Source organism: Novosphingobium sp. (genome assembly GCF_030696665.1).
Lineage (GTDB): Bacteria > Pseudomonadota > Alphaproteobacteria > Sphingomonadales > Sphingomonadaceae > Novosphingobium.
In genome coordinates, this window is the sequence record NZ_JAUYRV010000046.1 from 115,343 (window position 1) to 173,013 (window position 57,671).

The 57,671-nt window shown below is 61.7% G+C and carries 48 protein-coding genes (1 of these 48 cut by a window edge); 15 read left to right on the forward strand and 33 right to left on the reverse strand.

Going from position 1 to position 57,671, the window contains the following annotated elements:
- Positions 1-154: 154 nt before the first annotated feature.
- The 9 genes from Q8R81_RS13440 to Q8R81_RS13480 form a co-directional block, all read right to left on the reverse strand.
- The gene (locus Q8R81_RS13440) at positions 155-1,123 is read right to left on the reverse strand and encodes a glucokinase (protein ID WP_305618621.1); all 969 of its coding nucleotides are present in this window, start codon (positions 1,121-1,123) and stop codon (positions 155-157) included.
- Positions 1,124-1,160: 37 nt separating this feature from the next.
- Positions 1,161-2,981: a phosphogluconate dehydratase gene (gene edd / locus Q8R81_RS13445; RefSeq protein WP_371135368.1), complete on the reverse strand. Its 1,821-nt coding sequence runs from the start codon at positions 2,979-2,981 to the stop codon at positions 1,161-1,163.
- Positions 2,981-3,607: a 6-phosphogluconolactonase gene (locus Q8R81_RS13450; RefSeq protein ID WP_305618625.1), complete on the reverse strand. Its 627-nt coding sequence runs from the start codon at positions 3,605-3,607 to the stop codon at positions 2,981-2,983. The genes edd and Q8R81_RS13450 overlap by 1 nt, the downstream gene beginning before the upstream one ends.
- The gene (gene zwf, locus Q8R81_RS13455; RefSeq protein WP_305618627.1) at positions 3,600-5,048 is read right to left on the reverse strand and encodes a glucose-6-phosphate dehydrogenase; all 1,449 of its coding nucleotides are present in this window, start codon (positions 5,046-5,048) and stop codon (positions 3,600-3,602) included. The genes Q8R81_RS13450 and zwf overlap by 8 nt, the downstream gene beginning before the upstream one ends.
- 193 nt (positions 5,049-5,241) lie before the next feature.
- Positions 5,242-7,290: a glycoside hydrolase family 97 protein gene (locus Q8R81_RS13460; RefSeq protein ID WP_305618629.1), complete on the reverse strand. Its 2,049-nt coding sequence runs from the start codon at positions 7,288-7,290 to the stop codon at positions 5,242-5,244.
- Positions 7,290-8,924 (reverse strand): alpha-amylase family glycosyl hydrolase, encoded by a 1,635-nt coding sequence (locus tag Q8R81_RS13465; protein ID WP_305618631.1) that lies wholly within the window; start codon positions 8,922-8,924, stop codon positions 7,290-7,292. Before Q8R81_RS13465 ends, Q8R81_RS13460 begins: the two co-directional genes overlap by 1 nt.
- Complete coding sequence (locus Q8R81_RS13470; protein ID WP_371135369.1) at positions 8,921-10,744, reverse strand: alpha-amylase family glycosyl hydrolase; 1,824 nt, start codon at positions 10,742-10,744, stop codon at positions 8,921-8,923. The genes Q8R81_RS13465 and Q8R81_RS13470 overlap by 4 nt, the downstream gene beginning before the upstream one ends.
- 109 nt (positions 10,745-10,853) lie before the next feature.
- Complete coding sequence (locus Q8R81_RS13475) at positions 10,854-11,294, reverse strand: TonB-dependent receptor (protein ID WP_305618632.1); 441 nt, start codon at positions 11,292-11,294, stop codon at positions 10,854-10,856.
- A complete protein-coding gene (locus Q8R81_RS13480) occupies positions 11,291-13,555 on the reverse strand; it encodes a TonB-dependent receptor (protein WP_305618634.1) in 2,265 nt (754 codons plus the stop codon). Before Q8R81_RS13480 ends, Q8R81_RS13475 begins: the two co-directional genes overlap by 4 nt.
- Positions 13,556-13,893: 338 nt before the next feature.
- On the opposite strand from Q8R81_RS13480, the gene Q8R81_RS13485 reads away from it, so the two are divergent.
- The 3 genes from Q8R81_RS13485 to Q8R81_RS13495 all read left to right on the forward strand — a co-directional run bounded on the left by Q8R81_RS13485 (position 13,894) and on the right by Q8R81_RS13495 (position 17,474).
- Positions 13,894-14,928: a LacI family DNA-binding transcriptional regulator gene (locus tag Q8R81_RS13485; RefSeq protein WP_305618637.1), complete on the forward strand. Its 1,035-nt coding sequence runs from the start codon at positions 13,894-13,896 to the stop codon at positions 14,926-14,928.
- Positions 14,929-15,072: 144 nt separating this feature from the next.
- The gene (locus Q8R81_RS13490) at positions 15,073-16,578 is read left to right on the forward strand and encodes an MFS transporter (protein WP_305619395.1); all 1,506 of its coding nucleotides are present in this window, start codon (positions 15,073-15,075) and stop codon (positions 16,576-16,578) included.
- Complete coding sequence (locus Q8R81_RS13495) at positions 16,575-17,474, forward strand: ROK family protein (protein ID WP_305618639.1); 900 nt, start codon at positions 16,575-16,577, stop codon at positions 17,472-17,474. The genes Q8R81_RS13490 and Q8R81_RS13495 overlap by 4 nt, the downstream gene beginning before the upstream one ends.
- Here Q8R81_RS13495 and Q8R81_RS13500 read toward each other — a convergent pair.
- The 4 genes from Q8R81_RS13500 to Q8R81_RS13515 all read right to left on the reverse strand — a co-directional run bounded on the left by Q8R81_RS13500 (position 17,453) and on the right by Q8R81_RS13515 (position 24,312).
- The gene (locus Q8R81_RS13500; RefSeq protein ID WP_305618641.1) at positions 17,453-18,778 is read right to left on the reverse strand and encodes a glycoside hydrolase family 32 protein; all 1,326 of its coding nucleotides are present in this window, start codon (positions 18,776-18,778) and stop codon (positions 17,453-17,455) included. The two genes, Q8R81_RS13495 and Q8R81_RS13500, sit on opposite strands and share 22 nt — an antisense overlap.
- A 1-nt stretch (position 18,779) precedes the next feature.
- Positions 18,780-20,153: a putative 2OG-Fe(II) oxygenase gene (locus Q8R81_RS13505; protein ID WP_305618643.1), complete on the reverse strand. Its 1,374-nt coding sequence runs from the start codon at positions 20,151-20,153 to the stop codon at positions 18,780-18,782.
- The gene (locus tag Q8R81_RS13510) at positions 20,150-21,655 is read right to left on the reverse strand and encodes a tryptophan halogenase family protein (RefSeq protein WP_305618645.1); all 1,506 of its coding nucleotides are present in this window, start codon (positions 21,653-21,655) and stop codon (positions 20,150-20,152) included. Before Q8R81_RS13510 ends, Q8R81_RS13505 begins: the two co-directional genes overlap by 4 nt.
- Before the next feature lie 146 nt (positions 21,656-21,801).
- Positions 21,802-24,312: a TonB-dependent receptor gene (locus Q8R81_RS13515; RefSeq protein WP_305618647.1), complete on the reverse strand. Its 2,511-nt coding sequence runs from the start codon at positions 24,310-24,312 to the stop codon at positions 21,802-21,804.
- Positions 24,313-24,579: 267 nt separating this feature from the next.
- Between Q8R81_RS13515 and Q8R81_RS13520 the strand changes: the two genes are divergently transcribed.
- Positions 24,580-25,599: a LacI family DNA-binding transcriptional regulator gene (locus Q8R81_RS13520; protein WP_305618649.1), complete on the forward strand. Its 1,020-nt coding sequence runs from the start codon at positions 24,580-24,582 to the stop codon at positions 25,597-25,599.
- Between the two features lie 3 nt (positions 25,600-25,602).
- Here the strand turns inward: Q8R81_RS13520 and Q8R81_RS13525 are convergent, their stop codons facing one another.
- From Q8R81_RS13525 to Q8R81_RS13535, 3 genes are read right to left on the reverse strand one after another with little or no spacing between them, the layout of a single operon-like run.
- Positions 25,603-26,736, reverse strand: coding sequence for a glycoside hydrolase family 68 protein (locus tag Q8R81_RS13525; RefSeq protein WP_305618651.1), 1,134 nt, complete (start codon positions 26,734-26,736; stop codon positions 25,603-25,605).
- A 22-nt stretch (positions 26,737-26,758) separates the two neighbouring features.
- On the reverse strand, positions 26,759-28,861 hold the full coding sequence (locus Q8R81_RS13530; RefSeq protein WP_305618652.1) for an alpha-galactosidase: 2,103 nt from the start codon (positions 28,859-28,861) through the stop codon (positions 26,759-26,761).
- Entirely contained in the window at positions 28,861-30,180 is a 1,320-nt protein-coding gene (locus Q8R81_RS13535) for an MFS transporter (protein ID WP_305618654.1), read from the reverse strand. The genes Q8R81_RS13530 and Q8R81_RS13535 overlap by 1 nt, the downstream gene beginning before the upstream one ends.
- A 330-nt stretch (positions 30,181-30,510) precedes the next feature.
- On the opposite strand from Q8R81_RS13535, the gene Q8R81_RS13540 reads away from it, so the two are divergent.
- Positions 30,511-31,464 (forward strand): intradiol ring-cleavage dioxygenase, encoded by a 954-nt coding sequence (locus Q8R81_RS13540; protein WP_305618656.1) that lies wholly within the window; start codon positions 30,511-30,513, stop codon positions 31,462-31,464.
- Here Q8R81_RS13540 and Q8R81_RS13545 read toward each other — a convergent pair.
- The 12 genes from Q8R81_RS13545 to Q8R81_RS13600 all read right to left on the reverse strand — a co-directional run bounded on the left by Q8R81_RS13545 (position 31,461) and on the right by Q8R81_RS13600 (position 43,629).
- Positions 31,461-32,468 (reverse strand): zinc-binding dehydrogenase, encoded by a 1,008-nt coding sequence (locus Q8R81_RS13545; RefSeq protein WP_305618658.1) that lies wholly within the window; start codon positions 32,466-32,468, stop codon positions 31,461-31,463. The two genes, Q8R81_RS13540 and Q8R81_RS13545, sit on opposite strands and share 4 nt — an antisense overlap.
- 11 nt (positions 32,469-32,479) lie before the next feature.
- Positions 32,480-33,319, reverse strand: a complete 840-nt coding sequence (locus tag Q8R81_RS13550) for an SDR family NAD(P)-dependent oxidoreductase (protein WP_305618660.1) — start codon at positions 33,317-33,319, stop codon at positions 32,480-32,482.
- A 36-nt stretch (positions 33,320-33,355) separates the two neighbouring features.
- Positions 33,356-34,417: an aromatic ring-hydroxylating dioxygenase subunit alpha gene (locus Q8R81_RS13555; RefSeq protein ID WP_305618662.1), complete on the reverse strand. Its 1,062-nt coding sequence runs from the start codon at positions 34,415-34,417 to the stop codon at positions 33,356-33,358.
- A gap of 9 nt (positions 34,418-34,426) precedes the next feature.
- The gene (locus Q8R81_RS13560) at positions 34,427-34,960 is read right to left on the reverse strand and encodes a 2,4'-dihydroxyacetophenone dioxygenase family protein (RefSeq protein WP_305618664.1); all 534 of its coding nucleotides are present in this window, start codon (positions 34,958-34,960) and stop codon (positions 34,427-34,429) included.
- 7 nt (positions 34,961-34,967) lie between these two features.
- Entirely contained in the window at positions 34,968-35,504 is a 537-nt protein-coding gene (locus tag Q8R81_RS13565; protein WP_305618666.1) for a 2,4'-dihydroxyacetophenone dioxygenase family protein, read from the reverse strand.
- A 13-nt stretch (positions 35,505-35,517) separates the two neighbouring features.
- A complete protein-coding gene (locus tag Q8R81_RS13570) occupies positions 35,518-36,051 on the reverse strand; it encodes a 2,4'-dihydroxyacetophenone dioxygenase family protein (RefSeq protein ID WP_305618667.1) in 534 nt (177 codons plus the stop codon).
- Positions 36,052-36,123: 72 nt separating this feature from the next.
- A complete protein-coding gene (locus Q8R81_RS13575; RefSeq protein ID WP_305618669.1) occupies positions 36,124-38,631 on the reverse strand; it encodes a TonB-dependent receptor in 2,508 nt (835 codons plus the stop codon).
- Between the two features lie 160 nt (positions 38,632-38,791).
- Positions 38,792-39,730, reverse strand: coding sequence for a helix-turn-helix domain-containing protein (locus Q8R81_RS13580; RefSeq protein ID WP_305618670.1), 939 nt, complete (start codon positions 39,728-39,730; stop codon positions 38,792-38,794).
- A gap of 25 nt (positions 39,731-39,755) precedes the next feature.
- On the reverse strand, positions 39,756-41,006 hold the full coding sequence (locus tag Q8R81_RS13585; protein WP_305618671.1) for an MFS transporter: 1,251 nt from the start codon (positions 41,004-41,006) through the stop codon (positions 39,756-39,758).
- Between the two features lie 118 nt (positions 41,007-41,124).
- Entirely contained in the window at positions 41,125-41,670 is a 546-nt protein-coding gene (locus tag Q8R81_RS13590) for a VOC family protein (protein ID WP_305618673.1), read from the reverse strand.
- A 53-nt stretch (positions 41,671-41,723) separates the two neighbouring features.
- On the reverse strand, positions 41,724-42,737 hold the full coding sequence (locus Q8R81_RS13595) for an NAD(P)-dependent alcohol dehydrogenase (protein ID WP_305618675.1): 1,014 nt from the start codon (positions 42,735-42,737) through the stop codon (positions 41,724-41,726).
- Between the two features lie 85 nt (positions 42,738-42,822).
- A complete protein-coding gene (locus tag Q8R81_RS13600; protein WP_305618677.1) occupies positions 42,823-43,629 on the reverse strand; it encodes an IclR family transcriptional regulator C-terminal domain-containing protein in 807 nt (268 codons plus the stop codon).
- 123 nt (positions 43,630-43,752) lie between these two features.
- Here Q8R81_RS13600 and Q8R81_RS13605 point away from each other — a divergent pair, with 123 nt between their 5' ends.
- The 5 genes from Q8R81_RS13605 to Q8R81_RS13625 are packed head-to-tail and all read left to right on the forward strand — an operon-like array spanning position 43,753 to position 49,083.
- Positions 43,753-44,985 (forward strand): Tm-1-like ATP-binding domain-containing protein, encoded by a 1,233-nt coding sequence (locus tag Q8R81_RS13605; protein ID WP_305618679.1) that lies wholly within the window; start codon positions 43,753-43,755, stop codon positions 44,983-44,985.
- A 7-nt stretch (positions 44,986-44,992) separates the two neighbouring features.
- Positions 44,993-45,439: a biotin/lipoyl-containing protein gene (locus Q8R81_RS13610; protein ID WP_305618681.1), complete on the forward strand. Its 447-nt coding sequence runs from the start codon at positions 44,993-44,995 to the stop codon at positions 45,437-45,439.
- Position 45,440: 1 nt separating this feature from the next.
- Positions 45,441-46,775: an acetyl/propionyl/methylcrotonyl-CoA carboxylase subunit alpha gene (locus Q8R81_RS13615; RefSeq protein WP_305618683.1), complete on the forward strand. Its 1,335-nt coding sequence runs from the start codon at positions 45,441-45,443 to the stop codon at positions 46,773-46,775.
- Positions 46,772-48,244: a biotin carboxyl carrier protein gene (locus Q8R81_RS13620; protein ID WP_305618686.1), complete on the forward strand. Its 1,473-nt coding sequence runs from the start codon at positions 46,772-46,774 to the stop codon at positions 48,242-48,244. Before Q8R81_RS13615 ends, Q8R81_RS13620 begins: the two co-directional genes overlap by 4 nt.
- Positions 48,241-49,083 carry an HAD-IIA family hydrolase gene (locus tag Q8R81_RS13625; protein WP_305618687.1) on the forward strand — a complete coding sequence of 281 codons (843 nt, stop codon included), beginning with the start codon at positions 48,241-48,243 and terminating at the stop codon, positions 49,081-49,083. Before Q8R81_RS13620 ends, Q8R81_RS13625 begins: the two co-directional genes overlap by 4 nt.
- Before the next feature lie 85 nt (positions 49,084-49,168).
- Here Q8R81_RS13625 and Q8R81_RS13630 read toward each other — a convergent pair whose 3' ends face one another.
- Positions 49,169-50,059, reverse strand: a complete 891-nt coding sequence (locus Q8R81_RS13630) for a DMT family transporter (RefSeq protein ID WP_305618689.1) — start codon at positions 50,057-50,059, stop codon at positions 49,169-49,171.
- A gap of 127 nt (positions 50,060-50,186) precedes the next feature.
- Between Q8R81_RS13630 and Q8R81_RS13635 the strand changes: the two genes are divergently transcribed.
- Both Q8R81_RS13635 and Q8R81_RS13640 read left to right on the forward strand, forming a co-directional pair.
- Positions 50,187-51,200 carry a glycosyltransferase family 2 protein gene (locus Q8R81_RS13635; RefSeq protein ID WP_305618690.1) on the forward strand — a complete coding sequence of 338 codons (1,014 nt, stop codon included), beginning with the start codon at positions 50,187-50,189 and terminating at the stop codon, positions 51,198-51,200.
- Positions 51,197-52,867 carry a glycosyltransferase family 39 protein gene (locus Q8R81_RS13640; protein WP_305618691.1) on the forward strand — a complete coding sequence of 557 codons (1,671 nt, stop codon included), beginning with the start codon at positions 51,197-51,199 and terminating at the stop codon, positions 52,865-52,867. Before Q8R81_RS13635 ends, Q8R81_RS13640 begins: the two co-directional genes overlap by 4 nt.
- A 2-nt stretch (positions 52,868-52,869) precedes the next feature.
- Here Q8R81_RS13640 and Q8R81_RS13645 read toward each other — a convergent pair whose 3' ends face one another.
- Together Q8R81_RS13645 and Q8R81_RS13650 are read right to left on the reverse strand one after the other, a co-directional pair.
- Positions 52,870-53,739 (reverse strand): hypothetical protein, encoded by an 870-nt coding sequence (locus Q8R81_RS13645; protein ID WP_305618693.1) that lies wholly within the window; start codon positions 53,737-53,739, stop codon positions 52,870-52,872.
- Positions 53,732-54,376 (reverse strand): class I SAM-dependent methyltransferase, encoded by a 645-nt coding sequence (locus Q8R81_RS13650; protein ID WP_305618695.1) that lies wholly within the window; start codon positions 54,374-54,376, stop codon positions 53,732-53,734. The genes Q8R81_RS13645 and Q8R81_RS13650 overlap by 8 nt, the downstream gene beginning before the upstream one ends.
- Before the next feature lie 232 nt (positions 54,377-54,608).
- On the opposite strand from Q8R81_RS13650, the gene Q8R81_RS13655 reads away from it, so the two are divergent.
- Positions 54,609-56,147 (forward strand): CpaF family protein, encoded by a 1,539-nt coding sequence (locus Q8R81_RS13655; RefSeq protein ID WP_305618697.1) that lies wholly within the window; start codon positions 54,609-54,611, stop codon positions 56,145-56,147.
- A gap of 10 nt (positions 56,148-56,157) precedes the next feature.
- Here the strand turns inward: Q8R81_RS13655 and Q8R81_RS13660 are convergent, their stop codons facing one another.
- Complete coding sequence (locus tag Q8R81_RS13660; RefSeq protein WP_305618699.1) at positions 56,158-56,376, reverse strand: hypothetical protein; 219 nt, start codon at positions 56,374-56,376, stop codon at positions 56,158-56,160.
- A 60-nt stretch (positions 56,377-56,436) separates the two neighbouring features.
- Between Q8R81_RS13660 and Q8R81_RS13665 the strand changes: the two genes are divergently transcribed.
- Both Q8R81_RS13665 and Q8R81_RS13670 read left to right on the forward strand, forming a co-directional pair.
- Positions 56,437-57,357, forward strand: coding sequence for a DMT family transporter (locus tag Q8R81_RS13665; protein ID WP_305618701.1), 921 nt, complete (start codon positions 56,437-56,439; stop codon positions 57,355-57,357).
- A gap of 76 nt (positions 57,358-57,433) precedes the next feature.
- On the forward strand, positions 57,434-57,568 hold the full coding sequence (locus tag Q8R81_RS13670; protein WP_305618703.1) for a hypothetical protein: 135 nt from the start codon (positions 57,434-57,436) through the stop codon (positions 57,566-57,568).
- A gap of 56 nt (positions 57,569-57,624) precedes the next feature.
- Here the strand turns inward: Q8R81_RS13670 and gcvPB are convergent, their stop codons facing one another.
- Positions 57,625-57,671, reverse strand: partial view of an aminomethyl-transferring glycine dehydrogenase subunit GcvPB gene (gene gcvPB / locus Q8R81_RS13675; protein WP_305618705.1) — the 3' portion only. 1,510 nt of this gene lie beyond the right edge of the window; the window shows 47 of its 1,557 coding nt (coding positions 1,511-1,557); the start codon falls outside the window, past its right edge; its stop codon occupies positions 57,625-57,627.

The following is a 57,671-nucleotide window of genomic DNA, read 5'->3' on the forward strand; positions in this document are numbered from 1 at the left end:
CCTCTCTCTCGGCCGTCTGCGCTCAGCGCGTCTGCATAAGGCATACCGCCTCAGCACAACGAATCCACCAAAATTTAATTGGCCGATTAAGTTGTACCTGAATCACATACGGATCGCTGCTCGTCAGATGACAACTTGCCAACAGGCACAATTGTCAGTTGGCGTGCGCCTGCGCAAAAGCGGCGGCAGCGCCGAACAGGCCGGGCTGCGGGTGGGTGATCAGTTTTACGGGTATGGCAGCCATCAGCCCTTCAAACCGCCCCTTGGCCCTAAACCGATCCGAAAAGCCTGAACGCGACAACGTGTCCTTGATCCGCAAGCCAAGTCCGCCCGCCATGACGACGCCGGTCGCACCGTGGGCCAGCGCAAGATCGCCCGCCACGCTACCAAGTGACAAGCAGAACCTGTCTACTGCCGCTGCGGCAAGGCTGTCCGTGCCCGATGTGCCAAGCTCCCACAGCTCACGGTCGGTGCGCTGTGTGAATGGGCGGTGCTGCAGGTGCGCCAGCGCTTCGTAGATGTCGACAATGCCCGGCCCTGCAACCACCCGTTCAACTGAGACCCGGCGATGCCGCTTGCGCAGGCCCGCCAAAATTGCGTCCTCAATGGAATCGAGCGGAGCAAAATCGATGTGCCCGCCTTCGGTCGGAACCACGCGATAGCCCGCAGGATCAAGCCAGAGTTGCGCGACGCCAAGCCCCGTGCCTGGTCCGACAACGCTGACAACGCCGCGCTCAGGCAAGGCTTCGTCCGGGCCTGAAAGATGCAGAAAGTGGTCTGCATCAGCCTGCGCCACCGCGTGGGCAACCGCAGCGAAGTCGTTGACCACAACATACTGTTCCGCGCCCAGCTTTTCGGGGATCAAGCCCGGGCGGATGATCCACGGGTTGTTGGTGAACTTGATTACCTCACCGCCAACCGGTCCCGCGACAGCGATAGCAGCAGCCTTTGGCAGCGCAGCACCCTGCGTCTGGCCGAACGCTTCCCATGCCAGTTGGAACGAGCCATGTTCAGCCGTCTTCAGCGTTACCGCCTCGCCCAGCGAAAGCACGCGCCCGGCTTCGACCTCTGCAATCGCAAAGCGCGCGTGCGTGCCTCCGATATCGACCGCAACAACCTGCATCCCATCCCCCGAATTGTTCTTGCTCAGGCCAAGCGGATCAGAGACCTGCCGCCGCCAGCATTGCCGAACCACCCCGCTCCGCCGGGTCCGAATGGTCCCGCATCAGTGCGAAGATTTCGCGCCCTACGCCAATGGCGGCAGGGGGCGCAACAGAATCGGTGCGGCTGTTCCATTCTGCTTCAGCCACCAGCGCGGTCAGTTCCCCGGTCGTGGCGCAAACCCTCACCACATCGCCATCGCGCAACTTGGCCAGCGCGCCGCCAAGCTTGGCTTCCGGCGAGACGTGGATGGCGGCCGGAACCTTGCCCGAAGCGCCCGACATGCGGCCATCGGTCACCAGCGCCACCTTGAATCCGCGATCCTGCAGCACGCCAAGCGGCGGGGTCAGCTTGTGCAGTTCTGGCATGCCATTCGCCGCCGGACCCTGGAACCGGACAACAACGACGACGTCCTTCTCCAACTCGCCCGCCTTGAATGCGGCCAGTACCGAGTTCTGGTCTTCAAACACCCGGCACGGTGCCTCGATCGTCCACCGCGATGGATCCACGGCGCTGACCTTGATCGTCCCACGCCCCAGATTGCCGCGAAGCAAGCGGAAACCGCCTTCGGGCTGAAACGGCGCGGCAACCGGGCGCAGCAGTGCTTCATCGGCCGAGACTTCCGGCGCAGGCTCCCACGCCAACGCATCGCCGTCCATCACCGGCTCCTGCGCGCCTTCGTCCAAAGACTTGCCGTAGACCGTCATGATATCGGCATGGGCCAACCCTGCACCGATCAGTTCGCGGATCACATAGGGCATGCCGCCCGCCGCCGCGAAGGCGTTCACATCGCCTGCCCCGTTGGGATAGACGCTGGCGACCAGCGGCACGACGCGGCTCAGGTCATCCATATCGTCCCAGTCGATCTGGATACCGGCAGCGCGCGCAATGGCGGGCAGGTGGATCACATGATTGGTCGATCCACCCGTCGCCAGCAGGCCGACAATGGCATTGACGATGGCTTTCTCGTCGACGCAGCGACCGAGCGGGCGGTAGTCATCCCCGTCCCATCCGATCTGCGCCACCCGGTGCGTCGCCGCGCGCGTCAGTTCCTGCCGCAGCTTCTGTCCGGGCTGGACGAAGCTGGAGCCGGGCATGTGCAGGCCCATCATTTCCATCATCATCTGGTTGGAATTGGCCGTGCCATAGAACGTGCAGGTGCCCGCCGAATGATAGCTGGCGCTCTCGCTTTCCAGCAGTTCGTCCCGCCCAATCTTGCCCTCGGCGTAAAGCTGGCGAATGCGGACCTTTTCCTTGTTAGGCAGCCCGCTAGGCATCGGGCCTGCAGGCACAAGGATCGTCGGCAGGTGACCGAAGCGCAGTGATCCGATCAGCAGCCCCGGCACGATCTTGTCACAAATGCCCAGCAACAGCGCGCCTTCGAACATCGCATGGCTGAGGCCCACAACGGCGGCCATCGCAATGTTGTCGCGGCTGAACAGCGACAGTTCCATCGAATCCTGCCCTTGCGTCACGCCGTCGCACATCGCCGGAACGCCGCCCGCCACCTGGGCCGTCGCGCCCACTTCACGCGCGAAAATCTTGATCTGCTCGGGGTAGCGGCCATAGGGCTGATGCGCCGAAAGCATGTCGTTATAAGCGGTGACGATGCCAATATTCATCGCCCTGCCCGATTTGATCAGCGCCTTGTCATCACCCGATGCGGCAAAGCCATGCGCAAGGTTTCCGCAAGACAACTGCGGCCGGTTCAACCCCTGCGCGCGCGATCGCTCGATCAGATCGATATAGGCGGCGCGCGTGTTGCGCGAACGCTCGATGATGCGTTGGGTGACGCGCTCGACAGTGGGGTTCAGCGGCATCATTCGCTCCAGTAAATAGTGACGGGCGGGCCATATCCGCGCAGGAAATCGGTAACCGGGTAACGGTCGTCCCCGTTAATCGCGCGCTCGATCAGCGCCTTCTTCGAAGTGCCTGTGACAACGAGGATGATCTCCTTCGTCGCCTTGAGCGCCTTTGCGTTGAGCGTCAGCCGGTCAAACGGCGCTTCGGGCGGCAGCGGGATCGGCGTGGTTGCAATCACCGTCGGACCGGGGCGGACGTGCGCCGTCATTTCGGGGAACAGTGATGCAACGTGCCCATCCTCCCCCATACCCAGCCAGACCAGATCGAAAGGCGCAACGTCTGCGCCTTCCTCAAGCCGTTCAAACGCCGCGCCCGATGATCCCAGCGCCCCATGAATCTTGCCGAAATTGCTGGCAGCATGATCGTCAGGAACGCGGCGATCATCGGTCAGCGCAATGGTCACGCTCGCCCAGTCCAGCGGGCGATCCTTCAGCAGCGCCAGCACCTTGATCGGCGTGGAACCGCCGGTAAAGGCAATCCGCTTATGCCCCGGCGCGGCAACGACGCGGGCGATATGATCCGCCACCGCCGCCGCATCGCCCGGCTCAGCCCATTCAACCGCAACTGGCACAGGTTCAGTCATTCCAGCTCCTTCCATCGCGCTCGGTCAGCGCGATGCCGGCATTCGGTCCCCAGCTGCCAGCGGCATAGGGCTTGGCTTCCATGCCGGTATCGGCCCAGACCTTGCGGATCGCATCGACCCATTTCCACTGCGCTTCCACCTCGTCACGCCGCACGAACAGCGTCTGCTCCCCCTCGATCAGGTCAAGCAGCAGACGTTCATAGGCGATCCGGCGGCGCGCCTTGGCAAATGCGGTGGTCAGCGAAAGGTCGAGGTTCACTTCGCGCAGCACGATCCCGCCACGGTCCAGCCCCGGCTCCTTGGCCATAACCTGCAACCGCACGTATTCCTCAGGCTGGAGCCGGATGACGAGGCGGTTGGCGCGCAAACGCCCGCCACGCTCGGAAAACACATTATGCGGCACCTGCTTGAACTCGACGACGATTTCGCTGCGCCGCTCGCTCAGCCGCTTGCCGGTGCGCAGATAGAACGGCACCCCGGTCCAGCGCCAGTTGTCGACATGCGCCTTGATCGCAACGAACGTCTCGGTGTCCGAAGCCTCGCCCAGATCTTCCTGATAGCCGGTAACGGATGTGCCTTTGACCGCGCCAGTGCGATACTGTCCGCGCACCATTTCCTCGGCCTTCGCAGGACGAAGCGCACGCAGCACCTTGACCTTTTCGTCACGGATCGACGTGGCATCAAGGTTCGCGGGCGGCTCCATCGCCGTCAGCGCCAGCAATTGCAGCATGTGGTTCTGCACCATGTCACGCATCGCGCCGGTATCGTCGTAAAACCCCTTGCGCCCTTCAAGGCCCACAGTTTCGCTCACCGTAATCTGCACGTGATCGATCCCGCCCGCATTCCACAGCGGTTCGAACATCATGTTGGCAAAGCGCAGGGCCATAAGGTTCTGGACCGTCTCCTTGCCAAGGTAATGGTCGATGCGGAAAATCTGTTCCTCGGCAAAGGCTGCAGCCACTGCATCGTTGATGCGGGTGGACGAGGCAAGATCGTTGCCCAGCGGCTTTTCAAGCCCGATCCGCACGTTGGTGTGGGCAAGACCGGCGCGCTTCAGCCCTTCGATGGTGGGTTCAAACAGGAACGGCGCGGTGGACAGGAAGATCGAGAGGCCGCACGACGTATCGCCCAGCTTCTTCGCCAGATCGCCAAAGCCATCCACGTTTGACGCGTCCAGCGTCTGATATTCAAGCCGATCAAGGAAGCTTGCCAGTTTGGCTTCGTCCTTGCGGTCTTCAGGCAGGAACTCGGCAAGGGCATTGCGCGCAAATTCCCGGAATTCGTCATCGTTGTGTTCGGACCGGGCGGTGCCGACGATACGCAGATCGGGGGAAATCAGCTCATCTTCATGTAACGCGTACAGCGAAGGCAACAGCATGCGGCGGGAAAGATCCCCGGTCGCGCCGAACAGCAGCAAGGCCGAGCAGCTGGTTTCGATCATCGACGCAATTCTCCCGTTGGTGTTGCGGGCCGTAGATGGACGGCTTACGATCACCTTGCGGCACCGCCCTAGACCCTAAAGGAACACCGTTCAGCACGCATAAGTATGCAGGATAGCTATGCGCGGCGTTACGGCCGGTGATGGTTGTGCATTGCACCATCGCCGACCGCAATCCCGTCAATCCATTTCCGGCTTACTTTGCAGGCTGCAACCGCACAGCAAGGCCGCCGCCGGGGGCCAACCATGCCGGGAATACATCACCTTTCCTGACTTTCAGCGTGGCGTACGCGATGCGGTGGCGGGCATCAGTTGCATATGTGGCACCCTCGCCATCCTTCCAGATTGTGGCAGTGTACGTCTTGCCTGCGTCGAGGAAATCAAGCGCCAGTGCAACGTCACGCGCCGTCGCGTCGTTGACCCCGCCAACATACCAGTCTTCGCTGTTGCGATCCTTGCGCGCGAAAATTGCGTAGTCGCCCACCTCACCCGCAATGAGGTGGCTTTCCGACCAGTCTGCCGGGACTTGCTTGATAAAGGCCAGTTCCTTCGGGTGCGCCTCAAGGCTCTCGACAAAATCAGCCGCCATCTGGATCGGGGAATAGAGCGCCAGATAGAGGCCGAGCTGCTTGGAAAGCGTGGATGCCAGCGGCACCTTGTTCGCGCCTTCAAGGCTCAGGATACCCGGCGTGTAGTCCATCGGGCCGGACAGCATCCGCGTATAGACCAGCGTCGGCTCATGGTCCGGCCCATTGGCGAACTGGCCCCACGCGTTGTATTCCATGCCGCGCGCGCCTTCACGGTCGATCCAGTTGGGATAGGTGCGGCGCAGCCCCGTGTCCTTCACCGGTTCATGGGCGTTAATTGCGATGCGATACTTCGCCGCCGTCTGCACGACTTTCAGATGGTGCTGAACCGCGCGCTGGCCGTCGTGGAATTCCATCCGATACGCGCCGGGTGTGTCACCGGGGGCCAGAATGCCGCCCGCGTCAGCCACATAGCCAGTCTTCACCGCGCGTACGCCGAGCCGGTCATACAGCTTCATCGCATCTTCAAGCTGGGCTTCGTAATTCGCGATGTTGCCGCCGGTTTCGTGATGGCCGATCAGCATGACGCCCTTCTTTGCGCCATATCGCGTCACAGCTTCCAGATCGAAGTCGGGGGTTGCCTGCGTATAGCTGAAGTCCTTGCCACTGCCGAACCACGTGCCGTTCCAGCCCTTGTCCCAACCTTCGACCAGCACCCCGCCGAAGCCATGCTTTGCTGCGAAATCGATGTACTGCTTGGTTCGTGCGGTGGTTGCACCGTGGTTTGGACCTTCGGCCCATGACCAATCGCCCCGGATCATGCCCCACCAGATGCCGATATATTTCATCGGCTTGAAGTAAGAAACATCACCGATCTTGTTCGGCTCGTTGAGGTTCAATTCAAGATCGTTCTCGACAATGCCTTTCGCGCCATCAGCAATCCGCACCGTGCGCCACGGCGTGTTGAACGGCAGCGCACGCGTCACTTTCGGGCCACTGCCAGAAGGCGAAAGGGTTGCGCGGAACGATGTGCCGGTCTGGCGCTTGAACCACATCGCGGAATAATCAACCAATGCAGCCTCATGGAACGACAGGTGCGTGCCATCCTCCAGCTTCATCGTAATCGGGGTATGCGCAGTCGAAACGCCATCAATCGCCGTCTGCTGATAGACCTGCTCATAACGGTTCCATTCGCCGCCCGGAATCCACCATGCGGTGCCATTCTGGCCCACGTTGAACTCGGTCAGTTCGTCGGCAATCTTCATCACCTTCATCGCGGGCTGTTCCGGCATTTCATAACGGAAGCCCACGCCGTCGTTGAACAGGCGGAACCGCACGTTCATGCGGCGGCTGCCCCAATCCGCGGACTGTTCAAACCGCACGAGCAACTCGTTGTGGTTGTCCGTCACGAACCGCCGCTCACCCCACGGCTGCTCCCACGTTTCCTTGCCAGATGCGGTCTCGCTGCCCACAATCTTCTGCCCGCGCTGCATGGTCGGACCATCGCTGGTGATGAAGCCCAGCATCGACGATCCGATGAGCAACTTGCCCTTGCGCGTCACGCTATAGAGCGGGTGTCCGTCAGTGTCGGTCGTGACCGACAGGACAATCGAGCCATCGGGCGACGCTGCCGTTACCGTTTCGGCAAAAGCGGGCCTCACGAAGGCGCACGAAAGGGTCAGCGCCAGCGGCGCTGCACAAGCCACATTGTACCGCATCAGATCCTCTCTTCGATCAGCAGCGCGCCAAATGGCGGAAGCTGCTCCCCGTTCGCGCCGTTGACCGACGCAAGTTGCTTGCCGTCCCGCACCAGACCTTGTGGCGATGCTACCGGGACGGAGGACAGGTTGAACAATCCTGCAATCGATTGCTGACCGGAAACGCGCCGGATGGCAAGTAGGCATTCGTCTGCATGAAGCACTTCGAAGGTGCCAAGGCGCAAAGCGGGATGCTCGCGCCGCATACGCAACAGGGCGGTGGTCAGGTTCAGCAGCGAATCCGCGTCGGCTTCCTGCCGGTCAACCGCTCGGCCAAGGTTGTCCTCACCCACAGGCAGCCACGGCACGCCCACGGTGAAGCCCCCCTCGCCCGATTGCACCATCCACGGCATCGGTGTGCGCGCACCATCGCGCGAAAGTGTCAGCGGCCAGTTGGCAATAGCCTCCGGGTCTTGCAACTGCTCGAAAGGGATATCCACTTGCGTTAGGCCCAGTTCCTCGCCCTGATAGACGATGATATTACCCCGGAGCGATGCAAACAGCATCGCCTTCAGGCGTCCGAACGCCTCGCGATGCTCAGGCTCGCACCAGCGCGAAATTGCGCGCGGCGCATCGTGGTTTTCGAAAGCCCAGCTAGGCCAGCCAATCCCCGGCTCATCAGGCCACTTGGCCACCGCTTGCTCAACGAACTTCGGCGTGAGCTTGTCCGCATAAAGGAAATCAAAGCCATAGGCGCTGTTCAGGTGCTGCTCGCCAGCCGTGAACGCCTTCATCTCCGTCTCGGCCAGATCGCCGCCAACCTCCGCCACGGTAAACACCGCACCGTATTCATCGCACAGCGCGCGCACCCGCTGGATGAACCCGATGATGTCGGGGTGTGACTGGTTGTAGATCTTGAGTTGAAAATCAAACGGCCGCGTCTTGCGGCGCCCATCGTCGGGCGCGGGCGGATTGTCGCGTATCGTCGGATCGTGCATCAGGAAGTTCAGCGCATCCAGCCGGAACCCGTCCACACCCCGGTCCAGCCAGAAGCGCATCACGCCCAGCAGCGCTTCCTGAACTTCCGGATTGTGTGCGTTCACCTGCGGCTGGCTGGAAAGGAAGTTGTGCAGATAATACTTCCGCCGCCGCGCATCCCACGTCCACGCTGGCCCGCCGAACACCGACTGCCAGTTTGATGGCGGCGAACCATCGGGCTTCGGATCGGCCCAGACATACCAGTCCGCCTTGGCATTGGTGCGGTCCTGCCTGCTTTCCTGAAACCATGCGTGCAAATCCGATGTGTGCGCATAGACTTGATCGATGGTGACTTTCAGCCCCAACTCATGCGCCCGGGCGACCATCGCGTCGAAATCTTCCAGCGTACCGAAGATCGGATCGACGCCGCAATAGTCCGCCACGTCGTAGCCAAAATCACGCATCGGTGAGGTGAAGAAGGGCGATACCCAGATCGCATCGACGCCAAGCCGCGCGACGTGTTCGAGCCGCGAGGTGATGCCCGGAAGATCGCCGATGCCATCGCCGTTGGAATCGCAGAAGCTGCGTGGGTAGATTTGATAAATCGCCGCACCGCGCCACCACGGCACAGCGTTTTGTGTTTCGGGATCGGTTTGGAGCGCGTCGGTCAATTTCATCGAACGGGGGTTTCCGGGGAGGGAGTGACACGGCAGACCACGCTGCCGAAAGCGGGAATTTCAAGCATGACCGAACCGGGTGCTGTTACGTGCGCAGGGCATTGTCCATAAAGGCTTTCAAGGCTTGTTGCGGTCGCTTGGAGCACGCTAGGTGCAGTTAGGTGCTGTTCAGAAGTGTTGAAGGCAATCAGGTATTCCCTACCGCTGACAGGGTCAAAACGGGATACGGAAAACAACCCCGGTACCTCTGAATACGTCCGCGTAACCTGCCGCCCGCGCGCGATGGCAGGATGATCCCGGCGCAGCTTGGCCAGCGTGGAGATCAGGCGATAGAGCGGATGCGCGGTATCGAAGTTGCTCGCAGCGGTTGTCGCATTGGTGCCCAAAAGCGCGTTGTCGTTGTAGCTGGCGGTGCGGCTCGGGAACATATCCTCACGCGCATCCTGATCGTTGCCGTCACCGGTAAAGCCCTGCTCGTCGCCCGAATAGATCACCGGCGATCCTCGTAAGGTCAGCAGCATGGCGTGGGCGAGGCTCACCCGCGCGAGCACTTCGGCGTCGGATATTCCGGGCCGGTCCTTGCGCACCAGCATAGCAAAGCGGCCCATGTCGTGATTGCCAAGGAACGTCGGCATGGCAAGCGCGGCTGGTTCACCGCCCTCGTAAAGGACGTCGCCATCGAAGGTATCGGCAAGAACTTCAGTGCCCTTCCCTTGCGCCACAACTGCCCGCACCGCTCCCTGGAATGCGAAGTCCAGCACCGCCGGATAGCCGTCGCGCCGGGTATATCGCGCGATGGTGCCCGGGTCGGGGCCATCGTGCGCCACCTCGCCAAAGATCGCGAAGTTTGGGATACCCGACTGTTTGGCTGTGGCTTGCATAGCCGGAATGAAGGCCTGCCAGAAGCCGGGATCGACATGCTTGGCGGTGTCGATGCGGTAGCCGTCTATGCCGAACCGGTTGATCCAGTCGGCATAAATCTCGATCATCCCGCTGCGAACGCGTGGGTGTTCGGTGAAAAGGTCATCCAGCCCTGCAAAGTCGCCGAACCGGCTGTTTTCACCCCGGAAAGTGGTGTCTCCCCGGTTGTGATACAGCAGCGGATCGTTGAGCCACGCGGGCGTCTTGGCGTTGCGCTCAGCCTCGGGGACGAACGGTTCATAGGCGGCGGCCGGATCAGTCAGCCGGGCAAAGTTCGCCTCGCTGGAATCCTCGTCGCCTGCGAAACCGGGATTGATCGCCGGGCCATCAAGGCCACCCTTGCGCGAATAGGGCCAGTTTGCGCGGTCGCGGTAGGTGTACTGGCCGCTCTTGTACTGGATCACATCCGCCGTGTGGTTGGCGATGATGTCCATATAGACCTTCATGCCGCGCGCGTGGGCCGCATCGACCAGAGTCTTGAATTCGGCATTGGTCCCGAAATGCGGATCGACGCGGGTGAAGTCTGTGACCCAATATCCGTGATACCCGGCGCTCTCCTGCCCCGGAAGGCCCTGCACCGGCTTGTTCTTGAATACCGGTGCCACCCAGATTGCGGTTGCGCCTAGGCCCTGCAAATAGTCGAGCCGGGACATCAGCCCCGCCAGGTCGCCGCCGTGGTAGAAGCCCTTGGCCGCAGGATCGAACCCGGTGCTGTAACGATCCCCTTTCAGCCCGCCCGTGTCATTCGCCGTATCGCCATTCTCGAAACGGTCGGGGAGGAGGAAGTAGATCGTCTCTCCCGCCGCTGGACGCGCCCGGACTTCGGTGAGCGGAACATCGGCCAGCGCCGGATGGGCTGCGCAAAACGCCAGCAGAGATGCGGCAACAAATTTACGCACGGGCTGGAACCCTTCCACGGTCAGAGCGCACCTTACACTGCATTGCGTTGCAATACCGCGCAAGCAGGGTGGAGGGAGCGGGATGAGGCCGCCCCCTCCGAGGGAACATTCAGAACTTGTAGTTGAACCCGGCCATGAAACGGCGGCCATAGGTCTGATAGTTGCGGATCTGCAACGGCGCACCGTTATCGACCGAGACGAACGGTTCGTCTGTCAGGTTCTGGCCCTGCAGGAACAGTGACAGACCGTTGAGCGGGCTGCTGGCCTGAAAATCATAGCCGATCTGCGCATCAACGATGGTTTCCTTCAGCGCGCGGCGAAGCTCACGTTCTCCACCGAAGCCGACGAAGATGCCCTGGAAGGACGAGCGATAGCGGGCAGAAGCGCGCGCATTGAACCCGCCCTTTTCGAAGAACAGCGTGCCCGATCCCACCCAGCGTGAATAGTCCGGCAGGTCCATCGACTGGGCGTTTGGTCCCGGCTTGATCGAGGTCTTGGTATAGCCAAGGCCGCCGGTGAAGCCGAAGCCTTCAAATGCGGGCGTGATCACGTCAAACGGCAGGGTGCCTGCCGTTTGACGCCATAGAGCTCGCCGCCGCTGCCATTTACCGCCGTGGTGATCGTGCCCACGAAATTGGTGATCGGCACGGGTGCAACGACAGGCAGGCCACTGTAATCGAACGGCACGACATCGCGGTAGATGTAGTTGTCGAGCTTCTTGTAGAACATCTGCACCCCGACATAGCCCTTGCTGCCGAAGTACTTCTCGATGTTCAGGTCAGCCGCCCAAGCGCGATAGGGTTCGAGCTGCGGGTTGCCGCCATTGCCGGTGATGACGCCGCTGTTGACGTTGTAGCTGTAATCAAGGCTGACTTTCATGTCCTCGAAGCGAGGACGCTGAATTTCGCGGGCAGCGGCAACGCGCACAACCCAGTCGCCCGGCAGACGGAAGTTCAGATTCATGCTCGGCAGGAAGTCCCAGTATCGCGCGCCACGCGTCACCGGCACCAGACTGGCCGCGGCGAGGTTCTGGAAACCGCGCGATTTCTGTTCGGTGTTCTGCGCCAGCAAGCCGATGTTGCCGTCCATCTCCACCGCGCCAAAGGCGGCCTTGAGATCGCCCTTCAGGTAGATCGACATGACACGCTCGGTCACCGAGTAGGCCTTCGCCGGAACGTCCTTGCTGGTGTTCGGTGTGAGCACGTAGACGCCGTCCGCCAGCATCGCGAACGGATCGTAGCCGATGATCGGGCCGACGCCGATGAAGCCCAGATCGGTTGCACCAGTGCGATACTTTTCCGGCACCGTGAGAGACTTTGCACCACCGACAAGGTTCAGGAACGATTCAACCGGCGTCTTGCCCTTGGTACGGTCAACATAGGCCGTCCCGACGCTCAGCTTTGACAGGAAACCGCTCTCCAGTTCCTTGCCCACTTCGATCTGGAAGCTCTTGATCTCATCGTCGATGATGCGATCGTTGTAGTAGCCTTCCTGCGAACCAAGCGGCGCGCCTGCGCCCCAGCCCAGCGGATCGGTCAGCACAATCGTGTTGTAGTTGCCATAATCCAGTGTGTTGCTGGTGAACTTCGTGCCGGTCGGACCGCTCTCGAAAGTCAGCGTATCGTTGGCACCAACGCCCGCACCCGGACCTGTTCCGGCGTTGGTTTCCAGCGTCAGCTCGTTGCGGTCGGTCTTTGAATAGCCGAAATCGAACGACGCCGACCAGCCATCGTCACCCGTCCAGGCTGCGTTGAAGCCGCCCGAAAAGATGTCAGACTTGCGCTCATACCCGTGGTTCTTGACCACCTCTTCGACGCCCGTGAAAGTGCCCTGCGTGATCAGATTGCCATTGGTCTTAATGCCCGCCGTGGACAGTTGCGCCGGGCTGAACGCCAGCGGAAACTCGACCCCGCGCTTGATCTGCTTGTCGGTAAACTTGCCGTAGAAGCCATCTACCGTCAGCATCAGTTCGTCGACCGGCTTGAACTGGACGGTGCCCTGAATGCCAAGCCGCTGGAGCTGGGTGGAAACGCCGAATGGCTTCATGCCCCCGATGACCTTGGTGCCATTCGGCGCATCGGCATAGCCCCAGGCCTCGAACTCCTGCGCCTGATACGGCTCGTCGGTATAGGCTGCAGACAGCGCCACGCCGAGGCGGTCTTCCATGAACTGGCCAACGTAAGTGCCTGTGGCGCGATAGCCGAACTCGTTGCTGTCAGCATTGACCTTGCCCAGATCGGTGTAGGTGCCGCGCTCGCCGAACGAGATCAGGCCCTTGCCGAATTCCAGCGGACGGATCGTCTTGATGTCGACCGTGCCGACAAGGCCCTGATGCACGAGATTTGCCTGCGGTGCCTTGTACACATCCACGCGGCTGACGATTTCCGAAGGGAACTGGTCAAATTCGACATTGCGCTGTTCGCCTGTCGACGTTTGCGGGCGACCGTTGAGCGTCGTGGAAGACAGGTCCGCACTCGATCCGCGAATGGCGATGGAGTTGGCGCGGCCGAACAGGCGCTGGGTGGTCAGGCCCGGCAGGCGTGCGATGGATTCGCCGATTGAGGCATCGGGCAAGCGGCCGATGTCTTCGGCCGAAACGGATTCCACGATCACCGACGAGGTTTTCTTGGTGTTGACCGCTGTGGCCAGCGATGCGCGAAAGCCGGTGACGACGATTGCCGGCTCTTCAGCTTCGGGTGCGGCCTGCGGTTCTGCACTGCTGTCTTGTGCAATTGCCGGATTGGCGGCGAGGGCCACGGTCAATGCTGCAAGCGAAGCGCCCGCAACTGCGGTGAATGTGCGAAAAGCCATGTTGAATCTCACTCCCCCAAGCCGGACATTTCCGGCCTCGAAACCTGATCGACGTATCGTGATGCGAACCACGGAGCCGATGAACCGGCCTTCCGTTCGAATCCGGTTTTACGGGAGGGATGGGCGATGACGAATATGGCATACGTATACTATGCATTAAATGGTTTCAGATGAAGCTTTCTTGCAACGACGCCGACTAGCAGAAAACTCTGTCATATCCGCAGGTTCGCACTGATCACGTGCGCCGGCAGACTCCTGATTGCATGCGCCGAACTTCACGCATACACTCGGCGCAAGCCAGCTTCGGGACCACACCGGGCGGCGGGAGAGACGGGGATATGGGGCGTCGGCCTTCGAACAAGCCAACCAGCTTTGACATTGCCTATCTTGCAGGGGTTTCGCAGCCGACGGTCAGCCGTGCGCTGCGCGGCAGCAAATCTGTCAGCATGGCCACCCGCCAGAAAATCGAGGCGATTGCTCGTCAGCTTAATTACACGGTCGACAAGAACGCATCGTCGTTGCGCTCTCAGCGCTCAAACACGCTTGCACTGCTGTTCTTTGAAGACCCGACGCCCGATGAATCGAACATCAACCCGTTCTTTCTCGCCATGCTCGGCTCGATTACCCGCCATTGCGCCAATCGCGGTTTAGATCTGTTGATTTCATTCCAGAAACTGGATGACGATTGGCACAAACGCTATCAGGACAGCCACCGCGCTGACGGCCTGATCCTGCTCGGCTACGGCGATTACACCGCTTATGAGCCGCGTCTGCGCCAGCTTTTGCGGTCGGGCACGCACTTTGTGCGCTGGGGGTCTGTTGACGAGGGCACGATTGGCGCAACTGTCGGCTCCGACAATTTCGGCGCGGGGCGCATGGCGGGGGAGCATCTGCTGGCGCGTGGACGGCGGAAAATCGCCTTTCTGGGCCAGGCGGATTCGCACTACCCGGAGTTTGAGCAGCGTTACGCAGGTCTTGCCAAAGCGATCACCACAGCCGGGCTGGAACCGGACCGCAATCTGATCGTCGATGCCGTTTCCGATGAAGAGATCGGCTATAAAGCTGCGCGTACACTGCTGGCACGCGGAGCGGCGTTCGACGCGGTGTTCGCCGCCAGTGACCTTATCGCCATCGGCGCGATGCGGGCCTTGGCCGAGGCTGGACTTCATGTGCCCAACGATATTTCCGTTGTCGGCTTTGACGATATTCCCGCCGCCGCCTTTACATCGCCGCCGCTGACCACGCTGATGCAGGACATCCGGCTTGCCGGAGAAGCGCTGGTGGAAAGCGTGCTGGCGCAAGTGGAAGGCCGGGCACCCAACCCGCGCATCCTGCCTGCCCGTCTTGTGGTCCGCGCGAGCAGCGGCGGGTGATTCTTTGGCGTTCGTTTTTGGTATTCGTATGCGCATCGATTGCAGCATAGTCCGCATTCTGCGACGTCCCTGCGTGTGAAGCCGCAGGGCGCGCCGCATCAGACGGTCACCAACGAGCCGCAGCGCCGTGATCGGGGAGTAGAAATGTCCACACAGTCCGGCGTCGTCGCCACGCCCAAACCCCGGCAGGGCTTCTGGGGCCTGTGGAACATCAGCTTCGGGTATTTCGGCATCCAGCTAGCCTTTGCGCTGCAGGCCGCCAATGTCAGCCGCATCTTCCAGTCGCTTGGCAGCCCGGTCGATGATCTGGCCTTCCTGTGGATCGCAGGCCCGGTAACCGGACTTTTGGTGCAGCCATTGATCGGGTATTACTCGGACCGCACATGGGGGCGTTTTGGCCGCAGACGTCCATATTTTCTGGCCGGGGCGCTGCTGACTGCACTCGCACTGATCGGACTTCCCAACGCAGGGCTGCTGCTTTTTGCCGCCGCGTTTCTGTGGATGCTTGATGCCTCGCTAAACGTCGCGATGGAGCCTTTCCGTGCCTTTGCCGGAGACATGACGCCCGATGATCAGCGCGCGCAGGCCTTCGCAATCCAAACCGCGTTCATCGGCGCAGGTGCGGTGCTGGGCAGCATCGCGCCTGCCCTGTTCAACGCGCTGGGTATTGCCAATACAGCGCCAGACGGTGTGATCCCGCCCTCGGTGCGCTACAGCTTCTACCTTGGCGCGGCGGCCATCGTGCTTACGGTGGGATGGACCGTTCTGCGCGTGCGCGAATATGCGCCGAATGAAATGGCGGCATTTGAAGGTACGACCGCAGACCAGGATATTGCGCAGCATGAACCGCTCGTCCATCCGCGCTCCGGGCCGCTGTGGATCGTTGCAGGTGGAACACTTCTCGCACTGGTGGCTGTGCTCGAACTGGACAGACAGCTTTATGTTCTGGGCGGCGGACTGGCCATCTTTGGTGCAATCCAGATCGGCGTTCGCGCTACCTCTGCCAAGGGCGCGCTGGCCCACATCGTCTCAGATCTCGCGCAGATGCCGGTGCAGATGAAGCAGCTTGCCTTTGCGCAGTTCTTCACATGGATCGGGTTTTTCATCGTGTGGATCTACACCACGCCAGTCGTCACCGCGCAGGCCTTTGGCGCAATCGGGACTGCCAGCGCGGCCTACAACGAAGGCGCTGACTGGGTCGGTGTGATGTTTGCGTTCTACAACGGCGTTGCGATCATTGCAGCGTTCCTCCTGTCAGCCCTTGCACGGCGCATCGGCAATGCCGCTACGCATGCTATAGGCCTGTTGAGCGGGGCGGCCGGTTTCATCGGCCTGCTGCTGCTGCGTGACCCTGTGATGTTGCTGCTGCCGATGGTGGGTATGGGGGTTGCGTGGGCCTCGGTCCTGTCGATGCCATACGTCATCCTCACCCGCGTGCTGCCGCCGCGCAAATTCGGCATCTACATCGGAATCTTCAATTTCTTCATTGTCATACCCCAGCTTGTCGTCGCCACGCTGATGGGCGGGATCATGCGCAGCTTCTTCCCCGGAGAGCCGCGCTGGACCATGCTCGTCGCTGCGTTGATGATGGTAGCGGCGGCTGCAGCAATGATGCTGGTACGTGAACACGCAAAGGATGCTGCAAAATGAGCGCGCAAGGTTTGATCGGTGCGGTGGAAGCGGGCGGCACGAAGTTCGTTCTCGCACTCGCCACGCCGGAAGGTGAGATACTTGCCCGCACGCGCATGCCCACCAATACGCCCGCCGAAACATGGCCAGCCATGCAGGCGTTTTTCGCGCAAGCCAGCGCCGAGCATGGCCCCATCGCGGCGTTCGGCGTGGCCAGCTTTGGGCCGATCGACATTGATCCCGCCTCACCCGCCTATGGCACCTTTACCACCACGCCCAAGCCGGGCTGGTCGGGCGCACGATTCCATGATGCGCTGGGCCGGTTTGGTGCGCCGATCATGGTGGATACCGATGTGAACGGCGCGGCGATTGGTGAATGGATGGCGGGTGCAGGGCAAGGCTGCCGGACACTGGCCTATACCACCATCGGCACCGGGATCGGCACGGGCGTCGTGCGCGCTGGCCGCTCGTTGATGGGCATATCGCACTTCGAAAGCGGCCACATCGTACCCCCGCGCGATCCCTCGCGTGATCCTTTTGGCGGCATCTGTCCGTTCCACGGCGATTGCCTTGAAGGTCTTGCCTGCGGCCCAGCCATCGAACGCCGCTGGGGCAAGAGCCTTGACCAACTGGGGCCTGACGAAACCGGCCTGATCGCCAGCTACATCGCACATCTGGCCAGCACTTTGGTGCTGCTGCACATGCCCGACCGGTTGATCTTCGGGGGTGGCGTCATGAAGGCACCGGGGTTGGTGGAAGCGGTGCGCCGCGAGACGGCAGCACGGCTGAATGGTTATGTCAGCCATCCGCGTCTGGACGAAGGGCTGGAAAACTACATCGTGACACCCGGCCTTGGCGATGATGCCGGGATTACCGGCGCAATCGAACTTGGGCGTCAGGCACTCGTCAAAGGATAGCGGACCGTAAGTGAGCCTTCGCCGCGCAAGCTGAACGCCTCTCCCGCAAGGCGATGCTGCAAGGTCAGGCAATCCGCGCCCTTGCTCGCCAGCACCTCGATGCTTCCGCTGTCGAGCCAGATTTCAACAGGCGCGTCGTCGGACACGGTCATTGTCGAAGCATGGTTTAATTGCGGCGTCACTGGATCACGGCGGGTGACGCGCAACAGGCCAGTGGCAAGCGCACATTGAAATGTGCGCCCAGCATCGTCTGCAAGTGTGAACTGCCAGTTTTCCCGCGCAGGTGCTTCAAGCAGGGCTGCTGCTCCCAGCGGTGAGCGCCCATCGTCAAGCGACAGGGTCTCCGCTGGCCCGAACAGCGCGCGGCACGATGGTTCTACCGTCTGCACCAGCTTGAGGGTTTCACCATCACGCCGGAGCGAAAGCCTTCGCGGCAGGCTCATCGCCCCTCGCCAGCCTTGCAGGGGCAGATGCTTTTGCACCGCATGATTGCCCATCCACCCGATCCATGTCGGGCGGTTCCGGCCATCGCGCGGATCAGTCCAGCCAATCGCGGCGTAGAATTCATCGCCATGATCAGCGATTTGCCAAGCTGTTTCGGGCACAAAACGCACACCGTCAAACTGGCCAACCCGGTAGAGCGCTCCCGATCCGGGCGCGCCGGAAAGCACGTCCACCTTGAACAGCCAGCGCGTCTTGCCCGATCCCTCAACCGGCAGTTCGATCAGGAATGGACACTCCCACAAGTGCCCCGGTGCGCCATCGCGGGCGATCTCCGAAAGCTCGTGCCAATCCTTCAGGTTGGTCGAACCATAGATCAGCGCTCGGTTCTCGTCCGAAAGCACCACCACCATGATCCACTGCTGCGAAGGCTCATGCCAGAATACGCTGGGATCACGGAAATCGGCCATCTGCCGGTCCAGCACCGGATTGCCGGCAAACTTCGTGAACGTCCGCCCACCGTCTGTGCTGGCCGCGATGCATTGGAACTGGTGCGCCCGGTCCGTCCGCGCGCCGGTATAGACCGCGATCATTGCGTCTTTGCCAAGTCCTGCGCTGCCTGCATGGTCGATCACCGCAGAGCCGGAGAAGATCATCGTGCTGTCTTCCTCAGCCAGCGCCACCGGCAATTCCTGCCACTGCGCCAGATCGCGGCTGACGGCGTGGCCCCATGACATGTGGCCCCATTCCTCGCTGAACGGGTTGTACTGGTAGAACATGTGCCATTCCCCATCCTGCCAGACGAGGCCGTTGGGATCGCTCAGCCAGTTGGCTGCGGGGGCATAGTGATAGCGCGGTCGCATTTCAGGCTTTCATGTTGGGGATCACGTCGAAGGCAATCGTCAGGCGCTCGCCATCGTCGAACGGCACGGTGCCGTGCCACATGGTGGAAGGGAACAGAGCCAGCTTGCCCGGTTTCGGCACCACCTCACCGTAGGGTTTGACCGCAAGGCCCAGTTCCAGCGGCGCTGCTCCGAACTGCAAGTGCCCCGCTGGTGGCGTGCCGAGTTTGGCCGCGTCCGGCACGGCTACGTACAGGGCAGAACTGATCCAGCCCATCGGATGCGTGTGGACGGCGTGAAAGCCGCCCGGTCGCAGGCGCACCGACCAGCTTCCCGCAAACAGAAAACGCCCGCGTGGCGCGGCGAGCAGTGGGTGTGAGGGATCGGCGTGCGGCAGGTCATCGATGTAAAGCCGCACCGCCGTTTCGATCTTTGCCCGCGCGTTGGCGATCACTGGATCTATGCGCAGCAACAAGGGTCGCTCGGTCTGCGTGCCCCCTCGCACCGACTGTTCGTGCCAAGGTTGCTGCATCGTGTGGAGCCGACGGAGCGTTCCAGCCAGTTCGTGGAGTTCCGCTACCGTGAAATCCAGATCGAAGCTGCGCACATCGCGCATCCCGCCGTCGAGCCACTCTGCCCGCGCATCGCCAAGCAGGCGCCAAGCGAACGATAGATAGGGCCAGAACGCCCGCATCGCCGGTGTGCCCATGTGCCGCACGCAAACATCGCGCGCCCGCTCGATTTGACCACCGCGCAGGAAATGCCGCACCCGCGCAAGGTCCAGCCCGACGTCCTGCACATGCTCGACCTTATCGAACAAAGCCGGATCACTCGCCGCTTCACCGCTCTCGCTGGCAATGAACAGCTTGCCCAGCAGCGAAGCTTGCCGCTCACCCAGCGCAGCTTCGGCATCGGCAATCACGTGTCGCGCCGCATCCCAGTCCTTCGCCGTGGCAAGCACATGGAACCACGCCATGCGCAGGCCAAAGTTGGACGGATCGCGCGCAATTGCTGCGGCAAAGCTGCGTGCGAAGTCGCCGTCTCCGGCAGTTGCCCTCATCCCGCACAGGCAGCGGTGTCCATCAATCCATGCGGGGTTTTCTCCCAGCACTTGTTCAAGCAGCGCCTCGCCTTCATCCTGCCGACGTTCTGCCGCAAGCGCCGTGGCCCGGCTGCGCTGAAGGTCGATCCGCGCCGGCGAAAGTTCGGCCGCGCGGGCATAGAGACCGGCGGCAGGCTGACCTGCCTCAAACGACACCTGAGCGACACCTAACGCGACATTGGCGTCATCCGGCGCCAGCTTGGCGGCCGCAAGAATGGCCTCAAGCGCACCTGCCGTATCCTGCAAATCGCGCAACGCCACCGCACGTTGCAGCAGGGCTTGCGCGTCGCTCATACCGCCGCGCAATTGGCCGCGATGAACTGCTCATGCGTCGGCTGCTGCGTGGCTGCATGGTGCATGGCGGCGCGCAACTTGCCCAGCCACTCGCGCCCGTCGACCCCGCGATAGTCTGCCAGCGGATCGGTGCGTTCAGGGATGTTGCCCTGCCCGATATGCACCGCCAGCCACGATGGCGGCCCGAACAGGTCCGCATCGCGCTGCACCAGCCTGCCATAGCGGCGAAAATGCTCGATCTTGGTGTTGAGCGTGTCGGGAATGTCCATGTTCGCGCAATAGCGCCACAGTTCGGAATCATTCCGATCAGTCAGCTTGTAGTGCAGGATCAGGAAATCCCTGATGCGTTCGTACTCGCTCCCCGCGATGCGATTGTATTCCTCGATCACCAGCGGATCGAAAGTGCGATCGGGGAACAGTGCGAGAAGTTTGGAAATACCAGCCTGAATCAGATGGATGGAGGTCGATTCAAGTGGTTCCATGAAGCCGCTGGACAGCCCAACCGCCACCACGTTCTTTTCCCAGAACGTCTTGCGTCGCCCGGTAACGAAACGCAGCGGACGTGGATCGGCCAGCGCTTTGCCATCGAGCCGAGACAGCAGCTTCTCCGCCGCTTCCTCCTCCGAAAGGAACTGGCTGCAGAACACGTAGCCATTGCCGGTTCGGTGCTGCAGCGGAATGCGCCACTGCCAGCCCGCTTCGCGCGCGGTGGATCGCGTGTACGGCGTCAGCGGACCGGCATTTTCACACGGCACCGCCATTGCCCGGTCGCAGGGCAGCCAGTGCGTCCAGTCCTCGTATCCAGCCTTCAGCGCGCCTTCGATCAGCAGCCCGCGAAAACCCGAGCAATCGACGAAAAGCTCAGCCTCTACTGCGCGCCCATCCTCCAGCGTCACCGCTGTAACGAAGCCGGTTTCGGCATTTTGCTGCACGTTGGCAACCTTGCCCTCAACCCGCGTCACGCCTTTCGCTTCGGAATATTCGCGCAGGAACTTCGCATAGAGCCCGGCATCGAAATGATAGGCATATTCAAACGTCGAAAGCACATTGCGCTGATCGGCCATCGGCGGTGCGAAGCGGTTTTCGTTCGCCAGTGCCCACGCCATTGAATGCTCATCCAGCGGCGCAGTTTCACCCGCTTCACGCGCGCGCAGCCAGTAGTGGTGAAGGTTGACGATATCGAAAGCGCGGCCATGCGGGCCGAACGGATGAAAGTAGCGGTTGCCCAGCGTGCCCCAGTCGACGAATTCGATGCCAAGCTTGAACGACCCTTGCGTCTTGCGCACAAACTCGCGCTCATCGATCTGCAGGGTTTCGTTGAACGTGCGGATCGGCGGTATGGTCGCCTCGCCCACGCCCACAGTTCCGATTTCGTCAGATTCGATCAGCGTTATGCTGCAATTATGCTTCAGCGCCTGTGCCAAGGCCGCAGCCGTCATCCAGCCCGCCGTGCCGCCACCGACAACGGCTATGGAACGGATCATCAGGTCAGGACTGCTCATGCGTTGTGCCTCTCCTTGGCGTCAGTTCTTCCTATCGCGCTTGTGGCGATATTGAAATGAAGGGGCAAAGCGCATTTGCGCCCCGCCCCTTCATCTTGCGACCCGAAGTGACGGGAGTAGGCCAATGAAAGCCCCCCCCGCCATCCTCAGAAGTTGTAGCGAACCGAAGCCGAAACAGTGCGGCCCAGCGCTGGCGCGCCGCCGATCACCGTTGGGGTAACCGAAGCATCGGCGATGCCGCCGTTGCCGCGCAGGTCGAACGTATCGAACACGTTGTAGACCTGCAGACCCAGTTCAAGGTTCTGAACCGGATAGACCCGCAGCGAAGGGTTAAAGATCGCCTTGCCCGGATATTCGAACAGAGCGTCATCAATCGCGCTGGTCTGGCCGGTCATCGCAAGGCCAAGCGTTGCAATCTCACCGATGTCGTAGTTTGCCGATGCGGTGTAGATCAGGTCGGGCAGATTAGGTGAACGGGTGAACGAGGTTGCCCCTGCCGATTGACGCTTTGCCTTTGAATAGGTGGCATTGCCGGTGAAGCTGAAGCCGCCGTTGCGGTATGTGGCAAAGAACTCCGCGCCGGTCGATTTGAACTTGGCGTCGATCACGCAGCCACCCGCTCCACCGGGGCAGCGCGTTGCCGAAAGTTCGAACGTCGACTGCTTGAAGTTGCCTTTGAGCAGCGTCATTTCCATCGTGAACCGACCGCCGAGCAGGTCGCCACGCCCCTTCACGCCAAGCTCATGCTGCGTGACGAAGTCCACCGAAGGCGTGACGCCATCAGCCGTGCAACCGTTGCGGCCGATATCGCCCGAGGTGCAAAGCGCGCCATCGTTGCGGATCTTGCCACCCAGCGTCTGACGGTCACTGTTGAAGCGGCCACCGCGCGAAGTGCGGGCGAAGATCGTGATGTTCGGCGTTGCCTTGAACAGCGCGCCAACCGTCCATGAGGTGTAGCTGCGGGTGTAGTTCAGGTTTTCACGCACGCCATTGGCCGTGATTGCCGGAATGGTCACGCCGCTGCTGTTGATCGGAAACTCAGACCCACCACCGATGGCATAGCCGCTGGCCTTTACCCGTTCGAAGCGAACCGAGCCGTCAAGACCGAACTGGTCATGGTCGAAGTCGAGCGCAACATACGGAGCGGTGTTGGCATAGGACAGATCATAGTCGCGTGCGCAGCAATCACCCCAGTTATTGTTGTAGCCCGCTGTGCCGGCCTGCGTCAGCTTGTTGCCGGCGCTGTCGAACAGGTCGAGCTGCGAAGGATTGTCGCCGTTCAGTTCGCGCAGCGACTTGTTGACGTGCCAGTCCATCGCGATCTTCTGGTTCATGTAGAACAGGCCGGCGCGGGTGGTCAGCTTGCCCGTGGCAACATCAAACTTGCCCGCCAACGTCAGGTCATTGGCAAAGCTGCCGATGTCACGGATATTGGTACGCACGTTGACGTTGTTGTCGAGGTAAGCGTCGGTAAACAGCTGCCCTGCTTTCGGACCGCTGGCATAGCGGATCGCGGCAACAGTGCGACCGTTGACGGTGGAACCCAGCACCGTTGAAGTGCGCGCTGTGTTCAGGAACGGCGACGCGAAAGCACCGCTCATGTCGGTGTAACGCATGTTGTTGTCGACCGAGAGACCACCGTCGAATTCGTAGTGGAACTGTCCGCCGAACGACTGCGCCTGCGTGGTGATGCCGTCCATCTTGGTGCGTTCAAGATTGCCGTCGCGATTGTAGATCAGGAAGTCCTGATTGTAGATCGAGTAGTTAGAACTGTCGCGACCATCGAAGCCGGGATAGGCACGGATGTCAGTAACCTGCTTGCCGTTGATCGTCGCAAGCGCAGGCGCGCCGGTGTAGTTCGGCTCCTGCGTGTCAGCCACCTTTACCAGCATGCGGAAGTAGCCACGGCCTTCGCCAAATTCCTTGGTCAGGCTGCCTTTGATCTGGAACGAATCCGACACGGTGTAGTCCGCCTTGAGCGGGCCACGGCCGTTCTTCACAAATCCGCCAACGTGGAAATAGAGCGTGTCGTTGATCGGACCGCCATAGCGGAAATCGGCGCGGGTTTCGTCATAGCCGATGCCACGGTTGACCGAAACGAAGCCGCCTTCCTGCTTGCCGGTGTGGCTGATGTAGTTGATGACGGCGCCCGGAGCCTGCGACGCGAACGTACCAGCAGAACCACCGCGAACGCCTTCAACATTGGCAACCGATGCATCGAAGCGGGTCCAGTAATCGTTGTTGCCGAACTGGATGTCACCGAACAGCACCGTCGGCAGTCCGTCTTCCTGGATCTGCACGAAGGGCGAACCGCCGGTGGCGACCGGAAGGCCGCGCACGGCGATGTTCGAGTTGCCGCCCGGGCCTGACGTACCGGCAACCTGAATGCCGGGGATCGCACGGAACACTTCGGCTTCCGATGTGGGGCGAATGGCAAGGATCGTGTCTGCGGATATTGAGCTGACCGAAACAGCCGAGTTGAGTTGCGTTTTGTCGCGGCCCGATGCGGTGACCACGATCGCGTCAAGTCCGACCGCTTCGGGAACGGCTTCTGCGGCATCTGCCTGCGCGGCGTCCTGCGCGAACGACGGCACTGCGATCATTGCGCTGGCCAGCGCTGCGGCCGAGGCACAGGCGTAGAATGGAGACAGCTTCATAAATCCTCCCACCAAGTTGTTCCTGCGTGTTCCGCAAGAATCAATCAATGTCCGGATAAACACCACAACAATCGTTTGCAACAGAAAAGGCAATCGATTGCAGTCGCTCTGTTCAGCGTGTCCAAACTGCAACAGCGATGGCGCCGCGCCACAAGCTCCTGCGGCCAATCAGGTTGACAGGTCGGCACCTTGCAACGCATCAACCAAGGTGGGACGTGGGGTACGGAAAACACGCACGGAAATCGCTGCGCAGGATTATCAGCTTAGATGAACGACGGCACCAAACCAGCCAAGATCAAGAATATCGCAGAGCTTGCCCGCATCGCTGGCGTGTCAGCGGGGACCGTTTCACGCGCACTTGCGGATAAGTCTCTGGTAAACAAGGAAACCCGTGAGCGCATACAAGCGCTCGCCCGGGAACACGGCTTCCGCCCCAATCAGATGGCCCGCAGATTGCGCACCCAGCAGACCGGGGTGATTGGTGTGGTAATCCCTTTGGGGCATGAGCGGCGGCAACACATTTCCGATCCGTTCTTCATGACATTGTTCGGCTATCTCGCCGATGAAATAACTGAATCCGGCCATGATCTTATGCTGTCGCGTGTGATCCCCGGTGATGACGAATGGCTTGACCGGATCGTTGATTCCGGAATGCTCGATGGTGCGCTGGTGATCGGTCAATCGAACCAGACCGACGTGATCGAGCGTGTTGCGCAATACTACAAACCGCTGGTGATCTGGGGCAGTCACCGCGAAGGACAAGTGCAATGCACGGTCGGCGTTGACAATGCCGCTGGCGGCAGGCTCGCAGCCGAGCGTCTGCTTGCGCGCGGGGCCAAGCGGCTCGCTTTCTTTGGCGACACCAAAGGCCCCGAAATTGCCGACCGACTGGAAGGGGCCGAACAGGCTCTCGCAGGCGTCCCCGGTGCAACGTTGCGCACTTTTCCCACACACCTTGCCAGCGATGAAATGGCCAGCCAGATCGCCGGCCATCTTGCTGAACTGGGGGAGGAAGTGGACGGAATTGTCTGCGCATCAGACATCATCGCGATGACCACGATCCGGCTGCTGCACGAGCGAGGCATTGCCGTACCTGATCGCGTTGCCGTTACCGGGTTTGACGATCTGCCACTTTCGCAACGCATGGTCCCGCAGTTGACGACGGTTCGGCAGGACATTGCCGCTGGCGCGCGGGCGATGGTGGATGCACTGCGCCGTCGCCTTGCCGGCGAGGATGCACCCTCCACCGTGATGCAGCCTGAACTGATCCTGCGCGAAAGCGCCTGACCTTCAGCGCACCGTTACGCGGTCTCCGTCGAATGCCAAGTTGAAGCGCGGCGCGGGCGTTCCGCCAAAATTGCTGCGCAGCAATTCGGGATGATTGGCGGTCGTGCGACCCTCCATTCCCCAATAATCGACAAAGCTCCACACCTCACCCTCGCCGGTAACCCACCAGCTGTACGATTGCTTCGGCTCGGCATCGGGGTTGGCTGCCACCAGACCGCCGGAATTGACAGCACGCCACGGCCCGGCGAGGCTGTCTGCCACCGCGCCATACAGTCCATTCGGCCCGGCCACGGCATCGGGCGCGAAGGTGTGCGTCTGGGTGGACCAGAACAAATAATAGCGCCCCTTACGCACGATCACGTGTGGGCGCTCCAGTTCGTTGTTGATGCCCACCGCCTCGATCAGCGGATCACCCAGCACCCATTCGCCCTGCTCAAACGTGGCAATGCCGATATTGCCGTTGAAGGCATGGTCAGACCATGCCGCGCTGCCAGTGAATAGCAGATGCGCCTTGCCAGTAGCCGGATCGCGCAGCCAGGCTGGATCGCGGAAACCCTTGATGAGTCCGGGCGCGCCTTTGTCCTGCTTGTCCAGAACGTAGCGCACATTGTCTGCGGCAAAGATTTCGACAGGCGCGTGCCAATCGCCGGGACCGTCGGATCCAAGTCTGCCCCAGCTCAGGAACATGCGTTGCTCGCACGTCTCCTTTGCCTCACCCCAGCGGCCAGCGGCAGTGAAGAAATGCTGCACCGTTTCGCCATCATCCATCAGCACGCAGCAGCCTGCCCATTCCCGGCTGCCGGGCGTGAATCCATCGGCAAAGGCATTGCCATGATCACGCCAGCCATCATCTCCCCGCGAGAGAAGGCGGATGCGCGCGCGGCCATGACGCTGCACCGGATCGGCAAAGACGGGGGCCGAGAGGAAAAACCACCAGTTGCGCCCCATGTGCGAAACAGTGCGGCCATCCTCATGCGCCAGTGGCCAGCAATCCCACAGATCAAGGTCGTCAAACAGCCGCACGACATCGGTCTTGCCGATCAATGGGATGCGCGGAAGATTGCCGTAGGCAAGAGGCTCCCAACGGCTCGCACCGAACGGAGCAATCGATTGAACTTCAGTTGAAACCTTGGACATTGGGAACTTTCCGACGCGGCATTCAGGCGCGTTTGCGCAGGTGGAACAGGGTAACGGTTTCGGCCTTGCCCGGCGGCAGCGGCAGGCCATTGGCGCAGAGCCAGTCGGCGGCGAAGACCTGCGGCGCAGCCTTCATCGCATCGAACAGAGGCGCAGAGTGCGCGGCATGGCCACCCTGCCCCCCGGCAATGCGCAGCAACTGCACATCCCACGCACCGTCACGCCCGGCAAAGGGCAGCAGCAGCGGCTGGGGGCGGCGGTCCTGCGGCGGGGCGTTGCGGATGATGAAGAGCAGCATTTCATCTACCCGTCCCTGCGCCTGCCAGACCAGCCCGTCAGCGCCCTCGCCCAGCCACACGCGCCCCTGATGCAGCAACCCGCGCCATTGCTTATGAAAGGCAATCCAGTCGGCCAGCTCAGCCCGTTCCGCATCGCTCAGCGTGCGCGGGTCCATCTCCACACCAAGGTGACCTGTCATCGCCATCGCGGCACGGAAGCCAAGGCTGTGGCGCCGCCCCGTTGCATGGGCGGGGCTGGCTCCGATGTGCGATCCCATCACTTCGGGCGGAAGGAACGACAGGAACCCGTGCTGGATGCCGATGCGACTGACCGCGTCGATATTGTCGCTGGTCCAATAGCGGTGGCAGAAGTCGGCCATACCCACATCGTTGCGCCCGCCGCCCCCGGCACAGGCCTCAATTTCCACGGCGGGATGCGCAGCCTTGATCCGCGCAAGCAGATCATACGTCCCACGCACCTGTGCCGCACCGCCGGCCGGGGCAAGATCGCGGTTGTGGTCCCATTTTAGGTAGGTGATCGGCAGATCGCACAGCAGTGCATCAAGGCAGCCGAACAGATAATCGCGCACATCGGCCCGCCGCATGTCCAGCACAAGCTGGTTGCGCGCCGTCGGCCGCACGCGTCCATCGCTTGCCAAAGCCCAATCCGGGTGCGCGCGGTAGAGGTCGCTGTCGGGATTGATCATTTCCGGCTCTACCCACAGGCCGAACTCCATGCCGAGCGCGTTCACCCGCTCCGCCAGTGGTCCCAACCCGCGCGGGTACTTCGCAGGATCGGTGGTCCAGTCGCCTAAGCCCGCCGTGTCGTCGTTGCGCCCCCTGAACCAGCCATCATCAAGAATGAACCGCTCAACCCCCACTGACGCAGCCGCTTCGGCCAGTGCCACAATGCGCTCCTCGTCATGATCGAAGTAGCAGGCTTCCCACGAATTGAGATGCACCGGGCGCGGGCGCATCGCTCCACCCGACCAGCGCAGGCGGGCGCGCACGGCATCGTGAAACGCCGCTGCCGCGCCATTGCGGCCCTCCGTTGATATGGCAAGAACGGCATCAGGTGCCTGCCAGCTTTCACCCGGCGCAAGCCGCAATTCGCCCGGCTGCAACACAGCACCTGCCGAAAGCAGCCAGAACCCCTCGTCGTCCCGTTCAACCACGATGCGACTGTCGCCAGACCACGCCAGTTGCAGCGCGCGCACTGAGCCCGCATCAAAAGTCGCGCCCTCATCCAGCACATAAAGCCCGCCCGGCCCACCATGCCCCGACATGCCGCGCCGCCCTTCGCGCAACCACACCTGTTCCGGCATAGCTTCGCGGCATTCCACCAGTTCGGCGTTGTGCCGCCCACGCCATGAAACGATCTCGCGGGCACTCGCCGGGATCGGCAGAAGAGCGCTCGCCAGCCAATCGACATCGAAGCTGGCCATGCCAGTATTGCGCACAACGGAACGGCATACGAATGCTGCGCCCGACACTTCGAACGTCAGTTCCAGCGAAACCCCGGCCAGATCATCACGCAACGTGAAACCAACCTCTCCGGCGGTTTCGGTCACTACAGCAGAGCCAAAGGCTACGACCAGCGCAGATCCATCCGCATTGCGGAGCCGAAGCATTTCCGGTCCGAACCAGCCCAGTCCGCTTGTCGGAGCAATATCCAGCGGAACATCGGCGTCCATCGAATAGGACGCTGCCGTGCGCTGATCCGCCAGCAGCCAAAGCGCATCTGTCGCCACGCGCGCGCCACAATGCCGCCACAGCGGCGGCGCACCCACGCGCTGCTCCCACACCAGCGAAGCGTCGGCAGCGTGCAAAGCGATCATCGGCTGCATCAGGCTGCCACCGCCTGCGCCATCGCGCTCACACGGCCTTCACGCACCCACAGCACCGACAGCCCGGCCAGCATCAGGCAGACGCCGCAGAACATCAGCATGTTGCGCGGGTCATTGCCCAACACCAGCTTGTAGGCATCGAACCCGATCGACACGAAGCCGAGATCAAGGCGGCTCATCACCACTGCGAAAATCAACATCGGAATGACGATCATCATGTTGAAGATCCCCATGTAAACGCCAGTCCGTTGCGGTGGGATGGCATTGCTGAGGATAGCATAGGGGTTGCCCATGATGCTTCCCCACGCCAAGCCGATGCCCACGGCAGGCAGGAACAGTAGCGCCTTGTCGGTAATGCCCGGCAGCAGAAACATGCCTGCCCCGCCCGCAAACAGGCACAGCGCATGGAGAGGCCCCGGCCCGATGCGCCGCACCAGCGGCACCATCGCAAAGGCCGTGACAAACGCGATTGCGTTGTAGAACGCGGCAACCTCGCCGTTGGTCAGCACCGCCTCGCGGAACGCACCGGTTTGGACGTCGGACGTGCCATAGACCGTGCGGCTCATCGAATAGACTGCGTATGTCCAGTAACCCGACATGCCCACCCACTGGAACAGGCTCATCAGACCAAGCTTCCGCATTGCCACCGGCATATCCACAATCGCATCGCCAATTTCCCTCAGCGTTGCCCACGCACCCTTTGGCTGCGCGACGATGTGATCACGCTCCTGCACCGTCAAAGGGAGTTCAGGCACGCGCAGCACCGACCACAGAATCGTGGCCAGCGAAAGCACCGCACCAATCATGAAGACCACGCGCACTGTGTAGGGAATGCCGTGATCGTCCACCCAATCGCGGTTCATCCCAAAGCCGACCAGCAGCGACGGCGTGAGAAACGCCAGCATCTGGGCAAGGCCCGTGAACGCGCTCTGCGAAAGGAAGCCCGCCTGCCGCTGGTCAGGGTTGAGCCGGTCCGAAACATAGGCGCGGTATGGTTCCATCGTGATGTTGTTGCCCGCATCCAGTATCCACAACAGCGACATCGCCATCAGGATCGAACTGGAAAGCGGCATGAAGAACAGGCCGAGGCAGCACAGCACCGCCCCAATCAGAAAATAGGGGGTGCGACGGCCCCAGCGGCTCAGCGTCCGGTCGCTCATCGCGCCGATGATTGGCTGCACCAGCAGACCCGTGATCGGCCCGGCCAATTGCAGCATAGGCAACTGCGCTTCATCCGCGCCCAGATAACTGTAGATTGGCCCCATGTTGCCCTGCTGCAAGCCGAAGCTGAATTGCAGGCCAAGGAAGCCAAGATTCATTTCGAGTATGCGCGAAAGCGGAAGGTGCGGTCGCAAATGGCCCCCCGCTGCGGCGCTGACGCTACCGGTGCTGCTGCTTACGGTCACCTGCGCACTCTCCCTTCGGGCGGCTTTGCCTTTGCGGCTTGATTGGCCTCACTTCCTTCATGCCACAGCATTTTGACGCTGACAACAATCGATTGCACAAACGCGAGATGGTGCGAAGCGAAAGTTTTAACCAATGCAAATCAACATGATATGCAATCAATTTTGTCTTCCGACCAAGCATCGCAAAGGATTTCCACGCCCGGTCCGTTGAACAGGGACGCCACGGGAAGGGAATGACAAGTAATGCCGACTGAATTCACAGGCGCGAACGCGCACCAATCTGAACACATTCACGATCACGCCCATGAAGGCCTTGCTGCCGATCTCGCCCGGATCGAGCAACTGCGCGTCGGCCGCCGCCGCGCGCTTGCGTTGTTCGGCTCGGCCGGGGGGAGTGCCTTGCTATTCGGTTGCGGCGGCAGCGATGGTACAGCGTCCACCACGGCAACCACCCTATCGACGTCAAGCGCTACTGCGACAGCAACAGCGACAGCAACTGCCACGGCGACAGCAACCGCCACAGCTACCTCCGGCACATGCACTGCGCCATCAAGCGAAACCAACGGACCCTACCCGGCAGATGGAACCAACACATCTTCGGGCGTCACATCAAACGCGCTGACTGTCACCGGTGCAGTGCGCAGCGATATCCGCTCAAGTTTCGTCGGCTCTTCGACCGCAACCGCCACTGGCGTGACGATGACGTTCACCATCACGGTGGTTGATGTGAACAACGGCTGCACCCCACTGGCGGGCTATGCCATCTACCTTTGGCATTGCGACAAGAACGGCGCATATTCGCTCTATGACTTGCCGAACGAAAGCTACCTGCGTGGCGTGCAGGTGACCGACGCGAATGGTCAAGTGACTTTCACCACCATCGTGCCGGGCTGCTACAACGGCCGTTACCCGCACATCCATTTCGAGGTGTTCTCAAGCCTTGCGAACGCCACAAACGGCAATTTCGCGCGCCTGATCTCGCAGTTCGCCATCCCGGCGGCAGCCTGTGCGGCGGTCTATGCAACCACCGACTACGCCTCAAGCTTGCGCAACTACAACAACGGCAACAACTCTACCGCTTCGGACAACGTCTTCAGCGATGCCACCAGCGCGCAACTTGCTGTCATGACGCCAACAATGACCGGATCGGTTTCGGCAGGTTATACAGCCACCACAACCATCGGCATTGCCACCTAACCAAACGGATCGATCAACACCTTGCACTGGTGCGAACGTTGGCGCAGGCTTTCGAACACATCGGGCGTCGCATCCAGTGCAATGGTGTCGGTTACCAGCAAACGCGGCTCCACTGCGCCGCGATCCAGCGCATCGAGTGCCGCCTCATACTCCTGCCGCGTGAAGAAGGCGGACGTTACCAACTTCACCTGCTTCGACAGCATAGCAAAGCTGTTGAACGTGTCGGGCCGCGTGCAAAGGCCCAGCAAAACGATGGTGCCGCCATTGCGCACCTGCTCCACACCCTGCGCGATCAGGCCGGGCACACCAACGCACTCGAAAACGACATCGGCCTTCCCGCCCAAAGCGCGTTCGGCACTGCCCACCGGATCGGCAGCATCCACCACAAAGTCATGCGCGCCCATCTGCATCGCACGCTCAAGCTGCCATTCGGCCAGATCCTGCACCACCACGCGCCCAGCACCAAACCGCCGCGCCCAGAACGCCACGGCAAGGCCAATCGGCCCAGCACCCAGCACCAGCACCTTGTCACCGATGGTCATGCCGCTCAACGCCACGCCATGCAGGGCAACGGCCAGCGGCTCCACAATCGCGCCATCGGCTAAGCTGGCGCTGGCGGGCAGGCGAACGCACTGGTTCGGCCGGGTCAGCGCATATTCGGCATATCCCCCACCCTGCAGCCCGAACGCCTCGCACCACTGCACTGCGCCGGTGCGGCAGGCGTGGCATTGCCCGCAACTTTTCAGCGGGATGACCGAGACGAGATCGCCAGTGCGCAGGCCTTCCACACCCTTGCCCAGCGCGACGACTTCGCCCGCAAATTCATGCCCGAGGATTGAGCCTGCCGTTTGGCCATAGGCGGCGTCTTCGGTCATGTGCAGGTCTGATCCGCAGATGCCGCAGCGGCCCACCTTGACCACCACATCGCCTTCGCCGGGCGTCGGGTCGTCGATGGTTTCGATGGCAAGCGGCTTGTGCAGGCCCTGCATCACGGCGGCGCGCATGGCTGATACTCCTACTTGTACTTGCCGAGCATCATGCCGCCATCGATCACCACGTGGCTGCCGGTCATGTAATCCGATGCATCCGATGCCAGCAGCAGGGCCAACGGTTTGAGTTGTTCGGTCTCGGCAACTTGCCCCAACGGCACGATCGCATCCCAAGCCGCCCGCGCGACCGGGTCTTTTTTCAGCCAGCCCCCGCCGATGTTGGTCACAAACGGCCCCGGCGCAATCGCGTTGATACGAATGCCGAACTCTGCCAATTCCAGCCCCAGCGCACGCACCATGTGCAACACGCCTGCCTTTGCAGGCATATAAGGCAGGCCAACGATCGGCTCTGTCACCAGCCCCGCATTCGATGCGGTGGTGATGATCGATCCACCGGTCCGGCCATTGGCACGCCCGTCCTGCTTCATGATCCGGACCGCGTTGCTCACGGTATGGAACACGCCATTGAGGTTCACCTGAATCGAGCGTTCCCAGCGTTTGTGATCGTAGGTGTCGACCTGCCCATCGGGATTGCGGTGCCCTGCCGGGTTCCAGAACCCCGCGCCGGTATCAATGCCGGCATTGGCGAAGCAGATGTCCAGCCCGCCATAGGCCTTGGCGTGCGCGTCAAACGCTGCCACCACCTGATCCCAGTCGGCCACGTCGATCTTGTCGGCACGCACTTCGTAGCCCTCGGCACGCAGTCGAGCGGCCTCGCGCTCGGCCCCTTCGGCGTCGATGTCGGCCAATGTCACTGCCGCGCCTGCCTCAGCCATCGCCTCGGCATAGGCAAGGCCAATGCCCGATGCTGCCCCCGTCACAAGCGCAGAGCGCCCCTTGATATCGAACCTGTCGAGCGTTCCCATTAGCATCCTCTTATCGTTGTAATTTCAGTCTGTGCGCTACTGCTTTTCCCGTTCGATCAGCCTTTGCAGCATGCGTCTTGCCCGCACGCCGCCGCCATCGCCGCCAAGGATCAGCGGCCGTAGTTCCCAGAAGTCGGCCCCACGCATCAACCGGTGGCTGTCGCGGATGATCGGCATGTCCTCCTGCTCGAACGCAAATTCCAGCGCCCCGCGCATTGCCGCTGTAAACTCGGCATCACTCAGCTTGTAATCCCGCGCTGTTGCCCAGAAGTAGTGCGTGGAATCCGGCGTCTCGGGCGTGAATGCGTGGAGCGATGGCAGCAACGTGCAATCTTCATGCGGCGTCCCCGGTTCGCCTGCTCGGAAATCGAAATAGAGCACGCCCGGCGCGTGCCATTTGACCATGCCGTAAAAGTCCTGCGGCCGACCCTCGGTGCCCATCACTGCTGATATGCCCACCGAAAGCAGATCGTTCAGCCGCACATATTCGGCATAGACGTTCTCGCCATCCTGCCAGAACTTGCGCTCGCCTTCGGTAAAGGCGCTCGCCACCAGCGCTGGATGCACGAAGTTGGCGTGGCTCAGGTCAAGGATGTTGTCGCTGTAAAGCTCGAAGTGCCCCTCGGCCACAGTTGCCCCGCGCACCGCTTCCCACTTCGGGTCGGACAGCCACGCAAAGTCCGGTATCAGCGCGGGGTCGGCCTTGGCTGGCTCACCCATCCATATCCATAACAGCGCGTGCCGTTCAACCAGCGGATAGACCCGCAACTGTGCATCTGGGAGTTGCCCCCCGGGATGCGGATTGTGGACGCAGTGCCCACCGCCATCGAACCGCAGCCCGTGGTAGGGGCACATCAGCGCACCCTCAACCACGCTGCCGTGCCCCAACGGCGCAAACCGGTGTGGGCAGCGCCCACTTACCGCCTGCGCCACGCCATCCCCATCACGGAACAGCGCCACGGGTTCTTCCAGAAAAGTCCGTTGCTGCGGTGCTTCACCCAGATCGCCAGCCCATCCGGCAACGTACCAGGTGTTGCGCAGATAGGTGCCCTCCGGCTTGGCGGAGAGCTTCGGAACCGGAACCTTCTCCCCGCTCACGCCGTGCGCCTACAGATAAAGCGCAGGGTTGATCGCGATGCCATGCTCTTTGCAGTAGCTTTCGTAGTGATTCATGAACCACCACACGTCGAGCGTTTCCACATGGTTGCCATGCTCGTCGAAAAACTCGTTCGCCCCCTGCATGTGGAACAGCGCCTTCATGCCGCCCGGATCATCGGTCACCAGCGTGTGTGCGGTGCCCGGCGTTTCGGTGATGAAATCACCCGCACGGCATACCCAATCGTATTCGAGATAGCGGAACGACCCCTCCAGCCCGACAGCCCAGACTTTGCCGCCATGCTTGTGCGTGCCGATCACGCCCGGCCCTTTGATCCACAGGATGTTGACGTAGATGTTCTCGCGGACGTCGAATGCCAGATGCCGGATTGCGGCATTGGGGCCGAACGGCACCCACGGGCTTTCGGCGTCGGACGATCCCACATAGGTGCCCTCCACGCCCTTGGCGCGGATCAGGTCTCCGTACAGTTCCGGCACGTCAACAATCTTGTATGCCCCGGAAGGGGGTGCTTTCATCGTGCCCATAATTGCCTCACAGATAGAGCTTGGGGTTGATCGCAAGGCCGTTCTCGCGGCAGTGCGTCTCGTAGTGGTTGTTGAACCACCACACGTCGGTTGTATCCACCAGCACCGCGTTTGAATCGTAGAACTCGATCGGTCCCTGCATCCACCCGAACAGCTTGCAGCCCTGCGGATGGTCGGTGACGAGCGTATGGCTCTCACCCGGCGTTTCGAGGATCAGTCCGCCCGGCGTCGCTACCCAATCATATTCCAGATAGCGCACGCTGCCTTCAAGGCAGACCATCGTGATCGTGCCGCGATGGAAATGCGTACCGATCACGCCGGGGCTTTTGACCCACAGGATGTTCGAATACAGGTTTTGCCGCACATCGAACGCCAGATGCTTGATCGCAGCATTATCCCCAAACGGCACCCACGGACTGTCCACATCGGTCTGCGCATCAATATAGCGCCCGCCGGGGCTAAGCCGCGCCACCAGTTCCTTGTGCGCAAATGGCACGTCGACAATCGCGGCCTTGTTCGATGGCGGTGCGGTCATCACGGTCATGTTAGCTATCCTCTCAACGGATCAGCGTATCGACATAGTCAGCGCCGATACCGACCTTGTCGTAATGCTCGCGCGCGGCTTTGATGTAATCGAACACGTCGTAATGGCCGGTGGTGTTGCCTTCCTCGTCCAGCCACATCAGCGGGCCGGAAACCACGAAGAACACTTTCATCGGGTCTTCATGTTCGTAACAGACCAGCGTGTGGCTCTCACCCGGCGTTTCATAAACGAAGTCGCCAGCGGTCGCGGTCCACTCATGCTCAAGATAGGCCCACTTGCCGCTGATCGTGTAAGCCCAGATCGGGTGCGGATGGTAATGGCGGTTCACCAGCCCCGCCGATTTGCTCATCAACACGTCGGCCCACATGTTCTTCGATGGGCTGATCCAGACCGGCTTGGAAAACACCGTCTCCGAAATCGGCACCCAGTAGCGTTCGTCGCCCTCAGCAATCTTGGGCAAGTAGACTTCCGGCAGGCTGCCCTCACGGAACACCTTTTCTACCGGCTTCAGGTCTTTCCAGAATTCACTGTGCGCCGCTTCAGCCATTTTCTCTCTCCAAAGGGTCCAGCCTGCGGGCAGGGCTTCAAAAACACCCTGCCCGAGACCGAATTTACAGGATTAGAAGTTGATCCCGAGCCGCGCGTACCACTCACGCGGACGGCTGTAGGTGCCGTAGAACTGGCCACCGGCGATCTGTGCCTGGCCCGTTACCAGATAACGCTCGTCGGTGAGATTGGTCGCACCAACCGTCAGATCCCAGTTGCCGCCCGAACGATAGCTTACGCTTCCGTTCACCAGATCGGTCGCCGGACGCTGCAGCAGGAATGCCCGCTCGGTGTCGTTCCACAGCGACGAGCTGTGGGTGTAGTCCGCCAGGAAGACGATGCTGGCATCGCCCAAGTTCACTTCGTAGCGTGGGCTGATGTTGAACTTCCATTTTGGCGTCTTGGGAAGGTCTGCACCCGGGAAAACGCCGGCCTGGAACGGATTGGCCGCAACTTGCGCCCCTGCCAGAACATTCGTGTACTTGGCATCCGTATAGCCAACCGAGGCGGTGATCAGGAAGCTATCAACCGGAGCGACCGTCGCCTCGACTTCAAAGCCCTTGATCCGCGCATCGCCCGCGTTCTGGACCGTCGGCGAGGTGCCCTGCTGGAAGTTCAGCTGGATACCCTTGTACGCTGTGGTGAATACTGCAGCGTTGATTTGCAGCCTGCGGTCAAGCAGCGTGGACTTTATGCCAGCTTCCCAAGTTGTTGCCTTTTCCTCGTCGAAATCCGGTGCCGTTGGCAACGGGTTCGAAAGGCGGGTGGTCCAGCCCCCGGTCTTGTAACCCTTTGACCAGCTGGCATAGGCCATCACGTCCTCGCTCGGGTGGAACTGAAGGCCCACTTTCGGCGCGAAGTTGGTGAACACCTTCTTCTGCGTTCCGGCGATGTAGTAACGCAGTGGCTGACCCGGATTGGGAAACTCTGCCGCCATCCGGCATGCTTCCGAAATCGGATTGATCGATGCACATGGCGGCACACCGACCTGATTGAGGATCTTGTACGTCAGGCCGTTTGCGTCCGACTGGAAGCCTTCGAACGACTTGTTTTCCTTGGTGTAACGGCCACCAACAGTGATGCCGAACTGTTCGACCGGGCGATAGTCGATCTGGCCGAAGAACGCATAGTTCTTGGTTGCAAGATCGTTTGGTCCGTCAACCTGCAGCAGGCCTTCCGCAAACGTCACATAGTCATGCAGATCGCCTGCTTCCTTGAAGAAGTAAGCGCCCAACACATAGTTCAGCTTCTTGTCCATCGCCGAACCGTTGAGCTGCAGTTCCTGGCTGAACTGCCACTGGTTCATGGTGAAGCTGGTGTGCAGGAAGTTCAGCGGCGAACCGTCGACATCCATGCCCACATTCCAGTGAAGCTCGCGATAGGCCGTGATCGATTTCAGCGTCATCGTGTCCGACAGATCGAACTCGATCGTGCCCGAACCGCCATAGGACGTGAGCTTGGAGTAATTGTTGCCGTTGGCATAGCTTGTGTCGATGTCGCTGGTTACGAAGCGATCGTCATAAGGCAGGCGATTGTTGCTTGGATCGGCGTCCGCGTTTACGCCAAACACGGTCGGGTTGTCGAAGATCGAGTTAAGGCCGCCGATGCCACCAAGGTATGCAAAGGAAGGAGGGCCGCCCCCGCAAGTGGCAGCATCACCGACCACTCCGGCAATCGCGCAGTTATAAGTTCCGGCGAACACGGCTGGCGTTGTCTTGATCAGACGGTTGGCAAGCTGCGACTGGTCAATCTTCGAATAATCGCCCGAAAGCGTCACACGGAAATTCGAACCATTGTCATAGCGCAACTTCGAACGCAGGTTGAAGCTGTTGTCACCGCCTTCAGTGCCAAGACCGATATTCCCGTACCCGGCAGCCTTGTAGCGTGTGATCGCCGTCGAAGCTGTGTTCTCGAAGCCAGGAAATGCGATACGCTTGACATAGCCATCGCGGTTCTTGGTGGCAAAGCTGACCGACGAGCTGAGACCTTCGGTCAGCGGAATATCAACCGTTCCGCGCGTCTGGATCAGGCCAAAACGCCCAACCGTGACATCGCCCTTGAAGCGGAATTCATCGCCCGGATCGTGCGTGACGATCGAAATTGCGCCACCAATGGTGTTACGGCCAAACAGCGTGCCCTGCGGACCTTTCAGCACTTCGACGCGCTCTACGTCGGGCAGATCCTGGTTCGCACCAACCGAACGGGCCAGATAAACGCCGTCGAGGTAAATGCCGACGCCCGGATCGATGTTGAACGCAAAATCGTTCGCGCCGATGCCGCGGATATAGGCCGACAGCACTGCCGACGAACCGGAAAATGGCGTGCCGGCATCAAGCGTGACGTTCGGCGAAATGTTGGAAAGCGATGCAACACTCGTAACCGCGCGTTCCTGCAATGCATCGGCACTGAACGCCGAAATCGCGATTGGCACGTCCTGCACGTTTTCTGCACGCTTTTGTGCTGTGACCACGATCTGGGCGATGCCACCCGTGCTTGCCTCTGCTTGCGCACTTTCCTGCGCAAGTGCCGGTGCGGCGATGGCCGCTGCCATTGCGGCAATGGATACCGATGCTATTCTCATTCTTTTCTCTCCCTGTTGGTCCTGGTGGTGGAACCTCCTGCAAAGGTGGCTCCCAAGATCTCGCCAGCGTGATACGTGCTGACGGAAACGGTGGCTTGCACTGGCGCGCAAGCCGATCAGGACTGACGCGCAATTGCTGCGCGGCAGGCCGCTGATTTCTCTACATAGTACGGCGCCCCAGCCTCCAGTCGCGCGGCGCTGCGCCAAACTGCTGGCGGAAGCACCGCGTGAAATAGGCGCTGTCGTTGAAGCCCAGTTCAAACGCGATCTCGGTGATGCTGGCATCCGGGCGTGCGACCAGTCGGTCGGCTGCGCGCTTCAGCCGCTGTTCCAGCACATAGGTGGTCGGCGTCGTACCCATCGCGGCGAACACGTTCTGCACGGTCCGCATGGAAATACGGCAGGCATCGGCAATCGATGCCGTGCGCAGTGAAGGGTCTTCAAGATGCGCGGCAACCATCGCCGTCACCCGCGCCCGAAGATCGTCGTCGCCGCCCATCGCCTGCGGCCGCTGCGCTCCACGCATGGCCATTGCGGCAAGGTCATAGAACACCGCGTTGACGCCGGTTTCCCACTCGGGGTCTTCACCCGCCCGCTCACCGTGCTGCCACAGCGAAAGCAGGAAATCGTGGAACACCCGCCCGCCCGGCGTCGATCCGCACATGCGCTGCATCAGCGCATCGTCCACGCCCGGAAAGCGCTCAACCAGCGGTGCGCGCGGAAACTCCACCACCAGCATTTCATGGCCGCTTAGCTTGATGGAGTACGGCTCGTGCGGGCTGGCCAGCACGAAGTCACCCGGCTGCAGCGCACATTCCGCACGCTTCTGCGCATGCTCACTTGTGCCCCGGCATTGCAGGTGCAGGATCAGCCGCTCCTCATTCTGCGACAAGGGCGTACGCCCCACCCCGGAATGCGTGGAATCGGTGCGGATCATATCGAGTTGGCCAACCCGCCATGCCAGCATCCGCCCGGCAAAATCCTCACCCGGCACATTCACGAACGTGCCGGTGAAAACGCGGTCAGCAATCTCGTTCCAATACCGCGCGCGATCCTGCGGAGCCACATCGCCCGTGTTGAACTTGAGAAGCGCAGTCATCGTTCTTCTCCCGCTTTCGTGAGGCTCAGGCAAATGCCGGAGCGGCGCGCCGCGCGACGACGCGCGGTGCGGATTCAATCAGTCCCAGTGTGCAAATTCCTGCCAGCACCGCGCAGACCAGCATCAGCCACAGCGGTGCGGCCAAGCCGTAAACGTCGGCCATCGCGCCTGCGAAAAGTGGCGCGAGCACGCCGCCCAGAACTTCGCCTGCCCCCATCACAACGCCGGTCAGTGTGGCGGTCAGGCGTGGATCAACAGATTCTGCCGGGATCGTCGCCATGAACATCGGGAACAGGCCGTTCAGCCCCCACCCGAAGAAGAAAATCGTCGCCAGCATCAGCGTCGAACCCTGATAATACAGCCCCGCCAGCGGCAGGATCACCCCGAGGAACGAAAAGAAGATCATCACCGGCCGCCGCCCGATGGCGTCAGAGATGGCAGGAACCACAAAGCTGCCCAGCCCCGCCGAAATCCCCAGCGTCGCCATCAGCCAGCCCATCGTTTCAGGATCGAACCCGCGCGCCTTGGTCAGGAACAGCGGCATAAACGCCCAGCAAACCACCAGATAGGACACGAGCAATATCGAGATCATCGCGCACAGGATCACGTTGCGGTGGCGAAACGCCTCACGCAGTGTCACCGTCGGGGCGGCTTCATCATGCACCTCCGCAGGCGGTTCGCGCAGGGTGAACCAGATCAACGCAGCCGTTACCAAGCCCGGCAAGGCAGCAAGGTAGAACCCCGTGCGCCAACCCACCGCCACAGCCACCGGCACCAGCAGCAGCGGCGCAAGTCCCGATCCCAGCAGGTTCGACCCAAGGTTCTGCGCTACGCCCATCGCCAGCCCGCGCCGCTCAGGGGCAACTTCGGCGACGATCATCGAATGGCTGACCGGCATCACGCCACCTTCAGCCGCCCCCATCAGCAGGCGCGCGCCCAGCAGCATCAGGAACGATGACGCAGCGCCCGATATGAACGAGCACAGGCAGAACGCCACCGTGGCCACCACGATCACCGGCTTGCGCGATCCCAGCTTGTCAGAAATCCGCCCGACCGCCAGCCCGGAAAGCGCCCAGGTGAGCGATAATGCAGAGCTGAACATGCCCACTTGCGTATTGCTCAGTTGCAGGTCCGGTTGAACGAACGGCATCAGGAAGTTGAGCGCGTTGCGATCAAAGAACAGGATGCCGAAATTGAGGCTCAGCAGCGCAGTTACCCAGATCTGGTAACCCCCGCCCCGCGCCTTTTCGGCCTTGTTATCCGCCCTGCCCAACATCGCTTTCTCCCAAAATCCTTCTCGCCGGTCAGTTGCCGACATTGCCTTCGTTCTAGGTCGCCTTGTCACTCCTCTCTTGCATTGGCGCGCATCTCGACCGGGACCAGCGCGCAACGGATCAAATGAATGGCCGTACCGGGTCCGAACCATCCCAGTCCTGCGAAGCGCGCCACATCGCGGTAAAATGCACGTCCATCCCGGGCGTTGCGGGGATCAGTTCCAGAAAGCCGGGAGCCGCTGCATCGCCACCTTCAAGATAGGCCACGCTGCCCCCGGTCGGCACGGCCGCCTTGAAAGCCAGCGAATATCCCCGCGCCAGATAGTCCGGCAGCGCTGCGTCCACGTCAGCACAGGCAATCCCGAAGTGGTGGAAGCCGTATCCGCGCTGCTCGATCGTCTCGCGATAGACCGAAGGATTGGCGTCCAGTGGCTGGATCAGTTCGATCTGCATGTGCCCGACAAAGCCCATCGCAATGGTCACATCGGCAGTGGAAAGCTCACCCCGGTAAAACTGCTCAGCACTCAGAAAATGGTTGAGCAAGAAGAACGGCCCCGCCGCGCAATCGCGCTGAAAATGCGCAATCGAAGCGCGCACGTCCTCCACCACGAAAGCGGTCTGCATCACGCCCCCAAAGGGCTGACCAAAGCCAAGCATCTGCCTCATTTTACCCTCTCCGCGCCCCGCCTCTGCCGTGCGGCATCACCAAAACTTCGCGCCTAAAGCGTTATGGCCACTTTCCCGAACAGCCCCGCTGATGATTGATAGGCAAAGGCGTCCTTCAGCCCCTCCATCGCAAAGCTGCGGTCCACCACCGGCTTGATCCCATGCGCATCGATGAAGGCATTAAGCCGCTGCGCCATGCCCTTGGACCCCACGAAGATCCCCCGGATCGATGCGCCCTTGAACATCAGCCCATGCGGGCTGGTATCACCCTCGCGCGTCAACACGCCGATCAGCGCAATCTCTCCGGCAAAGCCAACGGCGGCGATAGACTGCTTGAGCGTCCCCGCCCCGCCAACTTCCACAACCTTATCCACACCCCCGCCAGCGATCCGTGCCGCCTCAGCGCCCCATTCGGGCGTGGTGCGGTAATTGATCACATGATCGGCACCCAGCGCCTTCACGCGCTCCAGCTTTTCATCAGACGAAGACGTCGCAATCACCGTTGCGCCCGCCGCCTTGGCAATCTGCAAAGCCAGCAGCGAAACGCCGCCGGTGCCCAGCACCAGCACGGTATCCCCCGCCTTCACCGGGCGAGGCCCCTCCATCAGCGCGTTCCAAGCCGTCACGCCAGCGCAAGGCAGGCACGCGGCCTCGGTAAAGTCGAGCGTCTCCGCCAGCTTCACCACGCCATGCTCTGGCAGCACGACCATGTCCTGCAGCATCCCCGGCGCAGGCGGCGCACCCAGCGCCACGCCCATTCCGGGATTGGGCAGCCCGTCCATCCAGTCCTGAAAGAAGATCCCCGCAACCCGGTCGCCCACGGCCAGCGAGGTAACGCCCGCACCCACCGCCACAACCTCGCCGGCACCGTCAGACAGCGGCACAGTGTCCTGCTGCACCACACCGCCCATATAGAGGCCCAACGGTATGATCTGGTCACGGAAGTTCAGCGAACACGCCCGCACCCGCACCGCCACTTCGCCTGCACCGGGCGCTGGCTCTGCCGCCTCGACGAGCTTCAGCCCGTCAAGCGAGGTTGATCCTGCAGAAATCAGCCACTGGCGCATTATTTTTCTCTCCCTGTCCGGAGAGCATCACCGATTCAGGGCCAAGAGATAATCAGCAGGACAAACCGATTTCACCAGATGAAACTTAATTGGGCTTCTGTTCCAAAGCCGCCCCGATTGCCCGTGCCGTAGCCTTCAGCGCGTCAAGATGCCGCTGCACCACCGCCTCGTCCGCGCCGCGCCGTCCGGGCCAGGTCACGTTGATCGTGGCAATCGGCGATCCCGCCACCATGATCGGCACAGCCATAGACCGCCGACCATCGCGCAGGATCATCTGTTTCGAACGGTCGGCCCACGGCAGCAGCGGATCGCGCGTGGCATAACCGCGCTGGCGCACCGTCTGCAGCATCTGCCGCAGTTCTGCCTCGCTCCCCTCAGGCGGGTTGGCCGGGCGCAGCCGGTCGATGATCGAATCTCGCTCCGCATCCCCGCATGCCGCCAGGTAGGCCCGCCCCGTCGCCGTATGAATATACGACAGCTTGACGCCCACCGGACCCAGAATCGCAGAATCCAGTCTGAACAGCGGGCTGTTCGTCTCCAGAATCTCCATATGATCGAGTCGCGGCGCTGCCAGCACCGATGGCCATGCGATCCGCGTGGACAGCGCCTTCATATGCGGTGATGCGATCTCGGCGATGTGGGCCGGAGACGTGACCAGCGCTCGCTCCACCCGGTCCACATGCGGCAGATAGGCCCCATCGGCCAGCCTTTGCCAGACCAGCCCCTTCTGCCCCAAAGTCACCAGCATCCGCAGCAATGTGGCCTTCGCCAGCCCTGTTGCCTGATGCAACTCATGCAAACTTGCTGCTTTTCTGGTCTGCACTTCAATAAGCACATCCAGCCCACGCTCAAGCGCGCGGACAGTTTTCACCCGCCGTTCCAGCATCCTCATCTCTCCCGGCTGTTGACCTATGGCAAAATCGGCGTTTCACCTTGTGGAACGCAAAATCCCGAAACCCCCGTGCAATGTCAACCACTCTGTCGCACCAATGGGGAACGGAGAGGATAACAACGAATGACCACCCCATCTCAGAACAGGCCAAGCGTCCTGTTCATTTGCACGCAGGATACCAAGGAAGAAGAAGCGCACTTCACGCGGGCGGCGCTCGAAGCCGCCGGAGTGGATGTCGTCCATCTCGATTCCAGCGTGCGCCGCACTGTCGGCGGTGCAGAGATCGCACCTGAAGCAGTTGCGCAAGCAGCAGGCATGACCATCGAACAAGTCCGCGCACTGGGCCACGAGGGAAAGTGTCAGGGCGTTATGATTCGGGGTGCCATCGCTGCCGCCCACGCATGGGACGCCAAGGCCCCCGTATCCGGCATCCTCGCTGTCGGAGGCTCAATGGGTTCCGCGCTTGCCGGTGCGCTCATGCAAAGCTTCCCTTACGGCCTGCCCAAGCTGATCGTCTCCACAATGGCCTCTGGCTTCACCAAGCCCTACATGGGCGTGAAAGACATCGCGATGATGAACGCGGTGACCGATATTTCGGGCATCAACACCATCAGCCGCGACGTTTTCCGCAACGCTGCCAATGCCGTGGCTGGCATGGCCAAGGGCTATGACCGCGATAAAGGCCCAGCCAAGCCGCTGGTCCTGATCACTACGCTCGGCACCACCGAAGCCAGCGTGAAGCGCATCCGCCAATCGCTTGAATCCGATGGCTGCGAAGTCATGGTGTTCCACTCCTCGGGTGCCGGCGGCCCCACGCTCGATGCGCTGGCGCAGGACAAGGACGTGGCGCTGGTGCTCGACCTGTCACTGACCGAAATTCTCGATCACCTGTTTGGTGGACTTGCGGATTCCGGCCCCGATCGCGGCAAGGCGGCACTGGCCAAGGGCATCCCCACGATCATCGCGCCGGGCAATGCCGATTTCATCATCGGTGGCCCGCTCGAAGTGTCGGAAGTCCAGTTCCCCGGCCGTCGCTATCATGAACACAACCCGCAGCTCACCGCCGTGCGCACCACGGTTGAAGACCTGAAGCGCCTTGCCGATCACCTCGCCGCCAATGTGCGCGAGGCAAAAGGCCCGGTCCGCGTTTTCACCCCATTGGTCGGCTTTTCCAGCCATGACAGCGCACAGGGCCATTTGCAGGATCTTTCCGTCCCGCGTCCCTTCGCCGAATATCTGGCGCAGGTCATGCCGGAAAACGTACCTGTCCACGCCATCGATTCCCACTTCAACGACGAGGCCTTTTCCGATGCGGTGATTGCCGCCGCGCGTGAAATGCTGGCCGCAAAGAACTGATCAGCCCATGACCGATGACCTTCCACTGACTCACGAAGATATTGCCGAAATCGCCGCGCTTCTCGAAAACTCGGGCTATCGCGAACTCGATCTCGCCACCCGCCGATTCCGTCTGAGAGTTGCCAAAGCCGAAGGCGGCGAAGGCGGCCTGACACAGGAATGGCAATGGGCAGGCGCATCGGGTGAAGTCGCCGCCGAAGCCGCGGTTGCGCAAGCCGATCCGCAGGCCATCTGCTCACCTCTGCCAGGCACGTTTTACCACGCGCCCCAGCCCGGCGCGCCGCCATTTGTGCAAGTTGGCGATGAAGTCGGCCCTGAAACGGTCATCGGCATTGTTGAAACGATGAAGCTGATGAATCCCGTCCACGCCGGGCGCAGCGGCACGATTGCTGAAATGATTGTTGCCGATGGCACGCTGGTCGCCAAGGGCCAAGCGCTGATGCGGCTTAGCTGACATGATCCGCAAACTGTTCATCGCCAATCGCGGAGAAATTGCCCTCCGCGTGATCCGCACCGCGCGCGCTATGGGGATTGAAACCGTCCTCGGCGCCTCTGCTGCCGATGTCGCCTCACTGCCCGCACAGCTTGCCGATCAGGTAGAGATCGTCGGCCCCGGCCCATCTTCGCAAAGCTATCTGTCGGTCGAAAACGTGGTCGCCGCAGCCGTCCGTTCAGGTTGCGATGCCGTCCACCCCGGCTACGGCTTCCTGTCGGAAAACGCCACTTTCGCCCGCGCCATGCAGGCCAAAGGCATCCGCTTCGTCGGTCCCGACATCGCCACGCTAGAAGGCATGGGCGACAAGCTTGCCGCCCGCGCACTTGCGGTCGAAGCTGGCCTGCCCGTCCTTCCGGGCGGTGAAGCTGCCACCCGCGCCGATGTCCATACCCGTGCCGCGCAAACCGGCTATCCCCTGCTGCTCAAGGCCGTCTCCGGCGGCGGCGGGAAAGGCATGCGCCGGGTGGACCGCGCCGAAGACCTCGATACCGCGCTCGATATGGCGCAGGCCGAAGCGCAGGCCGCATTCGGCAACGCTGCAGTCTATGTCGAACGGTTCGTGGCGATGGGTCGCCACGTCGAAGTGCAGTTGCTCGGTGACGGCACCAATGCGATCCACCTTGGCACCCGCGATTGCTCGATCCAGCGCCGCTTCCAAAAACTGGTTGAGGAAGCGCCTGCACCTGCGATGCCACTTGAAGCGCGTGAGGGTATCGAACAGGCCGCTGTCCGCCTTGCCCGCCATCTGGGCTATCGCGGCGCAGGAACGGCGGAATTCCTCGTCGATGCGACCGATTTCTCGTTCTATTTTCTCGAGTTGAACGCCCGCATCCAGGTGGAACACCCCGTTACCGAGGCGATCACCGGCGTAGATCTGGTTGAACAGCAACTGCTCGTCGCGATGGGCAAGGAACTGACGCTGACGCAGGCGATGATCCGCCCCACCGGCCACGCCATCGAAGTGCGCATCAATGCCGAAGACCCTGACGCCGATTTCCGCCCATCGCCGGGCCGCGCCACCCGCGCTGCATGGCCCGCAGGCGCAGGCGTGCGTGTCGATACCCACATTGGCCAGAACGGCGAAGTTCCGCCGTTCTACGATTCGCTGATGGGTAAGCTCATCGTCCATGCAGCCACACGCGAAGAGGCGGTCGAACGGCTCGGCAAAGCGCTGGAATCGCTGCACATCGAAGGCCTGCCCACCACTGCCCCGCTCCATCGCCGCATCGTTGCAGACCCGCGCTTCATTGCGGGCGGCGTCGATACAGGCTTCCTTACGGGACTTGCCCAATGACCGAGATACGTCTTGTTGACGTCACCATGCGCGATGGCAACCAAAGCCTGTGGGGCGCTACCGGCCTCAACACTGCGCATATGCTGCAAGCCGCTGCACTCACGGAAGCCTGTGGTTTCCGCGCAGTAGACTTCACGTCGTCCAGCCACATGGCCGTCGCAGTCCGCTATTTCCGCAACAATCCGTGGGAGCGTCTGCGCCGCATGGCCGCCGCCATGCCCACCACGCCGCTGCAATTCATCACCACCGGCCTGCGCTTCATTGCGTGGCAGCAGGCGGACCCGGAATTCATGCGCCTCGTCTATCGCACGCTGCAGTTGAACGGCGTGGGCCGCTTCGTCCTGCTCGATCCGATGCACGAAGTGCCCGCCGTGATCGAGACTGCCAAGCTGGTGAAGCAGGAGGGCAATGGCGAAGTCATGGCGGCGCTCACCTTCACGCTCTCGGATATTCACACCGACCAGTTCTACGCCAATTTTGCCCGCGCCGTCGGGCAAAGCCCGGACATCGACCTGTTCTACATCAAAGACCCGGCGGGCCTCCTCTCCGTAGACCGCGCCCGCACGCTGGTCCCTGCGGTGAAAGCCGCCATCGGTAATCGTCCGCTGGAAATTCACTCCCACACCACCGTTGGCTTGGGCATGATGACCAGTCTGGAAGCCGCAAAACTCGGCATTTCGGCCATCCACGTCGGTGTCGGACCGGGCGGTGATGGCTCATCCTTGCCCGAAGCCAACCGCATGGTCGCCAACCTTGAAGAAGCAGGCTTTGAAGTCGGCATAGACCGGGCGGCCCTGAAACGCCTCACCACCTATTGGCAGCGAGTCGCGCTGGCAGAAGGTCTTCCGCCGGGCATGCCGCAGAATTTTGATGCCAGCTTCCTGCGCCACCAGATTGCAGGCGGTGTGATGACCACCATCGCGCGCCAGTTGGACGAACTCGGCCTGTCAGACCGGATGGACGCGGTGATCGCTGAAACCGGGCAGGTCCGCGCCGATCTCGGCTACCCGATCATGGTCACGCCGTTCCCGCAGATGGTCATGACGCAGGCGCTGTACAACGTGATCGGGGACCGGCGCTATGCGCAGGTTTCGGATCAGGTGATCCGCTATTGCATGGGCAAGTTCGGCAAGCCCACCTCGCCGGTCGATCACACGGTACTGGCCACGATCATGGACCGCCCGCGTTCGCGCGAATTGGAAAATGAACCGATGTTTCCGGCACTTGCAGACTTGCGCCGCCAGTTCGGAAGCAACCTGCCAGATGAGGAATTCCTCCTTCGCGCGGTCATGCCGGGCGAACAGGTCGATGCCATGCTCGCTGCCGGTCGTTCGCGCGCCACCTACTCGCCGCACGCTGCGCCAATCCTTTCGCTGCTGCGTCAACTCGCGGCAAAGCCCCACGCACGCGACATTGTGGTCGAGCGTGATGGCTTCCGTCTTGCCCTCCATGCTGGAGCATCGCTTTGAAACTGAATACGGAATTGGCTGCCCGCATGCGCGGCGCGGCGGGCTTCATCTTCGATATGGACGGCACCATCGCGCTGGGCGATTCCAAAAGCGGCGGTCACCGCGCCCTGCCCCACGCCATCGCCGTGCTTGAAGCGCTGAAGGCCAACGGCACGCCCTATGTCGTCTTTACCAACGGCACTGCAAAGCCACCCCCCGCCTATGCCAACTCATTGCGAAACGCTGGTTTTCCGGTCGAGGATAGCCAGATGCTGACCCCGTCCTCCTCCGCTGCGGCATGGCTGAGCCAGACCGGCACCGGCAAGGTTCGCGTCCTCGGCAATGCCGGGTGCGCCGCACCGCTGATCGACGCCGGGCTGGACGTCGTCGGCCCGTCGGAAGAGGCTGAAGGTGTCGAGGCAGTCTACACCGGGTGGTTCCGGGAGTTTGATTTCACTGCTTTGGAGGCCGGCTGCCACTCGCTGTGGAATGGCGCGCGGCTGGTAACCGCCAGCAACGTCCCCTTCTTCGCCACCGAAACTGGCCGCGCAATCGGGGCGAGCTTTCCGATCAACGTGATGCTGACCGCAATGACAAGCAAGCGCCCGCGCATCCTTGGCAAGCCGTCAAAGGTTGCGTTCGACACCGCGATGAAAGTGCTTGGCCTGCCACGCTCGGCCGCGAAGGACATGGTGGTTGTTGGAGACGATCCAGCGTTGGAAATGCGGATGGCAAATGCGGTTGGCGCGATATCGATTGGCCTGGCGACCGGCATCATGAGCAGCGATGCTTCCTTGCCTGAAAAAGACCGTCCCACGGTGCTGCTGAACGATCTGCAACCGCTGCTAGACGTGCTCTAGGTACGCTTAGGTGCGCGCTAGGTGCATCTAGGTGTCGTTCAGGATTACCCTCAAAAATCGTCACAAAGTGCTGATTTATAAAGCTTTATGACGATTTTTGGGGACGCCCCGCGCGCCACAGGTAAAGTCCTGCACCCACGATCACCAGCGCGCCGATGACGGTAACCAGATCCGGCCGCTCACCAAACAAGACCCACCCGGCGCACCCCGCCAGCAGCAACTGCACATAAGTCATCGGCGCAATCGCGGCAGCGCCCGCCCGCGTTGTTGCAAGGTAGATCAACGAATGCGCAAGGCTGGCGCTGACGGCGATCCCCGCGCTTTTCACCAGCACTATCATCGGCAACGGCGGCACGGTAAACAGGGGCAAGCCGCTGAAATGCCCGGCAATTGCGGCGATGACCAGCACCACCGCGCCGATAGCTGCAACGTTGAACTGCATCGACAGCATGCTGCCTTCACCGGCCACCTTGCGGTTGGCGATAATCAGCAGCGCCATACCCGTCGCCGCGATCACCGGCAGCAACGCCACCGGGCCAAGCAGCGCGAAGTTGGGGCGCATGATGAGCAGCACACCGGCAAAGGCAACAAGGCTTGCGATCAATGTCTCGCGCCGCAGCGGTTCGGCCAGCAGGACGCTCGCCAAAAGTGCAGTAATCATCGGACTTGTAAAGGAAATCGCGGTCGCCTCGCTCAACGGCATAAGGTGAAACGCGGTGAAACCGGTAACTGCCGAAACCGCCACGCTGCCGCCGCGCAGCATCTGCCAGCGGAGGCGGGGAAAGCGGAACCCAGCGCGCCCTTCGCGCAGGAAGAGGATCACGCCCAGACCCACCGCGCCGACGACATAACGCAGCGCCGCAATCGCCGTGCCGGGCCACAGTCCCGCCATGCCCTTGACCACGATATCGCCAAGCGACAGCAGCGCGAAGCCGCCAAGCGCAAAAATCAGGCCTGATCTGTGATTGTCCTGCAAGAAGCCCCCTGAGCAATGCGCCACTTCGCCTAGCCGTCAAATCGCCCGGCTGCCAGCGCTTTGCGGCCTTTACCGAGGGTTAACCATGAGGCGCTACGCCTACGGATGACATACGGAACGGGGCCACATGACCAAGCTGATTATTCAGATTCCCTGCCTTAACGAGGCAGATAGCCTGCCCGATACGCTGGTCGCTCTGCCACGCGTGATCCCCGGCATCGACAAGATCGAAATTCTCATCATCGACGATGGCAGCACCGATGGCACCGCCGAAGTCGCCCGCCGCTTTGGTGCACACCACGTGGTGCGCCACCGCCGCAACCGGGGCCTTGCCGCCGCATTCCAGAGCGGGCTTGATGCAGCGCTCGCAGCAGGCGCGGACATTATCGTCAACACCGACGCCGATGGCCAATATGCCGGCGAGGACATCGCCAAGCTGGTCGCGCCGATCGTGGCGAAGGAAGCGGATCTGGTAATCGGCGACCGCGGCGTTGGCCGCAACGAACATTTCGGCCCCCTCAAGCAGCGTTTGCAGCAGCTTGGCAGCGCCGTGGTGCGCAACCTTTCGGGCACCGAGGTGACCGACGCGGTCAGCGGTTTCCGCGCAATCAGCCGCGCCGCCGCTCAACGCATCACCATCACCACCGAATTCAGCTATACCACCGACATGCTGATCCAGGCCGGGCGCAAGCGCTTCAAGATCATCAGCGTGCCGATCCGCACCAATGCAACCGAGCGGCCGAGCCGCCTGTTCAAATCGATCCCTCAGTTCATCGCGCGCCAGCTTATGACGATGGGCCGCGCCTATGCGACCTACAATCCGCTGCGCACCTTCGCGCTGATCGGCGCTGGGCTGGCTACCATCGGCCTGCTGCCGGTGCTGCGCTTTATGGTGCTGTGGGCGATGGGTGATGGCGACGGCCACGTGCAATCGCTGGTGCTGGGCGGGTCGCTGCTGGTGCTGGGCGTCGTGACCGGGCTGATGGGCGTGCTGGCCGAACTGGTGGGTGCGAACCGCAAGCTGCTCGAAGCCGCGCTGGGCCATATTCGCCGGTTGGAACAGGACGTTGCCGCATTGCGCGGCACCACGCCCCCGGCACTGCTGGACGAAACTCTTGTGGGCGACCGGGAAGCAGCATGAGCGCCGCAGATGTGACGCCCAACGCCACCGGCGGCGGAGCGATGCAACTGGCCACTCGCTGGCTTGCCCCTGCGGCGCTGCTGCTGGTGCTGGCCATGCAATTGCCGCTGGTGCTGAACCGTGCGATCAACTGGGACGAATTCTGGCACTATAGCCAGACGGTGCTGCTGGCGCAGGGCAATCTACGCGATCCGTTGCAGACCCTTTATACCCGCGCCTTCGTGTGGGTGACCTCGCTGGAAGGAACGGGCGTGGATCACATCATCGTGATCCGCCTGTTCATGCTGGCCTGCGAACTGGTGACGCTTGCTGCGATCATCGGACTTGCCCGCCGCTTTGCGGACCGCAACACCGCATGGCTGTGCGCGCTGGCCTATCTTTCAGCCAGCTATGTATTTCAGCACGGCACGAGCTTCCGGTTTGATCCGCCTGCGGCTGCTCTGCTGACAAGCTCGCTGTGGATTCTGGCGTGCAGACCACTCACCGCGCGCTGGCTGATGCTGGTTGGCCTGCTGACCGGCCTTTCGACATTGCTGACGATCAAGTCCGTGCTCTATGCCCCGGCCTTTGCAGGGCTGGCGTGGTTGCGGTGGAGCGAACTGGGTTTGCGGCGCGAAATTGCGTTGCGGATCAGCGCTATACCGGTGCTGGCGCTGGCTGCGTTCGGCATTGCCTATCTGCTGCATTCACAGGGACTTGCAGGCGATACCGGGAGTGCCGCCGGAACCGTGGTTAGCCGGTCTGCAGAAAAGATGTTCTCGTTTGGCGTGCCGCCATACTGGCTGGCAACCGTGCGCGCGGCGGTGTTTTCACCGTTGCAGGCCATCCTGATACTGGCCGTGCCGATTGCGCTGCTGTTCAGCAAGCGACCGATGCCCGAAAGGCTCGCCTTGCTGGGCCTGTGGTTGCCGATGACTACGCTGTGGTTCTATCACAACACCGCGCCCTACTATCACGTGTTCCTGCTGGCACCGGTCTCGGTCTCGCTCACGGCAATCATACCGGCAGCGGCAAAGCGCTTTGGCGCGCCATTGCTGGCCATCCTGCTGTTTGCCGGGGCCATCCTGACCCTGATGCGCGAGCCGGAAAACACCATCGACAAGCAGCGCAAGTTGCTTGTCGCCGCTGAGCAGATCTTCGGCGGACCGGTGGCCTATTTCGACAGTTGCGCGATGATCGGCCAGTTTCCGAAGGCCAACGCCTTTTTGACGCCCTGGGGCATCCATCAATACTTGCGCGGTGGTTTCCCCGCCATGAGCGACATCGTGGACACGAAGGTCGTGCCGCTGGTGGTCGACGATGACTATATGTTTGCAGAGGCGCTGAACACGCGCGAAGCAGTGCCAACGTTGCTGCCGCGCGACACGCAAATGCTGCGCAGCACTTACGTCCGCTTTTGGGGGCCGTTCTGGGTGGCCGGATTTGATCTGGCCGCTGACAGTGCGGAGCGCAAGATTGCGGTGCGTGTGCCGGGGCCGTATACGCTCCACGGGCAAGCGCCGATGACGATTGATGGTGTCATGCACAAGCCGGGTGCTGTGTTCAATCTGGCGCGCGGGGAGCACACGGTTGCCCCAACTGCGCAAGGCGGCCGCCTGATTTGGGGTCGCAACCTGAAAGCGCCCGCCGGACCGGCTCCGGCAGAGCCCTTCTTCATGTTGTTCTGAGGTCAGGCGTCTGGTGCGCCCGCGCGGGTGAGTGCCAGCACGCCGAACAGCAGGTCTCCCGCTATCGACGCGATGCGCAGCGCGAGAACTGCGGCGAGCAGGCTGGCGGCGGGGAATGTCTGGCCGCCGAGCAGCAGCATTGCGGCTTCTCTGACGCCCAGACCGCCCGGCGCAATCGGCACCAGAAAGCCCGCCAGCCAAGCCAGCAGGAACAATCCGGCGAACAGGCCAAGCGGTGCGCCAGCGGGCAGGACGGCCGCGCCGATCACAGCGGCAGCACCAGCAAAACACAGGAAGCCGCAAAGTTGCAGCGCCCCGGCGCGCACAAGTGGCGTGGCCGAGGATCGCGCGAGTCTGACGACGGCCGGAACTGCAAAGATGCTCAAAAATGGCCAGCGCGCGAACGCCAGTGCAAGACCCATCGCGCCAAGGCTGGACGGCAAATGCAATGCAATTTCGGCGAGGCTGCTTTTTGCCAGAGCGCGATGGTCCAACCCGGCGGCAGCGCCTTCGATCTGGCGGCTGGCGTATTGGAACACAGATCCGGGCAGATACTTGGCAAGGACGCCGCGACCGTAGATCGCGCGCATCTTGGCCGGGCCTACCATGCGGGAAGGATCAGCCAGCGCGTGCCAGGCCGAGGACAGCGCGCGATTGGACAGTGCGAAGAGCAAGGGCGCGGCCACCATCGCGCCCGCCAAGGGCCACGAGGCCTGTTCAAGCAAAACACCGGGGCCAAGCTGCGCAACGCGGTGCCCCATGAAGCCGAGGCATGTTCCGACAAGGGCGAACCCGGCAATGCGGCGGCCCAGACGGCGCTTGCGATTATCCCCGGACGGTAATGTGATGGCCGGGGCTTGCGCTTCAGGCATGAAGGATGCTGCTGAAATCCGGATAGGGAACGCAATAGGAGCGGCCAAAGTGGCGCGTCTCTTTCAAACCGCAATTGCGGATCGCGCTGCGATAGCGCGAACGGCCGGTATCATCGAACAGGATGACGCCATCGGGTTTCAGGAACGGCATGGCGCGGGCAAGGCAGGCGTTGCGATCACGCCCATCGACCACGATAAGATCGAACTGCCCCCCTGCTTCGGCGATAGCGTCAACATAGGCCGGTGTCGCCAGATCACGATGCCACAGGCGAACATTGCCGCGGTCGGCGATGAGTTCGCCAAGGCGGGAATGCCAGCCCGCGTGGTGTTCCACACTGATGACTTCGCGTGCGCGGCGCGAGAGCCAAGCCGTGCTGGCGCCCGAACCGTATTCGAAAACGCGGGCGGCAGGGCGGGCGGCCAGAAAAGCGTCAATTTCGCGCGTGGCGACGACATTCCACCACGGGCAATCGAGCGGGATCATGCGTTCCGGTTGATGGATGGCCAGCAGCGAGGCGGTCCAGCGTTGCAGTCCCCACGGGGACGAAGTGCGCGCCTGCTGCCAAAAGCTGTCCAGCACCGAAAGTCCGGCGATGGCTTGCGCTGATGCGGAATAGGCGTTTTTGGCAACCTGCATGAAACCCTCTTCATCTCTGATCATGCGAGACCTACCGCTTGGGCTGTTAAGATTGCACTAACGATGTTTTGCAAGGCAGTTGGCCGATGCGGGCCACTTGGTTGAATCATTTGATGGTTGAAACAGGCATTAGCGAAATGTCAAAGTTTGCCGAATAATCACCATAAGCGACGCCATGCGCCAAGGCTTTTCGGGCCGATGTGCGCAGAGGATCACGCAGGGGTTATAACAGATGAGCGCTTTCGGGCGAAAGACCGGACTTTCAGGCACTTCGACGGGGGGTAGGCCCTCGTTCGGCGTGGCAAGACCGATGAAAACCGGGGACCAGTCGGCATCGCCTTCTGCCACGCCTGTGCCAATGCCGATGGGAGGGGACCAGTTCCCCCCCCTGCCCGCGATGGACAACGACGATGCGCCCGCAAGTGGTGCCGCGTTGAAGGCCGATGCGCTGACTCGTCTGGCCGACCGTGCCAATGGCGTGAACGAAGGCAATTATCAGGCCGAGGGCTTTGAAGCTTCGGTGCACAAGATCAAGGAGCAGGTGCTGCCGCGTCTGCTGGAGCGCGTCGATCCCGAGGCGGCGGCGACGCTGACCAAGGACGAGCTTTCCGAAGAATTCCGCCCGATCATCCTTGAAGTGCTGGCCGAACTGAAGGTCACACTGAACCGGCGTGAACAGTTTGCGCTGGAAAAGGTGCTGATCGACGAATTGCTGGGCTTCGGGCCGCTGGAAGAGCTGCTCAACGATCCCGACATCTCGGACATCATGGTCAACGGGCCGGAGCAGACCTACATCGAAAAGAAGGGCAAGCTCGTGCTCGCCCCGATCCGGTTCCGCGATGAAAGCCACCTGTTCCAGATTGCCCAGCGCATCGTGAACCAGGTTGGCCGCCGCGTTGACCAGACCACGCCGCTGGCTGACGCCCGCCTCAAGGACGGTAGCCGCGTCAACGTGATCGTGCCACCGCTTTCGCTGCGTGGCACCGCGATCTCGATTCGTAAGTTTTCCGAAAAGCCGATCACGATTGATATGCTGCGCGATTTCGGATCGATGAGCGACAAGATGGCAACGGCGCTGAAGATCGCCGGGGCTTGCCGCATGAACATCGTCATCTCAGGCGGTACCGGGTCGGGCAAGACAACCATGCTCAACGCGCTGTCGAAGATGATCGACCCGGGTGAGCGCGTGCTGACGATTGAAGACGCCGCCGAACTTCGCCTGCAGCAGCCGCACTGGCTGCCGCTGGAAACGCGTCCGCCGAACCTTGAAGGCCAAGGCGCCATCACCATCGGCGATCTTGTGAAGAACGCGCTGCGTATGCGCCCTGACCGGATCATCCTTGGCGAAATTCGTGGCGCGGAATGCTTCGATTTGCTGGCCGCAATGAACACCGGCCACGATGGATCAATGTGTACGCTCCACGCCAACTCGGCACGCGAATGCCTTGGCCGTATGGAAAACATGATCCTGATGGGCGACATCAAGATTCCGAAGGAAGCGATCAGCCGCCAGATTGCTGAATCGGTCGATCTGATCGTGCAGGTCAAGCGTCTGCGCGATGGTTCGCGCCGCACCACGGGCATCACGGAAGTGATCGGGATGGAAGGCGATGTGATCGTGACGCAGGATCTGTTCAAGTTCGAGTATCTGGACGAGACCGAGGACGGCAAGATCATCGGCGAATTCCGCCCATCGGGCCTGCGCCCCTATACGCTGGAAAAGGCACGGCAGTTCGGGTTCGATCAGGCGTATCTTGAGGCTTGCTTGTAAGGCTTGGCGTTCAGACCGCGAACCATTCCCTTGCCGAGAGGCCGAGGAAGACGATGGCAGCGAGAAACGTGGTCAAGTAGATTACGGTCCAAGGCATGAAGCCGACCGCATCGAGATTGGTGCGGCGCAGGCGGCGGCGTTCGGCCCAGGCCGACGCCAGCGCGATGGCAAGCGCCACCGCGCCTGCGACCAAGTGAAATTGCCAGAGATGCGGGAACAGGTCTTCCATTGCTCGCCAGATGGGCAACGAGGGGGTTGATCGCAAGGGGCTTTGGCCTAAGGCCCTCGCATGAATACGCATGATCGTCCGATGCTCGCGCTGGCATTGCGCCTGTTGGCCACGGTGCTGTTTTCGGTCATGCTGCTGCTGGTCAAGCTGACTGGCGAACAAGACATTGCCCTTCCCGAAACACTGTTCTGGCGGCAGGCCCTGCCCGCGCTGGCGATCTTTGGATGGCTGGCAGCGCGCGGTCAAATTGGCCGGTTGAAAACCAAGCGACCTTGGGTCCATGCCCGGCGGGCACTGATCGGCGGGACGGGGATGTTCCTCACGCTGGGTGTGGTGCGCATTCTTCCGCTAGCCGAAGCAACGGTGCTGGGCTTTACCGCACCGATGTTCGCGGTGATACTTTCAGCGCTGTTATTGAAGGAAAAGGTGGGGCCGTGGCGATGGACAGCGGTGATCGTGGGCCTGCTCGGCGTGCTGATCATTGCCGGGCCGGATGCCACCAATCTGCCGCTGTTCGGGGTGGTGGTGGGGATCGGTGCGGCGTTCATGGTAGCGCTGGTGACGGTGCAGGTGCGCGATCTGGGACGGACTGAAGAGCCACTGACGGTGGTGTTCTATTTCTCAGCCATCAGCGCGCCATTCCTCGGGCTGTTCCTGTTCAGCACTGGCATGAGTCACGACCTGACGGGTTGGCTCATGCTGGGTGGGATCGGCGTGAGCGGGCTGTTTGCGCAGATCGCGATGACGGCATCGCTACGCTATGGTTCAGTGGCCAGCGTGATTGTGGTGGATTACGTGCAACTGGCTTGGGCAACGTTCTGGGGCTGGTTGGTGTTCAGCCATCTGCCACCTGCCAGCACGTGGATTGGCGCGCCGGTAATCATCGGGGCGAGCCTGCTGATCGTCTGGCGCGAGCATGTGCTGGGCAAACGGAGCAAGGCGGCGGAAATTGAAGCGGCAGCGGCGTTGGAACCGGCCTGACCTTCAGGCGTTCCACATTTCAGATCGGGCACGGTGAGGACATTCTCCGCCGGCCCAAGTTTGAAAGGTGCAAGCCATGATCCGCAAGTTTGTTTTTGCCACGATGATGGGTGGCCTGCTGCTCGGCGCGACTGCGTGCAACACCGTGCGCGGTGCCGGTGCAGACCTTGAGTCGGCAGCGGACACAACTCAGGGCGCGATGAACGACTGATCGTTTCGATGACAGCGTAAGGGCCGCTCCGCACGCGCGGGGCGGCCCTTTTCGTGTCAGTCTTCCTTCCACACCAGCTTCGGCTTGCGCGCGGCCAGCGTTT

What these genes read in the sequence shown, in the direction of transcription:
- Q8R81_RS13440 (WP_305618621.1), bottom strand. Translation starts at nt 1,123, where the DNA reads ATGCAGGTTGTTGCGGTCGATATCGGAGGCACGCACGCGCGCTTTGCG.
- edd (WP_371135368.1), bottom strand. Translation starts at nt 2,981, where the DNA reads ATGCCGCTGAACCCCACTGTCGAGCGCGTCACCCAACGCATCATCGAG.
- Q8R81_RS13450 (WP_305618625.1), bottom strand. Translation starts at nt 3,607, where the DNA reads ATGACTGAACCTGTGCCAGTTGCGGTTGAATGGGCTGAGCCGGGCGAT.
- zwf (WP_305618627.1), bottom strand. Translation starts at nt 5,048, where the DNA reads ATGATCGAAACCAGCTGCTCGGCCTTGCTGCTGTTCGGCGCGACCGGG.
- Q8R81_RS13460 (WP_305618629.1), bottom strand. Translation starts at nt 7,290, where the DNA reads ATGCGGTACAATGTGGCTTGTGCAGCGCCGCTGGCGCTGACCCTTTCG.
- Q8R81_RS13465 (WP_305618631.1), bottom strand. Translation starts at nt 8,924, where the DNA reads ATGAAATTGACCGACGCGCTCCAAACCGATCCCGAAACACAAAACGCT.
- Q8R81_RS13480 (WP_305618634.1), bottom strand. Translation starts at nt 13,555, where the DNA reads ATGGCTTTTCGCACATTCACCGCAGTTGCGGGCGCTTCGCTTGCAGCA.
- Q8R81_RS13485 (WP_305618637.1), top strand. Translation starts at nt 13,894, where the DNA reads ATGGGGCGTCGGCCTTCGAACAAGCCAACCAGCTTTGACATTGCCTAT.
- Q8R81_RS13490 (WP_305619395.1), top strand. Translation starts at nt 15,073, where the DNA reads ATGTCCACACAGTCCGGCGTCGTCGCCACGCCCAAACCCCGGCAGGGC.
- Q8R81_RS13495 (WP_305618639.1), top strand. Translation starts at nt 16,575, where the DNA reads ATGAGCGCGCAAGGTTTGATCGGTGCGGTGGAAGCGGGCGGCACGAAG.
- Q8R81_RS13500 (WP_305618641.1), bottom strand. Translation starts at nt 18,778, where the DNA reads ATGCGACCGCGCTATCACTATGCCCCCGCAGCCAACTGGCTGAGCGAT.
- Q8R81_RS13505 (WP_305618643.1), bottom strand. Translation starts at nt 20,153, where the DNA reads ATGAGCGACGCGCAAGCCCTGCTGCAACGTGCGGTGGCGTTGCGCGAT.
- Q8R81_RS13510 (WP_305618645.1), bottom strand. Translation starts at nt 21,655, where the DNA reads ATGAGCAGTCCTGACCTGATGATCCGTTCCATAGCCGTTGTCGGTGGC.
- Q8R81_RS13515 (WP_305618647.1), bottom strand. Translation starts at nt 24,312, where the DNA reads ATGAAGCTGTCTCCATTCTACGCCTGTGCCTCGGCCGCAGCGCTGGCC.
- Q8R81_RS13520 (WP_305618649.1), top strand. Translation starts at nt 24,580, where the DNA reads ATGAACGACGGCACCAAACCAGCCAAGATCAAGAATATCGCAGAGCTT.
- Q8R81_RS13525 (WP_305618651.1), bottom strand. Translation starts at nt 26,736, where the DNA reads ATGTCCAAGGTTTCAACTGAAGTTCAATCGATTGCTCCGTTCGGTGCG.
- Q8R81_RS13530 (WP_305618652.1), bottom strand. Translation starts at nt 28,861, where the DNA reads ATGCAGCCGATGATCGCTTTGCACGCTGCCGACGCTTCGCTGGTGTGG.
- Q8R81_RS13535 (WP_305618654.1), bottom strand. Translation starts at nt 30,180, where the DNA reads ATGAATCTTGGCTTCCTTGGCCTGCAATTCAGCTTCGGCTTGCAGCAG.
- Q8R81_RS13540 (WP_305618656.1), top strand. Translation starts at nt 30,511, where the DNA reads ATGCCGACTGAATTCACAGGCGCGAACGCGCACCAATCTGAACACATT.
- Q8R81_RS13545 (WP_305618658.1), bottom strand. Translation starts at nt 32,468, where the DNA reads ATGCGCGCCGCCGTGATGCAGGGCCTGCACAAGCCGCTTGCCATCGAA.
- Q8R81_RS13550 (WP_305618660.1), bottom strand. Translation starts at nt 33,319, where the DNA reads ATGGGAACGCTCGACAGGTTCGATATCAAGGGGCGCTCTGCGCTTGTG.
- Q8R81_RS13560 (WP_305618664.1), bottom strand. Translation starts at nt 34,960, where the DNA reads ATGGGCACGATGAAAGCACCCCCTTCCGGGGCATACAAGATTGTTGAC.
- Q8R81_RS13565 (WP_305618666.1), bottom strand. Translation starts at nt 35,504, where the DNA reads ATGACCGTGATGACCGCACCGCCATCGAACAAGGCCGCGATTGTCGAC.
- Q8R81_RS13570 (WP_305618667.1), bottom strand. Translation starts at nt 36,051, where the DNA reads ATGGCTGAAGCGGCGCACAGTGAATTCTGGAAAGACCTGAAGCCGGTA.
- Q8R81_RS13575 (WP_305618669.1), bottom strand. Translation starts at nt 38,631, where the DNA reads ATGAGAATAGCATCGGTATCCATTGCCGCAATGGCAGCGGCCATCGCC.
- Q8R81_RS13580 (WP_305618670.1), bottom strand. Translation starts at nt 39,730, where the DNA reads ATGACTGCGCTTCTCAAGTTCAACACGGGCGATGTGGCTCCGCAGGAT.
- Q8R81_RS13585 (WP_305618671.1), bottom strand. Translation starts at nt 41,006, where the DNA reads ATGTTGGGCAGGGCGGATAACAAGGCCGAAAAGGCGCGGGGCGGGGGT.
- Q8R81_RS13590 (WP_305618673.1), bottom strand. Translation starts at nt 41,670, where the DNA reads ATGAGGCAGATGCTTGGCTTTGGTCAGCCCTTTGGGGGCGTGATGCAG.
- Q8R81_RS13595 (WP_305618675.1), bottom strand. Translation starts at nt 42,737, where the DNA reads ATGCGCCAGTGGCTGATTTCTGCAGGATCAACCTCGCTTGACGGGCTG.
- Q8R81_RS13600 (WP_305618677.1), bottom strand. Translation starts at nt 43,629, where the DNA reads ATGAGGATGCTGGAACGGCGGGTGAAAACTGTCCGCGCGCTTGAGCGT.
- Q8R81_RS13605 (WP_305618679.1), top strand. Translation starts at nt 43,753, where the DNA reads ATGACCACCCCATCTCAGAACAGGCCAAGCGTCCTGTTCATTTGCACG.
- Q8R81_RS13610 (WP_305618681.1), top strand. Translation starts at nt 44,993, where the DNA reads ATGACCGATGACCTTCCACTGACTCACGAAGATATTGCCGAAATCGCC.
- Q8R81_RS13615 (WP_305618683.1), top strand. Translation starts at nt 45,441, where the DNA reads ATGATCCGCAAACTGTTCATCGCCAATCGCGGAGAAATTGCCCTCCGC.
- Q8R81_RS13620 (WP_305618686.1), top strand. Translation starts at nt 46,772, where the DNA reads ATGACCGAGATACGTCTTGTTGACGTCACCATGCGCGATGGCAACCAA.
- Q8R81_RS13635 (WP_305618690.1), top strand. Translation starts at nt 50,187, where the DNA reads ATGACCAAGCTGATTATTCAGATTCCCTGCCTTAACGAGGCAGATAGC.
- Q8R81_RS13640 (WP_305618691.1), top strand. Translation starts at nt 51,197, where the DNA reads ATGAGCGCCGCAGATGTGACGCCCAACGCCACCGGCGGCGGAGCGATG.
- Q8R81_RS13645 (WP_305618693.1), bottom strand. Translation starts at nt 53,739, where the DNA reads ATGCCTGAAGCGCAAGCCCCGGCCATCACATTACCGTCCGGGGATAAT.
- Q8R81_RS13650 (WP_305618695.1), bottom strand. Translation starts at nt 54,376, where the DNA reads ATGCAGGTTGCCAAAAACGCCTATTCCGCATCAGCGCAAGCCATCGCC.
- Q8R81_RS13655 (WP_305618697.1), top strand. Translation starts at nt 54,609, where the DNA reads ATGAGCGCTTTCGGGCGAAAGACCGGACTTTCAGGCACTTCGACGGGG.
- Q8R81_RS13660 (WP_305618699.1), bottom strand. Translation starts at nt 56,376, where the DNA reads ATGGAAGACCTGTTCCCGCATCTCTGGCAATTTCACTTGGTCGCAGGC.
- Q8R81_RS13665 (WP_305618701.1), top strand. Translation starts at nt 56,437, where the DNA reads ATGAATACGCATGATCGTCCGATGCTCGCGCTGGCATTGCGCCTGTTG.
- Q8R81_RS13670 (WP_305618703.1), top strand. Translation starts at nt 57,434, where the DNA reads ATGATCCGCAAGTTTGTTTTTGCCACGATGATGGGTGGCCTGCTGCTC.